The organism is Mesorhizobium sp. M2A.F.Ca.ET.067.02.1.1, assembly GCF_004023285.1.
GTDB lineage: Bacteria > Pseudomonadota > Alphaproteobacteria > Rhizobiales > Rhizobiaceae > Mesorhizobium.
The window spans coordinates 1-44,717 of record NZ_RZSB01000008.1 but is presented as its reverse complement, the minus strand read 5'-3'; the positions used below and the strand labels follow the sequence as shown (position 1 = coordinate 44,717).

The window sequence follows — 44,717 nt, the reverse complement described above, 5'->3', positions numbered from 1 at the left end:
GCTCCCATCTTATTGGTCGAAGCTGACAATAGGCTGAACCGGCGGCAGCGAATTATTTGGGGAGCTTTCAGGCTGCTGTCAGCTACAACTTGCAAGAAAGGGGTCGTTAACAAAGCCAAACGAAGAGCCCCTATGAAACCCGTCCTGACCTCGGCACTTTTGCTCAATGTGACCCCCGGCGGCTGCATCAGCAAATTGATTTGGGAAACAGGCGCGCCGGTTCTAATGACCGACGCAGGCCGAGGTCTGGAACAGCTGGACCAGCGAACGGCGTCTTCGGTTTTTCAGGCAACAGCCACATGGAAGAATATGATTGGCTCGACCATGCGCCGAGCTTTGTCGAACGGATTGGTCGCGGGCGCACTACCACAGATTATGGCAGGTTTACGCCCTGGCCTTGACACCCGGGGTGATCGTCACCGGCGGAGCCGCGGCGTACTGATCGGATATCTAACGTCGCTGAGTCTCTCGTCGGTGCAGTGGATCTCTCGGCTTAGCCATCATGCAAAAAACGACGGTTCCGCGACACCACTTTTCAGGTCCGTGACACAGGCTTTGTGAGCCGATCTGTTGTTCTTACCCCAGGCTAATGGCTGAACAGCTCTGTCGCCGGCTCGATGCGCCAGATGGCGCGATGTTTTGAACCCTTTCACGAGGCGACGGCAGCAGCCGACCGGCTCTCCTATCGCGGCTCCCGCGATCCACACACCCAGCAAGGGAATCTACCATGGTAATGAAGGCACCGGTTGCCGACGCTAGGAATGGGTCGGTAGTAGATCGGCTGGTCGGCATCGACCTCGCTCGGGGCCTGGCTGTCTTCGGGATGTATGCCGCCCATCTCGGTCCCGACCCCGGCGAAGGAGGACTAGTCGGGTTTCTGATGGAACTAACCCATGGGCGGCCGTCGGCCCTGTTTGCCGTATTGGCCGGTTTTTCAATCCTCCTGATTACAGGTCGCAAGGCGCCGAAGTCGGGGATAGCCGGTAGACAGGCCATCGCCAGAGTCGCAATTCGTGCCCTTGTTTTGCTCGCGCTTGGCTCAATCCTGGGCTGCCTCGGTACCCAGGTCGAAGTCATCCTAGAATACTACGGAATTTGCTTCTTGTTGGTATTGCCGCTCCATCGGCTCAGCGCATATCAGCTGGGCTTGATCGCTGCCGCTACGGCATTAGTTCTCCCGCAAGTCCGTTCCTCCCTTCTGTCGGTTGCCCCCAACCTCCTCGACCCGGTCTTCAACCTCATGGTCAACGGCTACTATCCCGCGGTGACCTGGGTTCCTTTCCTCATCGCTGGCATGGCCATCGCGCGCCTTAATCTTAATACGCTAGCAGCGCATTGGCGCCTTGGTCTGGCGGGGGTCGCGCTGGCCGTGTTGGGCCATGGGGGATCCTTGCTCGCGCTGAGTTCCCGCGCTTTGACTGAAACCTCCTTGTGGTGGTCTGACGTTGACGGCGCTTTTGAGCCTTCCAAGTCGTCATTTATAGTCAAGTCGTCATGGATAGCCGCACCTCATAGCGAAACGACGCTTTCGATCGTGGGCAGCACCGGTTGCGCAATGATCATCTTGGCGGCTTGCATGCTCGCTGTGGATGCGCTCCCGCGTCTGCGAAAGCTGGTCTGGCCAATAATCGCAGTCGGCTCGATGTCTTTGACGGCCTATGTGCTGCACATTGCGGGAATAGCCTATCTTATGAAGATAAACATTTTCAAAGACGAGAGCCTGTCCACGCTCTTTGGCTTCGTTGTGGTTATCAGCACTTTTGCGGTGCTTTGGCTGCGCGTCTTCCAGCGAGGACCGATGGAAGTGCTGATGGGTAGGGTCGCAGATCTCGCGCGTCACATCCGCTGAGCACCGCCGCGCCCCGGCCTCCCGATCACATTACGGACAAGGTGGGGCTTTGTCCAAAGCTTGTTCGCGGCAGGGGAGGGTACTTCCTCCCACCCTGCCGCCTTGTTGATGGAAGCTAAAACGGTCGCGCAGGCGCTAGAGTTGCATCGGCATAATCAGCTTAAACTCGCGAAGTTAAACCCGCGGTTGGTCTATCTCGGCCCGCCTCACCTGAAAGGCTAAGGTATCCGTTTCGGTCAAGGGTTTTAGGGGCCATTTTCGCTGCGCCTTGAGGAGAGCGTTTGCTAGGATGAGGAGCTTTCGCAACAAGATGATGACCTTTGCGGGTTTGCCTGCCGCCTTTAGCGCCTGGTATTTTGCCTTGAGGTCGGGGTTGAAGCGCAGGGCGAAGGGCCGGGCATGTAGAGGGCCTGGCGAACATTGGCCCGGCCGCCCAGGCGCGGCCGCTCCATTTTGCCGAGGCCGGCGAGGCTTGCGGCCTTTGGTTCCGAGTTCCGGCATGTCGATGGTGAGTGTGCAGGCGGTGGCATCCGATGCGCCATATGCTGGTCAGGATTTCGCGGCGCTGGACAGCGTCGGGATCGGCTTTCATGAGGGTAAGCATCGTCTGATCGATATCGCTGAGTTCACGTGGATCTGCTTCCAGCCACTCGTTGTTGTGGCGCCTGAGCAAGGCAAGCGGTCAAGGTCTGGCTCTGGTGCTGGCTGCGGTGCGATCCCCGCACGGGCCAGGTGCCGATCGTGTCGACGATCCACCTCGCCGCGACCAGAGAGCTGCTACTCTCTTCCGCTGTTCATTCTGGCCTCTTCGCAATGAATGTCATAAAATCACCTGTCGCAATTAATGGTTTTTGATTTGGCTCCAGCAGCTGGCAGATATCGCCGAGAGTTCCGCAGAGAGCGTCGAAAGTTTTGGCCGCCTTCTTCCGCAGCCGCGCCTTGAGTTTTGAGCAGACCTGTCTTGATCGGGTTGAGATCGGGCGAGCATGGCGGCAGGATCAGGAGCCAGTGCCCTTTGGCCAACCAGTGGGCGGCGCGTACCTTGCCGACAATCTGGGGTTCCGAACCCGACAGTTGGTTTTCAACCCGACAGTGGCCCGCCTCAGAGCAGGCTACCGCCCTTCGGAGCAGGCAGAAGCTAATCGAGGTTCGCGGGTTCCGGTTTGAATGTGCAGGTCGCTGCGCGCCTGATCTTTCGGTCTGGCGGCACATGACAAAAACCCTCATTTTGGCCGACGATACCCGGTCAGGAGCGGGTATCGCAGTCGAGAAGCGACCCGAGCACGTCCACAAGATGTGCCGAGTTTGCAAGGTGTGTCATTGTTTCTGTCAACGTTCGAGCGACAGCGCACGACGAAACGTCTGGCATACGCCTCGTCTGGCACGCGCCTCGCATATGTTGCAGTTGCTGCTGGAGATCAGGCGATCGAGTGGGCCTTGCAATTTTCCGATTTTGATGCGCCTAAAGTCTCGTGTACAAATCAGGCTGGCGTGAATGGCCTGCCTAAGTTGCGACTTATTACAAAGGAATGGATATGGCGACTGGAACGGTGAAGTGGTTCAACAGCACGAAGGGTTTTGGTTTTATTCAGCCTGACAACGGCGGTCAGGATGTCTTTGTCCACATTTCCGCTGTTGAACGAGCGGGCCTGTCGACCCTTAATGAGGGCCAGAAGATCAACTACGAGGTGGAACAGGATCGCCGCACGGGAAAGTCCTCTGCAGGCAGCCTCAGCAAGGCTGGCTAACGGTCCGGGAAAGCCTTGGCAAGGTTCGTCATCGCCGGAACGCATTGACGGCTCGAAACCCGGGCCGGAGCATGCAAGTTAATGCCGCGGCAGGGATTGCTGGAGCCATCATGAATTACTCTGGAAATGAGGCTCTTGGACGGGAAAGGCGGGGCTCATCCCCGCCCTTTGATTCCGCGCAGATTGGGCCAACGGCTGCTGCGCGTCCGAACGACTGTTGATACGGATTTAGGCTGCGACCTTCTTGCGGGTCCGTTTCGCCGGCGCCGTGGCTGGGGCTTCCGGCTCTTTCGGTTTGCGGCCGAGTCCCATGGTCTTGGCCAAGGCGGAGCGCGCAGCGGCGTAATTCGGCGCCACCATGGGATAATCCGACGGCAGACCCCATTTGGCGCGATATTCGTCTGGGGTCAGACCATAGTGCGTCGCCAGATGGCGCTTTAGCGATTTGAATTTCTTGCCGTCTTCAAGGCTAATGATGTAGTCCGGTTCGATCGACTTTTTGATCGGGACAGCAGGTTTTTTTACAGGCACAGGCTCTTCTGCCGGTATGAGTCCAGCCGTGCCGTTTAGAGCCCCGTGCACTTGGGCGATCAGGGCAGGAAGCTCCCCCGCCGGGACGGGGTTGTTGGAGACGTAGGCTGATACAACATCGGCAGTGAGCTCGATGAGGATGTCGGTCTTGTGGGGTTCTTCTGTCATAAACTTCTCCGGGCAGCTTGAAACACAGTTGGGCGAAGTGTCGCTTCATAGTGGCGGTTGCCGCTGAAAGCAAATGGATCGACGGGTGCGCTGCTCCTCCACCATTGAAGTCTCGGCGACGCATCCCGTCATCGTCCATCGCTAAAGGCAGCGTATTGAATTATGGGAGCGGTCGCGCCCGCCCCACCATAGCGATACAGCAAGACAATCAAAAAAGCCGGTCTTTGCTTGGCCCCAAATCTTTTCTCCTTTCGTGAACGCTGAGCTGCCAAGCTGCTACAGTTCACCTCGCGGGGCAACCGTGCACAACACAGGAGTCGCCCGAGCGATACATTCTTCACTTGCCGCTTATCAGCGCTGGTGATTGCACTTTGCAGCCTGCCTCCGGACCCGCAGCGCTCACGCTGTTGGTTTTGCGCCTGCAGGCGTCGGAAGTCGGATCGCCGCAGCTAATTTCCTCAGGCGGACGAATTCAACAAATCGATTGTTTGGATCGAAGGCATCCACACCATCGATGCCTCTAGAATAGGATCCAGCTACAATCACCGTGCTGTAATGGCAGGGACGGCCAGCACAAGCGCGACACGATCCGGCGGGTCCATCGCTGCGTTACGTATTCATGGCTACTGCATCGGGCGCTCGGTCGACCGCCTTAAGCCAGGTCGCCGCATTGCGAGACGGTGACCGGCGAGGGAGAGGGCGCTCTGGCAACGAAGCGAGGCGGGTGGCCTTGCGGGTGGCCGCGTGATGTCATCCGGCTCTCCTGCCGATCTCTGCCGGCCAGATCTGGAGCAACTGTTTTGCATAGATATGGCTCTCTTCAGGGGGCCATCTATGATGGGAGCCGAGCGCGTGTTCGAGCCGGGGAACAGGCTGCGCATGCACTGTGCCCACCTATTGCGATCGTGCTAACCTTGGTTGTTTGGACTTGCCGTTAAAGGCAAGCGACAGATTGAAGTTATGCTGCACCATCTGATTGCCTGGCTCGTTTTCGAGAGCTCGCCGATACAGGGCCTGTGCCGCGTCATGCCGCCCCTCAATGTCCAAAATCACGCCCTTCGCATTCAATGCACGTACGTTTCCTGGGGCTGCAACCAAGACGCTGTCGAGCACCTCAACCGCTTCGTGCGGGCGCTTCTGGCCCACCAAGGCATTTGTAAGTCGTATCGCCGCATCAACATTGTCCGGGTGCTGCTTCACCTCATCCCGCAAAGCCCGCTCTTGAACATCCTGACCAACTTCGCGCAAAATGCGTTCGCGCATAGCCGGATCGATTTGATCGGCGCTGAGCAACTCGGGGGAAGATGTCTCCTGCACGGAAAGAGCCGGCTTTTGCCAGCTGGCGCAACCGCCCAAAGGCAGAATGGCGAGTACGGCAAAAAGAAGTGAGTTCCGGCGCAGAAACATAGGCGATGGAGAAACTGTATTACTATTCATGTTATCTCTCAGTTATCGGGGAGGCGCGTGGCGTTCAGTTAGGAAAGGTGGGACTACTCTAACAATCCGCTGTTCGATCCGTGCGGGAGTGTGACGGATCCTGCGGGGCGAATTGTAAAGTCGGAGGCGAGGTCTTGATAAGACAGCACGGCGAGATCAACCCCGTTTCGCGTCAGAAAGCCGCGGACGAAACGTCGGACATCCATCGACGTCAACAGAATAGGGCGGGTTTGACCCGGTTCTGCGTTCGAAAGGACCTGACGTATCTGTGATAGCATCGCTTCGCTTTGCCGATCCTCCAGTGCGAGATAGGGGCCTGCATCCGAATCTCGAACCGCGCCACGCATCACATCCTCGCTCTCGCGCTCGACGACCAGGGCGGACACGATGCCCTCCGTGTTGGCATGGCGGTGGCAGATCTGTCGCTTCAAACCAGAACGGACATATTCCGTCAGCAGGGCAACGTTCTGCTCACGCTCGCTCCATTCGGCCAATGCCTCCAACACGAGACGGGTGTGGCGGATTGGGATACCTTCCTCCAGGAGGCGGCGCAGAACATCGGCAATCCGAGGAATCGGCGTCGTGCGTAGCACCTCTTTCACAAGCTCAGAATATTCCTGCTCCATTCGGCCCAGGAAATGTCGGGTCTCTTGGATGCCCACCAATCGCGGTGCGTAGCGGGTCAACGCTGCATGGACGCGCAAGGCGAGGAGTTCGCCGGGAGCCCTATGCTCCGTGCCGGCGCCCGTAAGGGCCTTTGCAGGGGTATGTTCAACCGGGAGTGTGTCCGTTTTCGGCTCACGTCTAAGGGGGACACCGCTCGAGTCGACGTGCGCTACATCGGCTCGGAGCGCCATCTGGTTTGGATCTAAGGCGTCCTGTTCGACTGGCACGCCCTCGACATCAATTCGGAATTGCGATTCAGGCAGCTGCTCGTCAACCAAGACAGGGATGCGAGGAACGATAATGCCCAGATCGGCTGTGACCAGGAGCGAAACGCGCCCAATATGTTTTTGCAATTCGGCTTGATCGACCGCCTGCATAAGATCTGGCGCTAGAAAAAATGCGATCGGGAATTCCTTCGCAGGCGCGGCTTGCTTAGGCTCCGCTGCAGTTCCACCTTTCGCATCGGCAGTGCCGGCGCCCAGCACATCAGCCTTGACAATGCTTACCGCAGCGAACACTGCGGCCAGCATCAGAAAGACGGGGAGGGGAAACCCAGGAACGAACCCCATTACAACCAGGACGCCGGCCGCCAGTCGCAAGGCTCGAGTGCTGGCCGTGAGCTGACTGACCATTTCTGTACCGAGGTTGATCCTCGCCGTCCCAGTCACACGGGTGACGATGGTCGCCGCAGTAATGGAGAGCAGAAGGGCCGGAATCTGCGATATCAATGCATCGCCTATCGTCAGCAGAGTGTAGTGATGCAGTACCTCGCCGAAGGACATGCCCTTGGAGAGCAGGCCGATCGAAATTCCACCCAGCATGTTGATGCAGATAACCACCAGCCCGGCGATGGAATCGCCCTTCACAAATTTCATCGCGCCGTCCATCGCGCCATAGAGTTGGCTTTCCTTCTCCAATTCGGCGCGCCGCCGGCGGGATTCGTTGGCATCGATGTGGCCGTTGCGTAGCTCTGCGTCGACCGCCATTTGCTTGCCCGGCAGAGCATCCAGCGTGAAACGCGCCGCCACTTCTGCCACCCGTTCGGCACCCTTCGCGAGGACCATGAATTGCACCATGGTGACGACCAGAAATATGACGAAACCCACCACGATATTGCCTGAAATGACGAAATCGCCAAAAGTATGAATAATGCTGCCGGCCTCCCCCTCGGCCAGGATCAGTCGCGTCGTTGCGACCGTGAGCGCGAGACGGAATACAGTGGAAATCAAAATAACGCCGGGCAAAGAGGAAAAATCAAGTGGAGTACTGACATACAGGGCAACCATCATCAGCAGTATGGCCAACCCCATATTGAATCCTATCAGGGCGTCGACCACCACGACCGGGATAGGCATGACCATCATCGCGACAGCCAGAAGCAGCATCAACGCAACCATTAAATCCGGGCTGGCCGGCGCACGCTTGATGAAGTCACGCAGGACGTTGGCCATCGAGACACCTTTGCAATCGGTTGAGACTTACTCTGCTGTTACGCCATGAAACGTGGCTTTCGAACTCCGAAGGCGCCTCAGCCTTGGCCAGCGCGTGACCCTGCATGAGAGCCACAAGCAGGCGCGAAATGGCTGGGCAGCAAATGTTTCCAACGCAGCCAGCTTGTCAGCACCGAGCGCGACAGGATGTTTGGCTGGCCATAGAGTGCTGCTTGATGGGGCCTGCGAGCTTTCAATATTGGAGAGCAGCAATGCGGCCATTCCTGCTCAGCAGCACACGGCTGTCCTCAATACGTTCGACCACCCATCCATCAGCCAAAATGGCGCCGACAAAATACTTCTCGCTGTCGATGACAATATATGGTTGGACCCCATGCCACACAGCTTCGACCGCGATTGCGGATGGCGCCTTCTCCTCTTTGATGAGCACTCCGTTCACCAGTGTTAGAGTACCCTTGGTGCGACGATCGAACGATTGCTGAAGCTTCTGCCAGCTGATGACCGATTCAGACGTGACGGTGCCTTCGGCGGTCACAACACCCTTTGCCGACCCAATCTTGACGTCGAGAAGACCCGCTCGATCGACTTCCTCCTGCAGCTCTTGGGCCGCTGCCTCCGTAAGTTCATTGTCAGCGCGGTGACTGATCGTTCTGGACGCGACTTCAGCCCGAAGTGAATTGGGGCTCGATCCACTTGCATTGCCAAGATAGGAGATCGTGCCTGAAAGCGCGCCGATCCCGAGTGAGCTGATTATGACCATGGCGAGCACACCGATCGGTAGGCGCGGTATGCCGGTCGAACCAGGCGGCTCTGCATCCTGCACGGACAAAGCAATGGACATCTCGCCTACGAGCAGGACGACAGGAAGGGGCACAACAACGGACTGGCCTGCGGCGATATTCCGGTTGCCCTCGATACTGAGTCCGGGTGCAAGCGCCTCCAGTTCGATCGACTTGCCAAGAAGAGTTACACGAAGGTGATGCGGTGCCAGTCCCTGCTCGACAAAGACCAAATCGGCATCGAAGCCGCTGCCGATTAAACACTTTTGAAGATCCGTCTTGCCGGTCAGACCGCAATAGTGCCCCGAACGCACTTCGAAACGGAGGGAAACGGCGTCATCCACAGAGCATCTCTCAAACAGGATAGAAGCCGCATGGCAATTGCCATGCGGCTCATTTCGGGACTACGTCGCGTCAATAAGGAGACGCGCTAGGGGGCAGTCTAAAACCCGCTTCCGACATTACGAAACGCGTTCGTCGGCGGCCTTCTTGATGGTCTGGAGATTGGTCGTTAGAGTGCGCAACTGGACACTCCTTTTCGTCGCCTCCAAGCTAACATTGGTTAGTTCCTGCACTTGCGCCTGAAAAGCAGTAGCATCAGCTCCGCTTGTATTGCCGGGAGTGCCACTGTTAGTTTTATCGGTATTGCCGGCGCTACTGGTATTGGTATTGCCTGATTTTTTATTATTATCAACTGCAGCCATGATCATTCCTTTTTCTGTTGGAGTTGTGCCGTCAATAACGGCCTGTATGACCTCACGCCGGATTTCCCGCGTCAGGCATCTTCTGTGTCATCCAAAGCTTCATCGGCCTCAGCCATCGCATCGTTCGCGAATTGGAACGCGAACGATCGCAGGATACTTTGGAAGGCTTCACTTTGTGCTGCAGACTGTGAGTTGTCTTGAAGTTGATCATTTGAAACGGTCCGGTTATCCGCCCGATCGTTCCCGCCAGCTGCCTTGCCATCATTCCCACCAGCTGGCTTGCCATCATTGCCATCAGCCGGCTTGCCATCACCAGAATGCTCGGATTTCGAATCCCCATGGCCCTTTCGGATCAAGGAAGTCCCGAGGTTGCCAACTCCACTCCCAATTGCTGCTATCATCAGGTACTCCGGCATTTGCCATTGGCGGCGACGTGTTAAAGGTTAGCCTCGATCAAGCTAAGGGCGGGAGCTTTCGAGAACCTGACGGCTTTTGACAAAAACCGGCCAGCGCAAAAACGTATGCTCTGCAGGATGTTGCTCTCGCATCGAACAGTCGACCACGATCTCGGCTGTTCGGCCAATCCCGCCGTCCACGCATGCCGCGACCGAATGGCAGCCGCAGCAGCTCGTTTGCATCCTCGATGCTGTGGTGTCGAACAGGAGACACGGTCCACGTGCTGCATGACCGCAATGACCGTATTCTTGCTGGCTCCACGGGCGCACGCAACGAGCAGGAACTCGGTCTTTGCATCACCATTCTCTCGCCTGCACATCACGGCCCGGCGCGGTGAGCTCATTGGCTTCGAGAAGGTCGGCGACCGTACGAACATGGGATGGTCTGCCGGCTTTGGGAGGCCGGTGCGGATCCTCTTCTCACCATATCGAAAGCTTGAAGCGGTCGGATTTTCTTGCCCTGTTCGTGAGAACTCCCATCGTCAGCTAATCGTCAGCCAAGCGGTCTATCTAGGCCGGCCGTGCCTGACCTTCGGATCCAAAGGTCCCGTCTCGACACTTTTTGTAACTATAGATCGAAATGGTCCGCGTGATACGCAACGCACACGCTTCTCTGAAGCAAATGTGTGACTTTGTCGGTGGCGAACGAGAGGAGTGACGCATCAATAAAATCGTCAGGCACGTGTCTAGGAAGGGGAGCTAGCCGAGTTGGTCTGATTTCATTCGCTGTTCCTGGAAATCGGCGGACTGAAGCGCTGATAATCTCAGGACATCGATGGCAACGTTGCGAAAGTCCTGTGAGCTCGGGCCAATCTTGGCCTGCTACTGAGAAGCACTTTGGCGGGAACATTACGCCGTCGCGGGTCTGGCTGACCGTGACGTTAACCGAAAGATGCCGCTGGTCTCGTCAGCCGCCAGCACAATAGCAGCACATTCTCGCCTACTACGGAGACGCAATATGAAGGGCATTGGCCGACCACGGAAATCGCAGGCTGAAACTGGAGCCAGCCGCGCGGGGCGGGCGAGCAGTTCCCTTTCGCAATCAAGTCTTGCTGCGGGAGAAGGTGGACAGTCATTCGATTCCGTTGTGGAGCAGATGCGCTCTGGGGACGCCGATAGGAGGCCCTCCTCCCTTCCAGTTGCGCGCGGTCCAGGCGATGCCCGCGAAAGTCTGCCAGGCGCCTCGATTGGCGAAGATCAAATCCTGAACACACCGCGACGTGGAGCCGCTGCGCCACCACGCGGAACCGTAGCGCCACGTGGCGCAGCCGCAAGGCGGCGCGGTTCTCCCTCCATGTCTGAGGGCGAAGCCATGGCGCCGGTCGGTAGCCAACTATCAACCGCGCAGGTGGAAGGCACCAGCTCATCGTCAAATGAAGATATCAGTCCGACACAGCTCAGAATGAACAGTCTTGTTCAACAACTGACTGATTGCGAGGCTGCGGCCAGGAAAACCGACGTCCCCGAGGAGGCGGTGGAGCTGATCAGTCGGGTCGTCGATGCAGCCTCAGCAATTCTGGAGTACCGCGCTAGCCTGCCTGCGGCTGAGGCGCAGACAATTATGCCAGACGACAAGGTGCGTAGATGTTGCCAGATCGTGTGCGACGCCGCGAATGAAGTAGACAAACTTGGCCTGTCGACGATCACGAAATTGGACAAAAAGACCAAGAAAGCGGCAGGTATGGTCGATAAACTCTACTCCTACTCCCAGGCGGACCGGCAGGAGCTGTTGATTTTAAATGTGGAGAACCACCATACGGCGGCAATTAAGTGGTGGGAAAAAAAGGCATGGCGCTCCGAACGGCAGCGATCCGCCTGCGCTGCCACCGCTAGCCTATCCAGTGGAACGCCCGTGATGCGGGAAGCCGAGCGGTGCGCACTGCGGCTGCGTGCCGGCTCGGTACTGAGTGTCAGGATCTGGCTGGTCCGTGAGCGGATCGGTCTTGCGCGGGCCAAGATTGAACTGCGGGCGAGCAGGTTCGAGCCAGATTTGAAGGAACTCCTCGTCGGTCGAAATGGAGTGGTGCAGCTGATGGCAAGCGCCGCTCAAGAAGCTCTTCGCGCCCTCTCTTTGGCGAAGGGCATAATGGATGATGGCAAAACACTCAACGCTCATGATTGCGCGGTTGTAGAAAAAATCATGGAGCGGCTTTCGGATTTTGGATTGGCGTTGCACGAGGTGCATACCAAGCTAAGCCATACCTACCCAGATGCCGGCCTCCCATTGAAACTGTTCGAACGGATCGTGGACGATGCATGGATCACTGCGCACGATGCCATGCACTTGTTGAACCTGCAGTCTCCGCCGTCAGCCATCATGGCGCCACAGGCCCAGGCGGGCGCTGCGATGCCGGCCAGGGCAGGCGCTGCGATACCGGCTGGCACTGCTGGTACGGCTGCAGTGTCAGAAGGCACTACAGCGCGAAGGAAAGGGAAGTCAAAGCATAAGTCGGCAGCTCGCGCCGGGACTTCTGCCGCCGGGCAGCCATCAACACCAGTCGCTGCGAACGCCGGCACAGTGCCAGCAGCCAAGGTTCTCGCGCGCTCGGATCAAGTTGCGAGTACACAGGTGAGAGCGCAAGAGGTGGCTGCGAGTTCGTCGGGGGCAGGCTCGACAATCGGGGGCGCCGCGTTGTCAATGGAGGTATTGACGGAGCGGCTCAAACGATTGGACGAACTTTTGCAGTTCGATCTGGCCGGTCAGCAAAGCGTCGTCTCCCAAGTGCGCCAGATGAAGCCTGAGGAGGCCGGTAAGGTCGTGGACGATGTGGCCCAGTACCTGCGAGCCCAGGCCATTGAGATGCAAACCTGTCTCGCCGGGTTGCAGGGGCGTAATGTACGCCTGCTACTCACCTCCACCCAGCTACCCAAAGTGCACGAACGCACAGACCAGCTCAAAGGGTTGCTGAACATGGTGCTGGGACAGGCCAACGCATTGAATGAAGGAAAAGCCGGCATTACGACTGATTGCATGAAGACCTACGCATTTCCGGCGCAAAAATACCTGGAACATTTGTGCAATGCCGACGAATTGATGCCGCCGGAGGCACCGGTCGCGCTGCGTGGCGAGCCAGGAAAGCTGTTTGAGATGAAGCTGCAGCCCAAGATGCTGGTCAATGGTGCGATGCCGAGCCCGATGTGGGTGCACATCCACACGAGTCGCCCCGTCATGGCCAGAAACTTGGAAGGGCTGGCTGATTCCGAATTCACCGCTTGCCACGTTAAATCCAACGAACAGCGCGGCTACAATCGAGAGCGAGAGGAAGCCGATGCTAGGTCCGGTCGCGAGAAGGTCATAATTCATCGCGGCAAACTCACCCCCGCTTTCTGTAAGTCCTTGTTGACCTCAGGGCTTGGCCGCCAACCACGCCATTCGCGTGCCGAGCTCCCGTCGGCGCAGGCTGCATGACAGGGCACTCAGAATGCGGCCGGCCACGCTGTGAGTCAGCGAGCATTTCTCCTGGCCAAACCGCGAATGCCGCTGCGCGAGTTGCGGTCCGGCGATTGGAGTCGATCGGCTACCGTCAGGGCCGATTTGCGATGTCGCGTTACCGGCTGTTGACGTGGCGGCGTATCTTGCCTCCCATCCAACTTATCGCCGAGATCGCGCCGCCAAGATCGAGGCGGAAGGTCTTCCTGCGAGCGCGGAGCAGGCATAGCCGATCCGATCGGGATCGGCGCATCGCAACGACCCAACGGTGTGGTGGAGAAAATTGGATTCGGGAGAGCTCGGTTCCAAGAGGCGGAGTTCCGGCCCGAATACAATCCGCTCGCAAGCACCCACGATGCGCATCCGCAGTTTATTGTCTGGGAGATGGGCTGGATTGCTCGGCGGCGCTGGCGCTAAGGCGGGGCTGTCGCCGGACAATTAGCATTCACTGCCAACAGCCTTGCAACCGTCACCAGTTGCAAGGCTCGGCGGCGGGTCGACAAATCACATGAAATCGTCGTCGGACCCGCTATCGCTGCTGTCGCTATCCTCGGTTTTGTGGAGATAGAGTGGAGGTTTGCCTGCACGCTGCCACTCACCGGCACTGTTCTTCGTCCATTTGTCGGGATGCTGCGTAGGGTCAAGCACCAGGTCGCCATGATCCACTTCAACAAACCCCATCGTCTGCGCGCGCGCTTGTGCTTCCGGATTAGCCGCACGCCAATTCAGCAACGGTCGGTCGCCGTCTATCCGAAGTTGATGCTCCAGCAGAATATCGCCCGCATTTTCGACGAGCGGATGGGCGACTTGAAGATCCACTATGGAAGTGACCTCAGTTCGACCAGGAAATTGTTCCCGCCAACTTTCCGATTCGAACTCGTTCATGCTGAATCCGCCTTCCATTCTCAGCAGTCCGGCACTCCGGTCTCCCAATTGGTAACTGAAATATCGCGCGTGCTCCGTATCTCGACGGATGCCATATTGCTGAGCAACGTCCGCGGTGCGCCTGGCTCGTGACGATACGAACTCCGAATACTCTTGAGGATTGTCGGCGATGTGCGTGATTTCATCACCATGAAATTGCCTCACCTGTCTCCTGAAGGAAGTCCTGTTGATCTCCACCACAGGAGGTCGGGAATTGAGGGAGTATGCTTGGGGAGCCGCCGATGATGAGGCGCCGCTACCTTCCGATCCGGATAAGTGCATTCGGGCAAATGTGTCCGCGAACCCTTCGCTTCCTGCATCCGATTGCTCGCCGGCATTATGCGCGCGGTAACTATCGGATGAGCCACCAATTCGACCATACATGACGATTCGTACTCCTATGTTTCGCAACCGAGCTCAAGTTAGCACGGCTGTTCAACATAGGGCGCTTAGTTGACGACTAGCTGACGAGGGCATTCCAACGGCTGCACCAATCAAATCCGCACTGCCGGCCTCAAAACCTCGGACTGCGCCACGCACCGGCCAGCAGAGGCTGCAAGGTCATGCCCGGAGGACTTGCCGTAGTTGCTGGGTGGCAGATCCGAGGGGAGTGATTGCCCCAGGCCCGCGGTTGCGCGGTTGGCCTGACAGAGACACTGGGGCACGGATGGCCAGCCGACATTTGCCACTAGCATGGAGCCAGGTCAGTTTTGAACTGGGCAGTCGTGGACTTCCAATGACTAGGCCAAGCCTGCGGCAAAGAATGCTTTCGCGACAGGCTGGAAATATTGCATAGGAACCGCGTGGCCGAGTTTTGTAGTGCCTATCAGCTGACGCGCTAAGACATGGTCATGGACGATCGTCAGGCGTAGTGCCCGCGCCTCGCTCAACACATGTGAAACGCGCTCACCTTCGGCACGGCAAACTAAGAACGGCACCCCGGTTTCACCGCGAACGTAACGCAGACCGATCAGGACCGCCCTTCCTGTTAAGACCAGCGTGGCGCGATGCACGCCAAGCGCAGGCTCGTCGGCCGCCTCCTCGCGGATGCGACGCTGTTCACCTTTCAACTCTGGCGCTCCTTGCTGATCCTTCGACTCGCGCGTCACTTCGGTATTGGTCATGCGCATTTCGCGCAGATACAACGCGCGCTGGAGCAGAAGATCGATCAGTCCGCCGACCAGCAGTGCGCCGGCGCCAATTCCCATCAGCAATTTTGTCTCCATAAAGATGAGGCCAACACAGCCCATGCCGCAGATCGGCAGAGGGACCATTGTCTTCCACATCCCGAGAAGGACAATGGAAAAGGTTGCGCTGAGAACCAATACCTTGAACATGGTCTTGCAGACTTCGACCATGGAACGAGCAGACCCCAAGCGCTTCAGCCCTTCAAAGGGGTCAATTTTCTTAAAGCTGAGCTTCATCGGCTCCAGAGAGAAGACAAATCCACCATTGGCTAGCAGGCTGGCCAAAATCACCGCGGCGACAAGGGTTCCAAGCAGCGGGCCAACAGCCGCGACTGTGAGTTGGACGAGCACAACCAATGCCTGCGGCACCGCGGTATCGAAAGGTAGGCTCTGCAACTTGGTGGCTAATAGGAGCGCTTCCCGGCATTTGTCCTCGATCACGCTGCCTCTTAGCCAAAGGTAGCCGAGCCCAGCGCAAGTCCCGACCGCGCGGACGAAATCGGAGCTACGTGGCAGCTGTCCTTTTTTGCGCGCTTCACTTAACTTCTTCGGGCTGGCGGCGTGTGTCTTCTCTTCACTTGTGTCGCTCATGGCAGCAATTTGTCGAACCACTCCAGCACGCCGTTGGCACGTGTGACCTCCAGTTTCATGCTCTCCACCAGATAGGCAGCGTAGGTGACCATGAGAACTGGAAAGACAATGTTCTTGATTGCCGGAGACAGTTGGCTCGCCTTAAATTGCGGGGCAAAGCGACGCAGCAGCATCATCGATATATCAATCAGTATCAGGAAGAACACGACAGGCCCCGATACCAATAATGCCGTGCGCATTATGCTGTCGAGAAGCCCCAACAACTCCATTGCTCCTGGCCCACTCAGTGTCGGGTGAAACTGATACACCGGCCAGATCAAGTAGCTGCGGTACAGGACACTGATCAAAGTTTCCAGGCCTCCTGATCCGACGAATATGGCAATCGCAGTGATCCCCAGAAAAACGCCCATCGCGGAAGCCTGACTGTTCGTCGCGGGATCGGCCGAAGCGGTCGGGCTGCTGATGCCGCGTTGGTTGTCGATAAGCTCCCCGGCAGCCTGAAGGCCCCAAAGCGGAATGCCAAGAAAAGTGCCAAGGAGTACACCGACAAAAACTTCCTTGAATCCGAGCAGGGTTAGCTGGATCAGGCGCGTATCAGGATCCAGCGCCGGCAATCCGCCGCTGACGTGTGCCAGGCATGGTAGTGCGAAGCCAACAGCCAAACAGCCCCGGATCAGCCCACTGATCTGCGAGCGTGTGAATACGGGAAAGATCAGCATGATGCCCATCGCGCGGGCTGCCCCAAGACCTGCCGCAACGACGAGTTCGAGAGCCGTCTGGATCAGAATTTGAATATCGGCCGATGGCGCGTCCATGGGGCGGACTAGTAGCTAAGTGTCATTGCGGGAAACTCGGTGAAGATCTGATCGGCTAGCTCTATGAGCGGGGCGCTTAGCACAGGAGCAAACAGCCCAATCACCGCGACAACGACCAGAAGCTTCACGGTGAGCGGCAAGCTTTCATCCTGGATCTGCGTCGCCGCCTGGAGGATGCCGATGACGAGGCCGACAACCACTGATGCAATGAGCGGCGGTAGAATCCAGATCATGAAAACCACCAGTGATTGGCTCATAAGAGTAATGATGCTGGATTCAGTGATGATCAGCCTCCCGGTAACGTATAACTCAGCACAAGCCCATGCATCAATTTTGACCAACCATCAATGGCAACAAACAAGAAGATCTTGAACGGGACAGATATAACAGTTGGTGAGACCATCGACATACCCATTGCCATCAAGATAGTTGTCACTATCAGATCTATAACAATAAAAGGCAGATAAAGTAGAAATCCTATCTCAAATCCGCGCTTCAATTCTGATAGCAAGAAAGATGGTACAAGTATTGCAAAGTCATCAGGCGTGGCTGCAGCGTGCATTTCCTCTGGCCAGACCTTTTCTGTCGAAGATAGGAAAAATCGCCGCTGCTCTTCATTTGTGAATTTCTTGAGATGCTCGCGCAAGGGCTCACTTCCGGCTTTAGCGGCGCTTACCCAGTCGTCGAATGTCTGATAGTGGAGCTTGGGATCCGACATGCGGTCATAGGTCTGCTCAGCAACGGGCGCACTAACGAACATAGTGAGGATCATCGCCGCGGCGTACAGCACCACATTGGGTGGTATGGTCTGGGTCCCGAGCGCATTGCGGACGAGGAAAAGAACAATTGATACCTTTACAAAGGCCGTTGTCGTGGCAACTGCTAAAACCAGCAGACCGAGTCCGGCGGTAACCGCAAGAAGCGCCAGGATTGTCGGCTGAGCTTCACTCATTGCATGCAAACCCGCCACGGAGCCTGATGCCCAGCTCTTCTCCGATGCGGACAATGTCGCCACGCCCGATACGCTGACCATTGGCCACTATGTCGACCGGGCCGTCGATCGGCCATCCAAGTTCAAAAATATGCCCTTCGCCGGCACTTCTTAATTCCCCAAGAGAAATAGGCCAGCGGCCGCATTCAAAGACAAGCACGATCTCGACATCGTCGAGATCCTTAGTAAGCTCCAGTTGCGATCCGGGTTGTGTCATATGCGCACTCTCCAAAGGACACGGTCGCGGGCGGAAAGGCCCCCGCAAGATTAATTCATCGCCGTCAAGATCCGCCTCGGCGCACAACTGGCCGACAGCTAGGGTGATCTGGCCGCGGCCGAACGGCGCAATATCGGGCAACAATGCATCACCGACACATGCGCTTCGAAGAAGCGCCGCAGGAAGGCGAAGCGTGCCGACCTCTCCTGCAACAATGAGCGGGAGCTCTGGAGGCAGCCCGCCCAGCTGCCGCGGCAACTGGGCAAGCAGTTCGCCTAGCGCGCGAAACGCAGGCGGTACTAAGCCGTCAAGTGGCGTGAACAGGAATAGACGGCCCTTGCCCTTGACCGCGCCGAAAATGATGTCGAGTTCAAGATGAGGAGCCAGCATCGTGGCTTCGCATACCCGCACGAGTTGCACGTTCAGACGCGTCGTCTCCTCCAGTCGAGTGACAAGCGGCTCCAGAGCGAGTTCGAGAATTAGCGAAGCAGTTGGCTCGGAAGGGAAGGCCAAGCCGTTCTGCACTGTCGTGATGAACTCCTCTACGAGCGGGCGCGACAGTGACAAGATGACCGTTTCGGCTCCCACTCTCCAGACGCAGTCAAGCATCGGAATGGCAGCAGGTTCCTGCTGCCAGACAAGCCCTGCCGTTCGCACCGATAGCGGCACCTCGTTGATCCGGCTTTGAAACGGCGTGCGCGGCGCTGCTGTATCATTGAGCCACGAGACAACCGTGTGGGACAGTTTCAGAACTGGTTCGAACATGGCGGGTGTGACCGCAGCGCCTATCAAAGACTGCACGGTCGTGTCATTCGGACGACCTCTTGCGACCGTCGGATCCGGTTGCGCGGCATTTAGGCAAGCGACCCCCTCGCATATTTCAGCAGTATCTCATCGTCGGCCTCGATCTCGGCTGCGGCCTCCGAATGAGTCTCGACGGCGCGCCGCACGTCGTCCTCGATTTGTTGCCATTTGTCCCTTGCCGCCGAACATATGACCCATAGCTCCCTCGTCCTGGACGCCGCCATCTCAGCCTCCTCTTGAGCGATTTGGGTATCATCAAGCATCTGCCGTCTGGAATTGATCTCAGCGGCAAGTTGTTCAGTGTGAAGGCGGTGACGGTCGAGCGCTGCGCTAGACAAGTTGTCGAGTGACATCAGATGCTGATAGAGCGCTGCTTCTTTTCTTGAACAATGTTGCTGTATCATTGCAAGCTCCCTAGAGGCATTTTGTACGGCTGAGGCGGCCACATCGCGCTGGGCTTCCTTCTTGGACAGCTCGCCAAGGGCACGACGCTCTTGCATTTCCTTCAGAAGCCGTAACCTCGAAGACTGAATCCAGTTTACGCGGTCAGACGCGACATCCATGCGACCGTCTCCTCGAAATCTGACGCGTCATCTTCGCTCTGGCGCAGAAACTCCCTCAGTTCGTCGATTGACGCGACAGCCCGGTCAGTCAGGGGATCTCCACCTGGCTTGTATTCGCCAACATTGATCAAGAACTCGGTCTCGGCATAGCGCGACAGGAGCTCGCGGAAAATGGATGCTGCCTTGCGATGTGTCCCCGAAACGACTGCATCCATGACGCGGCTGCGACTCTGCAGCACATCAATAGCGGGGAAATGCGATCGCGCCGCAATAGCGCGTGAGAGGATGACATGGCCATCGAGAATACCACGCGATTCCTCGGCGATTGGATCACCCGTGCCATCACCCTCTACAAGCACCGTATAGAAGGCCGTGATTGAGCCCCGCTCACCCATGCCGGCGCGCTCGAGCAGGCCTGGCAGCATGCCAAAAACGGAAGGAGGAAAGCCCCGTCGCGTCGGCGGCTCACCCGCAGCAAGGCCTATTTCGCGCATAGCGCGGCAGAAGCGCGTCAGCGAATCCAGCATGAGAGCAACGCGTAGGCCTTGATCGCGGAAATATTCCGCGAGCGCAGTCGCCATTGGAGCGCATTGCGCACGCTCTACCGCCGAGCGGTCGGATGTTTCAACCACGACGACCGTACGGAGAAGGCCCTCTTCACCAAGATTCCTTTCGATGAATTCACGAACTTCCCGTCCACGTTCGCCTATGAGCGCCACTATGACGACGTCAGCGGCGGCACCCTTTACGATCTGTGACAACAGCGTCGACTTGCCACCACCTGGCTCGCCATAAATCCCGATCCGCTGGCCCTCGCCGCACGTCAGCAGACCATCGAGGACACGGACCCCAAGCGGGAATGGCCGCTCAATCATGCGCCTCGTCATCGGATTGGGGGCTCTGCCATGCAGGGGCCGAGTTTCGACGGTCTTGATTTCGCCTTTGCCGTCCAATGGGCGGCAACGACTGTCGATCACGCGACCGAGCAAATCGCCGCCGACGGGCACCTCACGCATTCGGCCAGTGGCCACGACCTCTGCGCGGCTGGATAGGCCCACCAAGTCCCCGATCGGTGTCAGCAATACACCATCACCCGACAGGCCGATCACCTCGGCCTCGAGCGACAGCCCGGTTCGCGGGTCCTCTAGGAGGCAAAGTTCCCCAATACGAGTGTCTGGCAAGACGGCATGAACCAGTGTGCCGATAGCCCGCGTGATCCGACCGCGCACCGCACGCGTGTCAATTCGCTTGGCCGCAGCCCTCAAAGACGAGATTGCTGGAACGAGAGCTCGAGTGTCGGCGTCAGCGTTATGTTCTGGGACGGGCTTTCTCATAGCTCGCCTTTCTCACAGAGCGTCCCGAAACCAAGGCGCAGCGCGCGCATCTGGGCGTCAAGTCCAAGGTCAACATTGCCGTACTCGCTCCACAGCACGCAGCGTTGCGGCGACAATGTCGGGTCGGGCTCGATCCGCACCCTTGGTCGACCATCCTGGCCGTCGCATCGAGCAAACTCTCGTGCAAGCATGTCGACTTGCATGGGAGAAACATGAAGGCAAACGTCGGCGCCGCTGTATTGACACTCTATGGCGTGACGAACAGCCCTCACCAATAGCTCGCCCGGATCGAAAGCGCCGATAAGATCGCTCAATATTTCCATCACGAGCTGCGGCAATTCCTGCTCCAGAGCCGCCTTTCGTCGCGCGATTTCGGAGATTGTCTCCGCAATCAACCCTGCCATCTCCTCGGTGCCTGCATTCGAGCCCTCCATGTGGCCGCGCGCCCACGCCCGCTGGTAAACCGCGCGTGCCCAGTTTCGAACGCGCTGCCGATGCCGTTCTGCCGCGGCAAGGGCTTGCGCGGCGCTGTGCCAGGTTTCGAGCTCGCTCGCGGGTATCAGTGGTCCGACTGGACGCATCTGCGGCGCTATTGGCCCCTCGGAAAGTTCGACTGTCATTTCACCGGGGTCTCTGTCTCAAAATGAGCTACTACAAGTGAAAGCAATTGGCCGGCGGCGGTCCAATGCTCATGTGCTGGAGTCTCCGCGGCAGTCCCCTCGGGCAATCGAAGAAGCACGCGGTTACGCTCGGTCGCTGAACTGTCCTGGAGCCAAGCTCCAAGACATGCGTGTCCATCGTATTCGATTTGCTGAGCGAGTTTTTCTGGGTCCGAGATCAGTCTTTTGTCAACAGCATGCAGCAGGTGTCGGATTCCGAATGCGTGTGCATCCACGCCGATGCGTTTAACAAGGATGGCAAGCTCAGGCTGAGAGACAAACGCGACCAGCGAACGGGCATGCCAGATACTACCAGCAAGAAGGGCCGCTCGATATGGATCATGCCCGCGTAGAAGGTCCGGCCTGCAGCCGATGTGGTTCAGATCCACGTCATCGTTGCCCAGCAATTCTGCCAGCCTTGGATGCAGTCTGGAACACTTCTGCAACTTCACTAACGTTTCGGCCGATAACGCTGGATCAAGACGCGCCGCAAGACGGGTTGGATGGGCCGAAGCCGCAAGCTCGCTCGCGCCCGGAAAGTGCGGACCATCAGGTCGGGCGGTCTGTATAGGCATTGGCAATGAGATGTCACCCACGTCCAATTGCAGGCATTCTTTTGCGAATGGCCTCGACAGCAGAAGCATCCCGGCGCCCCTCGACCTTGGAAACGCCGGTTGATTGCTTGCGCCGACGCGTAACAACGCCGATCAAGAGATAACAGGCCACGGCGAATACGGCTGCGGCAAAACCTGTTACGGTCGCCAGAAGTGGCGCAGGAAGAGGTAGTGATGCTTGTGGCAAAACAGCAGTCGGATCGGGCCGTTGCTCGTGTGCGGACCGTTCTACCGGCACCAAAACCACTTCCACCTTATCGTAGGACAGGCCTTCGATGCTGTCGGCTACAAGCATCTTTATCTTTGGCAGCAGAGCCGCGACATTTGTTTTTGCGTCGTGCCTGATAAACACCGAGGCCGAGGATGGCGTGGCACCGGCTCGCACAAGGTCGTTATGCGGCAGCACGACGTGAACACGTACAGAAAAAACGCCATCGATATCGCTGATCGTCCGCGACAACTCTTCGCTCAGGGCATACACGTAACGGGCACGCTCTTCGGTCGGCGAGGCAATCAGGCCTGATCCTTGGAATATCTCACCGAGGTTCTTGAAGGATTGGCGCGGCAGCCCCTTGGCGTTCAGAAGGTTGATTGAGAAGGCGAGCAGCTTTTCGTCAACCTGGATCGTGCTGGTTCCATCCTTGGCGACCACCCGGATCGCGGCGACCCCGTTGTCTTCAAGAAGTGCGAGCATTTCATTTGCCTCACGCTCTTGCAATTGCGTGTAGAGGTCGGCTTTGCAAGCAGTGAGGGCGACGAGAACTGGCAGCATGACAAGTCTAACCGACCGCCACCCTGACAGGCCACGCATGATTTCGCCCTCGGCCAAGCCAATCATGCGCGCGGTTCAGCCTTCCTTCAAAAGTTTATTCACGGATGATGTGACGCCGCTGACGCCTTTGGAGATAAGCGCCACCTGGGTGACGCCGTTGTAAACATCCCGAAGACCAGCCATCATCGTTTCGAAGTCTTGCCCTTGTTGGGGAATGCCCGAGATTCCGGTTCCCGCCTCACCTGGAACGGGAAGCTTCTGCGCCGGTCCCGGTAGAGCGCCCTTCGAAAGGGCTATGTCATGGTCGAGCGCGGGGAAGGAAACAGTGTTGTGTGGATATAGGGAGGAAATCGTCTGCAACACGCGATCGCCCATGCCGCTCGTCGGCGCAGCCGCGCGCTGAACATCCATCGCCGCAGCAACTGGCGCCGCACTCGCTGGCCCCGCGGCGGCATCGTTTTTCAGCGAGTCGGCTGCATGCCCTAAGGCGCGCTCAAACTGGGCCTGCTCGACAATCGACGGTGATCCGACCCTGGGGAGGCCAGCCGTTAGAGTGGCAGAGATCGACGTGACAGGCATCATCATGTAAGGACTCGGTTGCTCTCTCTGACCGGGCGAGCCCCGCCCATTCATCACCCGGTGTCGGCGCAACACTCCTAGGGGGGCAAGCTGACAACAAGCTGACTAACGGCGGCGTCATTTCGACAATCTAAAATCTCTTCGGCAATTTAGTCACTTGTGATGATTTCAGCGTTTGGTTTATCAGTGCGACATGCCGAGAACGCTTATCCAACCCGTCACCCTGCATGTTTTGAGACTTCTTTGTGCCGGGTTTTTTCTGTCCACCGGGATTCACCCGGCGCATGCAGTCCCGCTGTCCCTTCCGGCGACACCCTATAGATACACGGTTCTGGATCAGGAGCTCGCTGCAGCGTTGCAGGAATTCGGCAACAACCTGAATATCAGGGTCAACATCAGTCCTGCGGTGAAGGGGCGAATTCGCGGACGTATGCCTGATTTGCCACCGCGCGCGTTCCTCGACCGCTTGACGAACCTTTACGGTCTACAATGGTACTATGACGGCCTTGTGCTCTATGTGTCTGCTGCACAAGAATCGCAAACTCGAATGCTTTTGATGACGTCGATTCGCTTCGATGCGTTCAAGGGGGCTCTCGACAAGCTTGATATCTCCGACGAGCGCTATGTGGTCAAACCCGTGCCAGGCAATGGCCTCGTCTTCGTTTCCGGTCCACCGCGCTTCGTCGCACTCGTGGAGCAGACCTTTAACGGCTTGGTGGCGCAGGCGCAGGCGCAGACTCACATAGCGGCAACGCCAAAGGAATCAGTGCTGATCTTGTTTCGCGGCTCCTCCACTACGGTCGTTCGCGACGGACGACCGGATGCTTCTTATTCTTCTGACATCCCACAACAGGATAGCGTTGGCGGGAAGCCTGAGCTGGGCAAGAAATGAACATTGAGGATTTCCCGCAGCTCTGAAGAACATGACTGCGGCTACCCCTTTGTGAACTCTTCGCAAACTCGTCAGTTTCTCGAAAGCTAATCCGCTCATGATGAGTCCCGGCAGCTCTCGCGGTGACTCCGGCCATTGTGTTGGACCGAACCTTGGAGCCGGCCCGGAACACAGCAATTGAAGGCAGGGCAGGCGCATTCGTGACCTGCCGACGCTTGGAATTGTCGAATTTTGTGAAACGCAAGGGATCTTCTGTCGGGGTCTCTTGTGGGGATTTCAACGTCACGTCTGAGGATGCATAATGTCGGCCAGTAATCTTTCAACTTTCTACCGCTCAAATTCGCTACAGTCCGCAAGGGGTTGGCCGGGCCTGAAAGTTTCCCATTTTGCGACCCAGCATCAGCAAAGTGCATCGTGCTTCGAAGCGATGCTGTCCACTTGTGTGCTGGCAGACAAGCCCGGCTCTTTCGCGCAAGGGGATCTGCCAGCGTCGAATCTTGATTCGACAATGGATAAATTGCGGCAGGACCCTTTGGGCCATCTGGCACCGGATGTCTTGACATTGAATGGCTTGGAGCAACACCCACTGGATCTGCTGCCGCCAAATATGAGGGCGGCTCTCAAGGAGGACCAATCGCAACGCTCCAAGGCGACTGAAGCCCAACATCTGCTCGGCGTCACTCCGAAGATCGAGCCGGCTCCCAGGCCGAGCCCCGGAATCACGTGGAACGGTGGGTCGCTGACCACGGCTGAGTTGCAGATTGTTGCGGTACTCAACCGTCACAAGGACCAATGCCCGCTTACTTGGAAGTCGTTGACCGACAAAGCCAATGATCCCTCTACGCCACCGGATCTGAAAGCGGCGATCCAGGGACTGCAGCAGGATTCGGGACTTTTTTATGCGATTGGCTCGCAGGGCGACGGCCGCTGTGGAGGCAAGATCAACGCCAAGGACTTGGCCGGATTTTCAAACCACCACCCACAAGTTGCTGCATTTCAGGAAGCCCAAGCGCGAAGCTACGAGCAGAACTACATACCATCCGACGGCAGCGGAGGTTTGCAGCCTTCGGTCATGACCTTGAGCGATGCCTTGCGGGAGTTTTACCGGTACTCCGAAAATCTGTCCAAGGACCTGAGTCTGGATGAGTTCAAGAAAATGGTCGGCGGCGAATCGAAAAACGGCAAATTTCCGCCCCAGGTCATTGCGGCGGCGCAATATTTCCTCGATCACCCCGATGCTTGGAACCAGTTGTGCGGTGGCTCGAAAGGGAAGATGCACAAAGAGGATTTCCTGCAAGTCGCCTCATCGTCGATGAGCCTCACGCAAACTGAGCTGAATACGGTCGAGATGATCAAGGACCATCAGGACACGTTCTTTGGAAGCGGTGTTCTGACTCGCGACAAACTGGCGAAAATGAAAGACGACAAGAGCCTTGATCCGAAAGTGCGGGAAGCAGCCTCTCAGCTCCTTTCAGATCCTCTTCTGTTTGGCCTCCTGAACAATTCGATCACGGGCTATAAGACCCATCATAAATTCTTCGACTTTGGCGGCGGGCATACGGTTGATTCCGGCAATATCAGCAAAAAAGACTTTGCCCATTTTTGCACAAACATGTCGTCTGCGAACCGCAACGTTCAGCAGCCAATCACCCACGGCGCCCAAACCGCAGAAGAGCAGAATGCCGTCGCGGACATGAAGATGGGCCTGATGGACCAGCCTGACATTAAGTCAGCCAAAAAGAACGGCGGGGCCGTCATGCACGTCGTCGACTCCGTGCTCAAAATCGAGACGAAAGTGCTCGACTTGGCGGCAACGGCGGTGGGACTGCTCAGCTTCATTCCGGGCCTCGGACAAGTAGCCGATCTTGCCTCGATGGTTCTCGAGGCTGAGTCGCAAGCAGCCAATCTCCTGCGTACGGCCATTAACGGAGGCGATATGAAGCGAGCGCTGGAGGAAGCTGGCCTCAATATGGCCGCGCAGGCGATCGGCCTTATCGCAGGCCCCGAGGTCAAGCTGGCCATTCGAAATGGGCTCGTAAAGCACCTGATGGAAGAGGCCTTGGCGGCAGGCATTGATCTTTCGGTCTCGACGGCGCAGGACTACGCAGAAGGCTATGTGAATAACCTCAAAGCGCGCCTTGCAGGCGGCCCTGAGCAAAGCCTAGGCCTTCCGAGCATGCCATCATTCCAGAGTGTGGCAAGCAATGTGCCCTTCGTCGGCATTGCCTTATCCTAGCCGTCGCCTTGCGCGGAAGCTTTGGCTCGCGCGCTGACATAAGGGTCATTGTGGCACAAGCAGGGGTTCATCCGCATCAACGCAGCGGTGTTCCTGACGCCATCTGGATCGGACTGTGAGGGGGATGTCCGAAGGCTGTGAAGGCTTCGGTATATGACGACTTCAGAGTTACGCTGAGCCCAGCCATCTCGAGCCGGTGCGCCGGGTCGAGGTTTTCACGGGCGCCGGCCGGCAGCGGGAATGGTCTCCGGAAGGCACGGCGCGGATGGTGGCGGAGCGGCGCAGCCGAAGGAACGGCTGTCGCGCGCCCAGGGCGGCCTCCCGAACAGCAGACGATGATCTCCTGCCTTGGGCCTATATCCTTGTGCCCACGCTCAAGGCAGTCGGCTGAAAACAGCGCTGATTTAAAACAGCATTATCCTGCACTGCACCCTCGATCCTTGCGCTCACCGATCGCTCGTCGACACGCACGCGGTCAAGTCGTTATCGGCGCTATGCCGATGGGCTTCGAGAGCAAGGTGGACGCTGAGCGGTGCGTCAGCCTCAGGGCGCGGCTGGCCAGCTTTGGGTCTCACGCTCTATGACGGCAACACCCGGCTGATCAACTTGGCCTGTTCGCGGGCTCCCGGCAGCGGCGCGGAAGCCACGGTCCGCCTTCCTCGGCTTCAGGCCAAAGATACCGCAGCATGCTCCAGAGCTATGTCTGCCGCCTCCGCCCCATCGTCGCTGGTCATGTGGAAAGGACAAGCAGGCTACGCACCCCATAATCCCGTCGGGCAGGATTCGACAGTCGACGGCGAGACATTCGCCAAACCTCACCCTTGATTCTCAGCAACGTTAAAAAAAATTCACATAATGTTCGTGAGTGTAGTCTCCTGTCAGGTGGTACATTAGCCCCAATATCTGGCGTCTTAGTCGTAGAAAGGACTGTGATCCATCTTCCATTAGCATCCATACCAGCGGATTTACAGCAAATGACGAGAGAGGTCTCATGCGGATTGATGGGGATAGAAGGGCTAGCGGCTTGCTGCATCCCGTCCGGGTTGATGCCAACCAATGTTGACACTGGTAAATCGCCTAAGGACGGCAGCGCATCTTGATCGCCTTCGAATCCTGGGCCTTTGCGCGCATGCGGATCTAACCGTCGGCGAGCTGGCCGATATTACCAGTCTGCCTCGCGAGCAGGTTCGACGCCACGTTCGGCGGCTGGGCAGAGCCAACTTTCTTTGCTGCAACGAACAACGTCCGCAGTCTTCGTACCATATGCAAGCAGGAGGCAAGGATGGCGGGCTGGCTCAATTGGTGGTCGATCTCCTGCCCCACGATGATGGCCATCATAAAAGAGACCTACAACGCCTGGAAGCAATACAAGACGCGCGGTTGAAGGGACCGCCTGCTTGATCGTGAAATAGATCAGTCCAAATGGAGCGCGACTACCATGGATAACTCCGCCGGCGGCGCCATCGCGCAGCCCGACACTTACGGGCGGCCTCACTTAGCCGCCGTCGACTCCCGCGTTCACGAACTGCTTCTAAGACAGGAGCGTCAGGAGCGGACAACTCTCAAACTGATCGCCTCCGAGAACTTTGCCTCCTCGGCGGTGTTGGAAGCGACCGGGTCGATTTTCACCAACAAGTATGCCGAGGGATACCCCGGTGCGCGCTACTACGCCGGAAACGAGATCGTCGATGAGCTTGAGACCCTCGCGATCGAGCGCCTGAAAGCGCTATTTGGCAGTGAACACGCCAACGTCCAGCCTTATTCAGGCTCGCCAGCCAACCAGGCTGTCTATCGCGCGCTTTTGAGCCCCCGTGACAAAGTCATGGGCTTGCCTTTACCCGAAGGCGGCCATCTGACTCACGGTTGGTCCGTCAATTTTTCCGGCAGCGATTATCAGCGCGTCCCGTACAGGCTGCACGAAAAGACACAGCAAATTGACTATGACCACTTGCGCGAGACCGCCAAGCGGGAACGCCCGAAGCTAATTTGGGTCGGCGGAACTGCTTATCCGCGTATTTTTGACTACGCGGCAATGGCCGAAATTGCTTCGGAGGTGAACTCGTATCTGGTGGCTGACATCGCCCACATCTGCGGCCTGGTTGTCGCAGGAGTGCATCCGAACCCCGTGTCCCATTGCGATGTGGTCACCAGCACCTCTCACAAGTCGATCCGCGGTCCCCGGGGTGGCTTCATTTTATCAAGGAATGAAGACCGTTATCAGCCCCTCCATCATCCGAAGAGCAAACACAATCTGCGCCGTGTTCCCTCTTCTGCAAGGCGGACCGCATATGAATACTATCGCCGCGCTTGCCGTCGCTTTGCAGGAAGCAGCGAACTCGTCCTTTCGTGTCTACGGTCAGCAGATCGTCCACAACGCCAAGGCTCTGGCCCAGGCGCTTCTGGAGCGAGGTTATGAACTCGTCACTGGGGGCACTGACAATCACATGCTGATCCTTGATCTTCGGGACCGGCCGCTGTCAGGCAAAGCCTATGCGGAGCGCTTATCGCGTGCAGGCATCATTGCGAATTTCAATATGGTCCCGGGCGACCGGCGGCATCCGGCGCTGACAAGCGGCATCCGCTTAGGGACACCAGCGGTGACGTCCATGGGCATGCGCGAAACGGAGATGGTGCAGATCGCCGCTTTCATCGACTCGGTCTGCCGCCAGCCCGATGACCAGGAAGTTCATGCGAGCGTACGAAGAGACGTTGCCGACTTCTGCACTGCGTTCGATGTTCCCGGCATCCGCGACCGATAAGCCACCCCAATCCAGAAACTCCTCACTAACTCCAGCACTTGAAGCGAGGGCATTTTTATGACCAGGCAGTTCGTGTTCTCTTCCGAATCCGTCGGCGCGGGACACCCCGACAAGATGGCAGACAACATCTCCGATGCCATTCTCGATGCGGTCCTGCGCACCGATCCGAAGGCGCGCGTCGCCTGTGAAGTGTTGGTGAAGACGGGGATGGTCGTTGTGGCTGGCGAGATCACCAGCCATGCCCACATCGATTACAGCCAAGTCGCCCGCGATACGATACTCGATATTGGCTACGACGATGATGCGATTGGCTTTGATGGTCGACGTTGCGCCGTCGTTCTGGCCCTCACCGAGCAGTCGCCCGACATAAGCCAGGGCGTTGATGAAGGACGAGGGCAGGATCTCGGGCAAGGGGCAGGGGATCAGGGCATCATGTTTGGATTCGCATGCAACGAGACGGATACATTGATGCCCCTGCCGATCCAACTCGCTCACCATTTGACGAAAAGACAGGCCCAGGTCCGGAAAGCGGGACAGCTTGGCTGGCTGCGTCCGGACGTGAAATCTCAAGTGTCGGTACGCTACGAAGGGCTCCGCCCGGTGGCGCTGGATACCATAGTCCTGTCAACGCAGCATGACGAAGCGGTCTCACAAGCCACGGTCCGCGAAGGCGTCATTGAGGAGATCATAAAACCGGTCCTGCCGGCCCACCTGGATACTTCGGGGATCAGATTTCTGGTCAACCCAACAGGGCGGTTCGTGGTCGGTGGGCCTGCCGGCGACTGCGGCCTCACAGGACGGAAGATCATCGTCGATTCCTACGGTGGGACCGGGCGTCACGGCGGCGGTGCCTTTTCGGGCAAGGACCCATCCAAGGTTGACCGCTCGGCGGCCTATGCCGCCCGGTATGTCGCGAAGAACATCGTTGCCAGCGGCCTTGCAGAGGTCTGCGAGGTTCAGCTTGCCTACGCGATCGGCGTGGCCAGTCCGGTTTCTGTCATGGTCAATACCTTCGGAACCGCAAGGATCGAGGAAAAAAGGATCGAGCGCCTTGTTCTCGAGGTTTTCAATCTCCGACCGAAAGGCATCATCAAGATGCTTGATCTCTTACGGCCGATATACCGCAAGACGGCGACATACGGACACTTCGGGCGTGAAGAGCCTGAGTTCACTTGGGAGAAGACGGACAAAGCTGACGATTTGCTGCGTGAAGCCGGACCGGCAGCTGCGTGAGGGCGGCTGGATCAAGCGCATGCGGCAACCCATTTCAACTCGCGAGACCACGCCCGGCCGGCGTGGCAAGAAGCCGGCTCGGGTTTTGGCGGAGATTTTGATGCCGGATTATGACGTGCTTTGCATCGGCAATGCCATTGTCGACATCATCGCCCAGTGCGACGAGGAATTCCTCGAGACCAACGGCATCATCAAGGGCGCGATGAACCTCATCGACACACAACGCGCCGAACTGCTCTACAGCCGCATGGGTCCGGCGATCGAAGCGTCCGGCGGCAGCGCCGGCAACACGGCGGCCGGCGTCGCCAGCTTTGGCGGCCGCGCGGCCTTCTTCGGCAAGGTCTCCAACGATGCGCTGGGCGAAATCTACGCCCACGACATCCATGCGCAGGGCGTCGCCTTCGGCACCACGCCGCTCAAGGGTGAGCCGCCGACGGCGCGCTCGATGATCTTCGTCACGCCCGACGGCGAGCGCTCGATGAACACCTATCTCGGCGCCTGCGTCGAGCTTGGCCCTGAGGATGTCGAAGCCGACAAGGCGTCCGGCGCCAAGGTCACCTATTTCGAAGGCTATCTGTGGGACCCGCCGCGCGCCAAGGAGGCAATCCGCCAGACGGCGAAGCTGGCGCACGCGGCAGGCCGAGAAGTGTCGATGACGCTATCGGATTCGTTCTGCGTCGACCGCTACCGCGACGAATTCCTCGACCTGATGCGCTCGGGCACGGTCGACATCGTCTTTGCCAACAGCCACGAGATCAAGTCGCTCTACCAGACATCGTCGTTCGACGAGGCGCTGGCCCAGATCCGCAAGGATTGCCGGATCGCCGCCGTCACCCGCTCGGAAAAAGGCTCGGTGATCGTGCGCGGCGACGAGACCGTGGTGATCAAGGCGACCGCCATCAAGGAACTGGTCGACACGACGGGCGCCGGCGATCTCTATGCCGCCGGCTTCCTGCATGGCTACACGCAAGGCCGCGACCTGCAGACTTGCGGCGACCTTGGCTCACTGGCAGCCGGATTGGTGATCCAGCAGATCGGCCCCAGGCCCCGTCAGAATTTGCGCCGCGAGGCCGAGCAGGCGGGGCTGACCATTCCGGACGTTCAAACGAGTTAGTGGCCTACCTTCCCGTTGTGCAGGCTATCTCGCCAGAAGCGCAATCACGGAATAGGGAAATCCTGATGTCGAACATGATGAAGGCGCTTGTGAAGGCCAAGGCCGAACCGGGCATCTGGATGGAAGAGGTGCCGGTGCCGGAAATCGGCCCCAACGACGTGCTGATCAAGATCAAGAAGACGGCGATCTGCGGCACCGACGTGCACATCTACAATTGGGACCAGTGGGCGCAGAAGACGGTGCCGGTGCCGATGGTGACGGGCCATGAATTCGTCGGCACCGTTGCCGATTTCGGCGCAGCGGTCACCGAATACAAGGTCGGCCAGCGTGTATTGGGCGAAGGCCACATCGTCTGCGGCCATTGCCGCAACTGTCGCGCCGGGCGAGGGCATCTGTGCCGCAACACACTCGGCGTCGGCGTCAACCGTCCAGGCGCCTTCGGCGAGTATCTGGCGATCCCGCAGCACAATGTCGTGCCGATCCCCGACGATGTGCCCGATGAGATTGCCGCGATCTTCGATCCCTTGGGCAATGCCGTCCACACCGCATTGTCCTTCGATCTGGTCGGCGAGGACGTGCTGGTGACTGGCGCCGGGCCGATCGGCATCATGGGCGCGCTCGTCGCCCAATGCGTCGGCGCGCGCAAAGTGGTCATCACTGACATCAACCCGGTGCGGCTGGCGCTAGCCAAGAAACTCGGCGTCCAGCATGTCGTCGACGCCTCGAAGGAGAAGCTGCGCGACGTCATGCCGGTGCTCGGCATGACCGAGGGGTTCGACGTCGGGCTCGAAATGTCAGGCGCCGCCCCCGCTTTCCGCGACATGATCGACACCATGAACAATGGCGGCAAGATCGCCATTCTGGGCATCGCGCCGACCGGCTTCGAGATCGACTGGAACAAGGTCATCTTCAAGATGCTGCATCTCAAAGGCATCTACGGCCGCGAGATGTTCGAAACCTGGTACAAGATGATCGCGCTTGTGCAGGGTCCGCTGGATGTCTCCGGCCTGATCACCCACCGCATCGGCATCGACGATTTTCAGATCGGTTTCGATGCGATGAAGAGCGGCAGTTCCGGCAAGGTGGTGATGGACTGGTAGGGATTGCCTTGGCCGCTATTCAGGAAAAGCTGACGACAGCACCTCTGGTCCGCCGGACATTTTCCAACTAGGGGAACATGGCTGGGTGGAGAGCTATGGCTCCGCTACGTGCGCTCGCTAATCATACACGGCGACGTATCGCGGCCCACCCGGTGACGGTCGATGGGGCAATTCGCTTCAGTCGATGACGGAAACCCGGTGAACCGATGCTGAGGCCCCGACGCGATCGTCTATTTCCTATGATCTGCGATTGAGGTCGAGGTGTTGCCGCTTTCAGCGGGTAAAATGCGATAGACGACTTCCGGTACCCTTCCGGTCAGCGAAAAGGAAGGCAACGAGCCGCATTGCCTCAAGCAAAATGTTACCAATAGTGTCCTGTTCCAAAGGGGATGGACAGGTCGTGCCATTCCGGTTCGGGGGAAGGATGGCGCGGCTCAGCATGGCGACACGGTGAAGCGGCGATCGTGGAGCTTTATTGCGGCGTTGACAAGCGGCGCATTCTGGATGAGTTCGAGGCGGTAACCGGCTATTATTCGCAAGCGCGCGATCCGTCTTATGAACCGTCGTGAGCAGAGGCCGTCTGCGGGCAAGAGCCGCAGCCGCTGTTACGGCAGCGATGTCCGCGACGCGCTCATCGTGTTGTGGGAGGATTCGGAGCGGCTGGGTCCGCATCGACGCTCGCGGCGGCCAGCGCCGCCGGGCAGGAATGAGTTCGCAGTTCGCCGCTCGGTGCCAGCCCGCACCTTCGGCGATTGGAAAGATCCGCCGCCCGGCTTTGTTGAGCGCATTCGGGCACGTCTTCGTCAGGGAGCTTCGTGCAGACGATGGTGCTGACCGGATTGCCGCCGGCTGGACCGATTGCATTCCGCTCCGCACGCGCGACAGCGGCAATGTGATCATGGCGATCAAGCAGGCCCGCTCCCGGTTTCGCTGACCCTGTGCTGCTGTTTGCCGGCATCCGCCCGCACAGGAAGAGCTTGTAAAAGCGGTCGGTGCGGAAATCGAGGAGCCGTTGGTCGTCGATCTTCAGCCTGAACGCGGTCGTTTGCTGGTGCCGCAAATCGGCTGTTGCATGTACATCCCTGTCAGACGTCAGTTTTCCTCGCCTATTTTGGTGTCGAGCGCGAAGTGCTCCAACCAGATTGCAAGGCTTTTTGGAAATGAGAGCGGCTTTGCGCAGGGCGCTCCGTTGTTGAGCATTCAAGCTACCAAGCCAATGACGCGCAGGTTCCACCAGGCTCGCCAGCCTTGAAGGACAGCGAAAAAAGCAGAGCACGACAGACACAACAGTGCATCAGGACGCCGCAGTCGTTGAAGATGGTGCGCTGCATCCATACCGTGGATGCATTCGATCCAAATAATCGATTTGTTCAATCAGTTTCTCGAAAGCTAACCCTACCCTCTGTGGGAATCGGGCTCTGAGCCGCGACGCTGCCTTGCGAGCGCAGGGGCTGCACGTAGGAGAGATGATGCAACGAGAAATCGCACGCGGGTTGCTGGCCTCGTGGGTTCGCCGACCGGCGTATTTGAGCCCGTCAGTTGGTCCTCACCCGCGCCTATTGCCACCGAGCGACTTGCATGTCCCTCCGACTCGGACCAGTTCCGAGAGCTGCGACGAGTTGCGCGCCGTGTGCTCCGATCAGATGGCCGCCGGTGACGCGTTCGATGGGCCGTCCCTCTTCGAGAGGAGATGAAATGCGAACGCTGCTCGTGGATCATCATGCGGATCTTGCGCGCGCCATGCGACTTGCGCTCGGGGATGGCGGCTTCGTCGTTGATGTCGTTGGTACTCTGGAACTGGCTTCGAGTGCATTTTCTTGCGCCAGCTATGAAATTCTCCTGCTGGAATTGGCTCTGCCAGATGGCGATGGCTTGGGTTGGCTGAGGCAGTTGAGGACCCACGGGCATTCAGTTCCTGCCGTCATTATGAGCAGCCTTAACGATCTCGATAAGCGAATTGCGATCTTCAACGGTGGTGCGGACGACTTTCTGCTCAAACCCATCTCTACCGATGAGCTTATTGCCAGAATGAGAGCCATTCTGCGCCGGGCGACACAGATGACCGACCTGAGGCTCGTATTTGGCAATCTCGACTTTGATCCGGTCGCCCGCCAGGTTTTCGTTGATGGGCACCCAATGATGATCGCACGTCGCGAACTCTGTATTCTAGAGCACCTGCTTAACCGGGCAGGCCGCATCGTGCCCCGTGCGCAATTGGAAGATCACCTCTATTCATTCAACGACGACGTGTCTGCCAACGCGCTTGAAGTCGGAATTTATCGTTTACGGGGACATCTGACCAGATCAGGTGCAACGCCACGGATCAAGACCATCCGAGGCATTGGTTACATCCTAGAATTGACTGACGCCTCGTCCGCATAGTTTGTCGAATCGAAAGAAGATCTATTTTGCTGATCCTTCAACATCCTTGCCATGCGCTCAATTGGCGGGCGATCGCCAACAAGGTTACAAGACCTGCAGTTCCCCGTTACCTGGGCCATCTCCTCTGCGCGCTTATTGTGACTTTCCCACTTGGTGTCGCGGCGCAAAACAAGCAGGACAAAGGCCCGCCGCATGCGGCTTCGAATAGCATCAACGCCACGCTGACCCTTTCCTCTTCGCTCGGGGAGACCGTTCATCTGCCCGCGCCAGCCACGACCATCTTTGTTGCTGACCCCACGATCGCGGATTTTCAGGCGCCATCGAGCAAAACAATCTTCGTCTTTGGCAAGAAATCGGGGCGGACCAGCCTATTCGCCTTGGATGGCAATGGCGAGCCTCTCGCCGAATTGCGTATCGTTGTCACGCAACCGATCGGGGATTTACGCGCCATGTTGCGGGAGCAGGTCGGCGACTATCCCATCCGCGTCAACTATACGCCGCGCGGCGCAATCCTTAGCGGGACGGCGCCCGACGCAGAGGTCGCCGACACCGCAAAAAGAGTCACTGAGCAATATCTGGGCGACGGAGCGCAAGTCGTCAACAACATCAAGGTCGCTGGATCCCTGCAAGTTAACCTCAGCGTGCGCGTAGCCGAAGTCTCACGCAGCGCCATGAAGTCACTCGGCGTCAACTTGTCCGCCTTCGGTCAAATCGGCAATTTCAAAGTGGGCGTTCTAAGCGGAAGCGCTGCAAGCGCTGGGTCTGGTTCAACCCAGGGTGGCGGTACAGCAGAAATCGGATTCGACAACGGTGCCGTCAACGTCAGCGCGGTTCTCGACGCGCTCGCCAAGGAGCATATAGCTTCCGTCCTGGCTGAGCCGAACCTCACCGCTATGTCGGGTGAAAAGGCCAGCTTTCTCGCGGGCGGCGAATTTCCCATTCCTGTCCTGCAGGAAAACAGGCAGGTATCGGTTGAATTCCGTCACTTCGGCGTCAGTCTGGAATTTGTGCCGACAGTTCTCAGCAACAATCAAATCAACATTCACGTAACGCCCGAAGTCAGTGAACTGTCGACGCAAGGTGCCGTGCAAATCAACGGAATTTCCGTGCCGGCAGTTTCCACGCGCCGAGCCGATACGGTCGTCGAACTCGCCAGCGGCCAGAGCTTCGCAATCGGCGGTCTAATCAGGCGGAACGTCAACAATGATGTCAGGGCCTTTCCCTGGCTCGGAGAACTGCCGATCCTGGGACCGCTTTTTCGCTCGACCTCGTTTCAAAAAGAGGAGTCAGAACTGGTCATTCTAGTTACGCCTTACATTGTAAGACCAGGCTCCAACCCAAACCAGATGAGCGCACCGACCGAGCGGGCGGCACCGGCTTTGAACGGAGGGGGCGCTCCGACGAATTCCGTGACAAGTCCCCCGCGAGACCGCGCTGCTATCCGTGCGGGCGCGCCAAGCGCCCAGGGCGGTCTCGGCTTCATCATCGAATAGTGTCATCCAAAGATGTTGCGTTTTATAATCCTCTTTGTCGCTCTGGCACCAAGCGTAAGTGGCTGCACAAGCACTACGCCAGTTGATGTCGAACCATCGGCACCAATGCTTGTCCGAGAGGAGACCACCGTCCTGACGTTGCAAAGCCTGCGCGCTTCCGAACGGCAGCGTTTGCGTGTTTTCCTAGACAAGGCCAGTCGCGGCCGGTTCGATGCCATCCACCTCCTCATCAGCGGTTCGCCCCAGCTCAGCGCAGGGGTAGCCCATCAGGCCAGGCAGTTGGCAATCGAAGAAGACAACATTCAATTGCGCGATCAACACGACGCCGGCTCAGTGCGAATTGAGGCGATTGTCTATCACGCCCGTCCGCCGGTCTGTCCCTCATATGGTGCCTTACCCAATGAAGAATCCTTCAAACAGCCGCTTGGTTGTTCGACAGGACATAACCTGGCCGTGATGGTCAACGATCCGCGCGATCTGCTCGACAATCAGGCCGTCAAGGCCGGCGATGGCGATCGTGCTTCTGTACCAGTTGCAACTTACAGAACATTCGGGACGGATAAAGGTGGCTGATACCGCCCTTATCTCGGCAGCACTCCTACCGGAGATTGAAAGCTTCCAATCGCGTCCTGATCTAAAATAAAAGGAACCGCTGGATGCAATATAGGCGCTATATCGAGGGCCTTAGGGCCGTTGCTGTACTTCCGGTCGTACTCTTTCATTTCGGAATTTCGGCGATCCCGGGTGGCTTTAGCGGGGTCGATATCTTCTTCGTCATCTCCGGCTACCTAACCAGCGGAAGCCTCCTGGATGACCTTGAACGCGGCCAATTTTCCATCGTCAACTTCTACTGGCGCCGTGCCCGGCGCATTCTGCCGGCGCTCGTCTTTGTGATGCTTCTCACCTGCATTGCAGCATTGTTCATTCTTCTGCCACCGGATCTGCGCGGATTCAGTCTTAGCATCATAGCTACCTCGACCTTCTGGTCGAACGTTTTCTTCTGGAAAACGTCAAGTTACTTCTCTATCGATGCCGCGCTTCTACCACTGTTGCACACTTGGCCGCTTTCCGTAGCGGAGCAGTACTACATCTTCGCACCAATCCTGATGTTCCTAATCTATCGCTACATCGGGAAGCGCTGGCTGACGACACTTCTTCCGATAATTCTCTGCAGCTTCGTAGTGGCGGTGATGGCGACATCGCTGGCACCCACCGCCGGATTCTATCTGCTGCCGACCCGAATCTGGGAACTCATGTTGGGCGCCCTGCTCATGCTCAAATGCCCCTCGCCGCTGGGCAACCGATTCCTGATGGAGTCGGTGGGGGTGGCCGGATTTGGCCTTCTCGCCATCGGGTTCTTCGCGATTTCGGCGAGTGATCCGTTCCCAGGCTACAACGCCTTGTATCCATGCATCGGAACGGCCCTTCTGATCTATGTTGGCCAAAATACCCCCTCGACGGTCGCCACCCGCATGCTCGAAGTCCGGCCGCTGGTCTGGATTGGGCTCATCTCGTATTCGTTGTATCTTGTTCACTGGCCTCTCAATGCGTTCGCGCACTATCTTTCGTTCCAAAAACTCGATCCGTTGATGACCGGTGCGATGTTGGTGGCAAGCCTCGCATTGGCTGCATTCTCCTGGAAGTTTGTAGAGCAGCCGTTTCGACAGAAGAGGGCCTTCACCTCCCCGGGGCCTATCTTCGCCTTTTCAGCGCTCGCGATCGTTGTCCTTTGTGCCGGCGGAGCGGCGGGGGGGCTCGGCAATGGCTTTCCGCAACGGTTTCCGGACTATGTCCAGCGGCGCATTTCCGTCGGGGACTGGAGGAATGGCATCTGTTTCAACGAGGGCACCAGCCGGATCGAAAGCTGGAATATGGAGGATTGCACGCGCACCAGCGGTTTTCCAACAACGGTTTTTTTGTGGGGCGACTCCTTCGCCGCGCACTATGTTTCCGGCTTGGGTGCTAACATAAATCGATTGCAGGCGAACATCGTTGAATATACGTACGCCAGCTGCGCGCCGATACTCTATTACTACCCTTACGATCGTCTTGATTGTGTCCGGTTCAATCGCAAGGCCTTGGACGTCATCTTGGAAGCGGACATCAAGACGGTTATCCTCAGCGGTAGATGGAGTGACTATGAGGTCAGAGGTTTCGACGGTCTTCAGCAAACAATCGCTACGCTTCGTGCCCTGGGCGTGCGCGTGTTTGTCATCGGCCAGTCTCCGCAGTTCCCAACTGACGTCCGGAAAATTGCGTTCTTCGCCAAGCGCCAAAATCTGGACGATACGTCCTGGCCGATCGCGATGGACCCCGACATCAACGAACGTGTGCGCTCATTTACCAAAGGCGCCACATTCATCGATCCGCTGAAATTCCTGTGCAGCGCAGGACGCTGCGCCTATTCCGATAGAGGAGAGTTTTTATATTTCGACTATGGTCATTTCTCTTCAGCCGGCGCCACACTGGCAATCTCGAAATACTGGCCGGCTTTTGGCAAGGACAATGCTCTTCCTAAGACGAAGTAGCGGCTCAGCGGCTGACAAGCACCAGTACGGGTCCCAGTGATAGCTCCTGCTTCCGCAGCAGCCGCGACGATGGAGCTGTTCAGGTTTAAGGCCCCCCGATAGTGACCTAGGATGGGTGCTGCCACGCGGCTCGGACTCAGCGTGCATTATCACGTAAATGTTGAGAGAATGAATGGCGCCGCGAAGGGCAATTCCAGCCGTCCAAAGCGACAGGCGTGTCGCGGCCTCGACATTGCAGTGGCGCTTACCTAACACGGCCTCACACTGCCCTCTAAGCGGCCCCGAATTTGAACTGACGGCCCCTGGCCGGTTCATCGGGCAGGTCAAGGGCTAGGTGTAGTACACAGGGCTCATAACTTTCAGTTTCTAGTTGGTACGATGGGCCGTGGACGGTCGATGCAGACTTCAAGATGGCGAACGAAGCTCTCCATGCGTGCGTTGTCGAGGCAAGTGCCTTTGCCATGCTCGCGACTGGAGAGATTTCAAAATGAGCCTTGTAAGCGGAGAATGCCGCCGACGCTGTTCGGCTTGCTCGTGCCCTTGACGGCGGTAGGCTCGGCAGGGCCGAGGCCAGAGTTGCCGTAGTGGTCGTAATCGACCTCGGCTGTGACCGTGAAGCCGGGAACGACCATGTAGGCGACGTTTGCAGCCACACCAGCATCCTTGAGCTGATCACCCGAGACCTGAAGGTTGAACGAAGTTTTCTCGTCAAACTCGTAGGTGGCGCCCGCCCAGAAAGCCCACTGGCCGTTCCAGATTTTGTACGAGCCGCGCCCATGATTGGCAATTGCGCCGTTTGAGTCCTCGTTGAGACTGGCATTGGAACCGTAGCCGAAGAGTCCAAACAGCGACAGCTGGTTTGTGACAGCGACGTCGACGCGGATCTTGCCGGCAAAAGCTTCGTAATTGCTGTCATAAGCCGCGACGCCGGTGATCGAGCCCCAGCCTTGCGTGTATTTCAAGCCGGCGACAACGTGCGGAATATAGCTGTCGATAGTACCGGCTGAGCCCGATCCTTGTTCGAGCGAAATCACAGTCGAAATGCCGTTGCCGGCGTCGAAGTGGTACTGAGCCACGTTGGTGTCGAAGCCGGCCGACGGAACGAGCATACTATCGAGAACGTCGCCAGCGTAGCTTACAAACGTATCGAAGGCCGACCCCTCCTTGCCAACTCGCAGGCCTCCCAGCTCGACCCAGGCAGAAGCCAGTGCGAGGCCGCTGTTGAAATCATAGTTCTGAGGACTGTCATGCGAGTTAGCGCTGTTGCCAAAATTCACGTGGGTTTCGGTATAGGTCGTCAACGCGCCGAGCTCGGTCTGCTGGCCGGTCCAAGTTTTGAACGTGAAGCGTGTGCTGTTTCGCCAAGTGCCTTGGTCCTCGCCAGTTCTCACGTCCGAGGTTCTTGCGCTGTCATACGATCGGACGTCACCCAGGCCGATATCGTAACGGACATAGCCGCCGATGCGCAGGCAGGTCTCGGTGTTGGGAATATAGGAATATCCCGAGCCGAGGACGTCGCAGATCTTGATGTACTCGGCCGGTTCCCGCTCGGCGCCAGCTGCTCGACCGACGGAAACGGTCATCAGAGCAGTTAAGCCGAGAAGAGGACTCTTGATGTACATGTCTAGATCTCCATGAAGGAATAAAAAGGATAGAGGCGAAAGAGCAAGCTTTTCCTCTAAATTTTGTGCGTGTTGTCTCCAATATGTGGACGCCAAAGCGCTTGACACGAGAGGTGAGCCAGCGTAAAAGCCACATGTACTTATAATAGTGTTTTCTGTTAGGAGATTCATTATCGTTTACATGTGAAACACTCCGGTCGGACCGCTGCAGCTCTCCGAAATAGAGCAGCAAGCGACATGCCAACCTGAAGCGTAAATGCGGCCGACACCAAAATCGGGCCGACGCGCCTTCGTCTCGCTGGAATCACTTTTTTTGAGGGTCACTGCGAAAAGCAATGTGCGACACGGTTCGCCATGTTCGATATGTGACAGTCTCGTTTAACAGCGACGGCTTCCCGTCTGACCGCAACGGAGGCCGCGCCATGCGCTACCGAGAAGGATCACTGCGCGTACGCTCCGCAAGGGCTGCGCCAGGAACAGAGGGCGTGCGCGTCCGAGGCGTCGCATGGTGGCCGCAGCACCTTTTCGCCGCTGTAAGTTCGCCGTGCAGGTACATTGCGCGGCCGGAAGCGAGAGGGAGCGCACCCTGAAACGGCTGCCTACGGCTCGCCTCGAGTAATTGGCGATGAACAGCATTCTCGAGAACTTAGTCTCGACGGAAAGAGCAACGAAAGGAAGCCGCTTGGACGAGCACGATCCGAAGGAAGAACCGATCGAGACCATTTTCCGCAACGGCACAATCACTGCCGTGGGTATCCTGCTTGCCTTTTCGCTCGGCTTCCTCACTCATTGGGCCGCGAACCCCTTGCCATGGCAACTCTACGATCTGTTCGCCGTAGTGCCGATCCTGCTCGGCATCGCACTGCAGATGAGAGCGCTGTCCATGCTGCTCGACATGAGTTCCTTGCGGCGCCCCATCTACGAACGCGCCAATCGCATTTTCATGGTCGGCCTCATCCAGACCGCGTGTGGCGTCGGCATGGCCATCTTGGTCGATCTTTTCGGGATATCGGTAGGGGGCACGCTGCCCGGCGCTTGACGACAAGCCACACCGCCGCTCTTCGCTCGAAGCGACGTCAAGCCGGGGAACCTTGTGCACCCCCTAGCGGCGTCCTCCTTTCATCAAATGAGCCGACGTCAGCTTTAGAGCGTCTCGGTGGCTAAAGCCGGTATGGTTTTTCGGCCGGCAGGGAAGGCCGCTGGCTGGACCTGGATGGCGTCTGAACGAGGCTTGACAGGTCCGTTGCGTCGGACATGAATTTCGCATTGCAAAGTTCTTCCGCAGACGCCTCAAGCACACTGCACTGGCGTCACGTACTACTCAGACGTTGAATGCGGCACCGCACCATCACCTCAGGCGCAACCATGGCACGCGCGCTCCCCGGCGTGGTTGACCCCATCCTGTCCAAACGAGACTGCGACATAAGCGGGACGCACTGACTTAGGTCAGAGACCAGGACGAGCGCGCAACGAAAGAATGATGGATCAGCGACGTGGGATGACAGCTCCTTGCACACCTCAATCCTGACAAAGTACCGGGACCCCCGGCCGCCTTGGTATACCATCTATCCGACTGTGCCAGACTTCTCTGCGGCAGTTGGTGCTGACGATTATGAGGAATGGCTGGGGGGCCTCCCGGCCGACGAATCGGTGTCGCTCTATTTCCACATTCCGTTTTGCCGATCCATGTGCTGGTATTGCGGCTTCCCTACCGCGGTCATCCGTCGCAACGGCCCGATCCTTAATTATTTAGCGGTGCTGCGTCAGGAGATCAGTTTGGTGTCGGAGCAAGTGCGGCAAGGGCTGCCGGTGAGCGATGTGCATTTCGGCGCGGAACGCCTCACCTTATCGGGCCAGCCGAGCACTTGGCGCTGATGGAATTTCTACGCCGCCACTTCGCTTTCAGCAAAACTGCTGCGATCACCGTGGAGATCGATCCCCGAACGTTCACACCGGAAATGGCCGAAGCCTTGGCAGCTAACGGTGTCAACCGCGCGAGCATCGGCGTGCAGAGCTTTGATCCCGATGTGCAAAGGCGATCAATCGGATCCAGAGTAAGGTGCAGACGGCCGCTGCAGTCCAAAATCTCCGCCGGCATGGCGTTGGCCATATCAACTTCGACCTCATCTTCGGTCTACCGAAACAGACTGTGCAGTCCTGCATCCAGACCGCGATGGCTGCGGTCGCCATGCGCCCCAACCGGCTTGCGGTGTTCGGATACGCGCATATTCCTTCCGTGATAAAGAACCAGCGCCTATCGAGCAGGCAGGTCTACCGGACGGCGATCTTCGCGCCGAACAGGCTGCAGCTGTCGCCGAGACACTGGTTGGCGCTGGCTACCGGGAGATCGGGCTCGATCATTTCGCTCCGCCGGACGACGAACTCGCGCTAGCGCAGAAGACCGGGCGCGCCTACGGCGTAATTCGCTGGGATACTCGGCCGATACTTGCAAAACGTGATCGGCTTAGGCGCGTCGGCTATTGGCCGAGTCCGCGAGGGGTATGTTCAGAACGAAGTAACACGGGATTCTTACGCCCGGCACATCGCAAGTGGACGTCTGGCGACATCAAAGGGTCACCGTCTGACCGACGATGACCGGGTGCGCGCAGCGATCATCGAGCGACTGATGTGCGATTTGGAGGCCGACGTGCCGACCATCTGTGCCGCCCACGAAATCGAACCAGCTCGTTTTCTCGATTCAGTTGAGAGTTTGGTGACGCTGGCTGAGGAGGGGATCCTGGACGTCGAAAACGGCTTCATCCGCGTGCGGCCGGAGCACCGCTTTGTTGTTCGCGCCGTTGCTGCTGCATTCGATGCTTTTCTCGCGAATCGATGAGTTGAGGCCACGACGCCGAAAGGCATCAAACCTTGTTTGGCGCTCGTCGGCATGGGCTCTCGCAGAAGACTCCGCAAGCGTATGCAGGGGACTTCCACTTGACGCCGCGTTCACCATCATCTCGCCTGGGTGCGCGCGAAAGCGCACAACCCGGAGCACGCTGCTCTCGGTGTGAGGCTGTGCTCTGCAAAGCACCGGTGATCCACCCTGTCCCTGGACAGCAGCTTGATGGCGTCATCTTGGAGGACGAGAAAAGATTGTCGAGGTACGGGTACGAATTGCCTCGGTCGTCCGTTCAATCGAAAGCACTGTCTGCGGAGGCACCTCTCCTTCATGCAGTGACAGGAGATGCTGGGCGACTTCCTTATCTGCTGCGGTGAGTCGATGATTTAGGCGGAGAAAGTCCATCCAGGTGGGGGTGCGGAATGTCTCCGTCCAAAGTGACGGTGTTTGCAGATTTCGCTGGAGCGTCCAGTTTCGTGCACCGGCACGGCTCTGGACGTGTCGCCGCGTGCGCATGGAGCCCAGAAAGGCCTCGATATTTTCCTCCGATATCAAATACTCGACCTTGGCCACGATAGGGCCACTTCTGGGTTTCAGATCGAGAGCCACGTCCGGCGGATGAAAAACTGAACTTTCTTGATCGGTTTCTTCCCAGGGACGGACCGGCAACACGATCCCCGCTGCTGCAACCAGCAACAGAGCGCCTGCGGCGCCCTCCAATGCTAAGGTCAAGGAATAGTTTTGCGCGACAGAACCCCAGATCCAGCTGCCAGCAGCCATACCGCCTGCGCTCAAGGCGTAGTAAATGGAGAGCGTGCGGCCTACAACCCACCTTGGGCTTGCCAACTGCACCGACACGTCAATGCCCGTCCAGGTGATAAGCCAACCCGCTCCGCCGAGCGCCAGCGAAATGGCCGCCACAGGAATCGACGATGTAAGGGCAAGGGAGAGGCAACAGACTGCACAAGCCACAGAGGCGAAGGCCACCAGCCTGTTTTGAGACGTGACCTTCCTCAAGAAGCCGTTGCCCATGCCCGCGATGAAAGCACCCATGCCGAAGCCGGCCAATAAGATACCGTAGACAATTGGCCCACTCTTCAACTGATCCCGGACGACGAGGGGGAGCAACGCCAGAATGGAGATGCTTGCCAATCCGAAAAGAGCGGCTCGGGCGGTCGCTGCCCTGATCTCCAAAGACATCGCAGTAAAGCGCACTCCGTCATGAATTGCCGTCGTCATTCTCTCACGAGG

34 protein-coding genes and 4 pseudogenes are annotated in these 44,717 nt (G+C 58.0%); 16 read left to right on the top strand and 22 right to left on the bottom strand.

Features of this window, described 5'->3' with window-relative positions; all coding sequences use genetic code 11:
* The first annotated feature begins 727 nt into the window (after positions 1 to 727).
* Positions 728 to 1,849, top strand: a complete 1,122-nt coding sequence (locus tag EOA28_RS02305; RefSeq protein ID WP_024505387.1) for a DUF418 domain-containing protein — start codon at positions 728 to 730, stop codon at positions 1,847 to 1,849.
* A 794-nt stretch (positions 1,850 to 2,643) separates the two neighbouring features.
* Here the strand turns inward: EOA28_RS02305 and EOA28_RS39940 are convergent.
* Positions 2,644 to 2,860: pseudogene (locus tag EOA28_RS39940) on the bottom strand (transposase); the annotation flags it as partial.
* Positions 2,861 to 3,384: 524 nt separating this feature from the next.
* Here EOA28_RS39940 and EOA28_RS02300 point away from each other — a divergent pair.
* The gene (locus EOA28_RS02300) at positions 3,385 to 3,597 is read left to right on the top strand and encodes a cold-shock protein (RefSeq protein WP_008874821.1); all 213 of its coding nucleotides are present in this window, start codon (positions 3,385 to 3,387) and stop codon (positions 3,595 to 3,597) included.
* A gap of 228 nt (positions 3,598 to 3,825) precedes the next feature.
* On the opposite strand, the gene EOA28_RS02295 is transcribed toward EOA28_RS02300, so the two are convergent.
* The 6 genes from EOA28_RS02295 to EOA28_RS02270 form a co-directional block, all read right to left on the bottom strand.
* Positions 3,826 to 4,296, bottom strand: coding sequence for a MucR family transcriptional regulator (locus tag EOA28_RS02295; protein WP_024505385.1), 471 nt, complete (start codon positions 4,294 to 4,296; stop codon positions 3,826 to 3,828).
* Positions 4,297 to 5,190: 894 nt separating this feature from the next.
* A complete protein-coding gene (locus tag EOA28_RS02290) occupies positions 5,191 to 5,733 on the bottom strand; it encodes a tetratricopeptide repeat protein (RefSeq protein ID WP_081714429.1) in 543 nt (180 codons plus the stop codon).
* Between the two features lie 53 nt (positions 5,734 to 5,786).
* Positions 5,787 to 7,850 (bottom strand): type III secretion system export apparatus subunit SctV, encoded by a 2,064-nt coding sequence (gene sctV, locus EOA28_RS02285; RefSeq protein WP_024505383.1) that lies wholly within the window; start codon positions 7,848 to 7,850, stop codon positions 5,787 to 5,789.
* 232 nt (positions 7,851 to 8,082) lie between these two features.
* Complete coding sequence (locus EOA28_RS02280; RefSeq protein ID WP_024505382.1) at positions 8,083 to 8,973, bottom strand: hypothetical protein; 891 nt, start codon at positions 8,971 to 8,973, stop codon at positions 8,083 to 8,085.
* A gap of 117 nt (positions 8,974 to 9,090) precedes the next feature.
* A complete protein-coding gene (locus EOA28_RS39935; protein WP_224570034.1) occupies positions 9,091 to 9,333 on the bottom strand; it encodes a nodulation protein NopA in 243 nt (80 codons plus the stop codon).
* A gap of 71 nt (positions 9,334 to 9,404) precedes the next feature.
* Positions 9,405 to 9,734: a hypothetical protein gene (locus tag EOA28_RS02270; protein WP_081714433.1), complete on the bottom strand. Its 330-nt coding sequence runs from the start codon at positions 9,732 to 9,734 to the stop codon at positions 9,405 to 9,407.
* 1,348 nt (positions 9,735 to 11,082) lie between these two features.
* Here EOA28_RS02270 and EOA28_RS02265 point away from each other — a divergent pair.
* Positions 11,083 to 13,197, top strand: coding sequence for a hypothetical protein (locus tag EOA28_RS02265; RefSeq protein ID WP_245454733.1), 2,115 nt, complete (start codon positions 11,083 to 11,085; stop codon positions 13,195 to 13,197).
* A gap of 525 nt (positions 13,198 to 13,722) precedes the next feature.
* On the opposite strand, the gene EOA28_RS02260 is transcribed toward EOA28_RS02265, so the two are convergent.
* The 12 genes from EOA28_RS02260 to EOA28_RS02205 form a co-directional block, all read right to left on the bottom strand.
* The gene (locus tag EOA28_RS02260; protein ID WP_024505378.1) at positions 13,723 to 14,526 is read right to left on the bottom strand and encodes a hypothetical protein; all 804 of its coding nucleotides are present in this window, start codon (positions 14,524 to 14,526) and stop codon (positions 13,723 to 13,725) included.
* 356 nt (positions 14,527 to 14,882) lie between these two features.
* Complete coding sequence (locus EOA28_RS02255) at positions 14,883 to 15,920, bottom strand: EscU/YscU/HrcU family type III secretion system export apparatus switch protein (protein ID WP_024505377.1); 1,038 nt, start codon at positions 15,918 to 15,920, stop codon at positions 14,883 to 14,885.
* Entirely contained in the window at positions 15,917 to 16,735 is an 819-nt protein-coding gene (gene sctT, locus EOA28_RS02250; RefSeq protein ID WP_024505376.1) for a type III secretion system export apparatus subunit SctT, read from the bottom strand. Before sctT ends, EOA28_RS02255 begins: the two co-directional genes overlap by 4 nt.
* Before the next feature lie 8 nt (positions 16,736 to 16,743).
* On the bottom strand, positions 16,744 to 17,019 hold the full coding sequence (locus tag EOA28_RS02245) for an EscS/YscS/HrcS family type III secretion system export apparatus protein (protein WP_024505375.1): 276 nt from the start codon (positions 17,017 to 17,019) through the stop codon (positions 16,744 to 16,746).
* 2 nt (positions 17,020 to 17,021) lie between these two features.
* Positions 17,022 to 17,687: a type III secretion system export apparatus subunit SctR gene (gene sctR / locus EOA28_RS02240; RefSeq protein WP_029354851.1), complete on the bottom strand. Its 666-nt coding sequence runs from the start codon at positions 17,685 to 17,687 to the stop codon at positions 17,022 to 17,024.
* Complete coding sequence (gene sctQ, locus EOA28_RS02235; protein ID WP_095769044.1) at positions 17,680 to 18,708, bottom strand: type III secretion system cytoplasmic ring protein SctQ; 1,029 nt, start codon at positions 18,706 to 18,708, stop codon at positions 17,680 to 17,682. Before sctQ ends, sctR begins: the two co-directional genes overlap by 8 nt.
* Before the next feature lie 89 nt (positions 18,709 to 18,797).
* Positions 18,798 to 19,310: a hypothetical protein gene (locus EOA28_RS02230; RefSeq protein WP_032899688.1), complete on the bottom strand. Its 513-nt coding sequence runs from the start codon at positions 19,308 to 19,310 to the stop codon at positions 18,798 to 18,800.
* Positions 19,286 to 20,644 (bottom strand): type III secretion system ATPase SctN, encoded by a 1,359-nt coding sequence (gene sctN, locus EOA28_RS02225; RefSeq protein ID WP_024505372.1) that lies wholly within the window; start codon positions 20,642 to 20,644, stop codon positions 19,286 to 19,288. Before sctN ends, EOA28_RS02230 begins: the two co-directional genes overlap by 25 nt.
* The gene (gene sctL / locus EOA28_RS02220; protein ID WP_024505371.1) at positions 20,641 to 21,264 is read right to left on the bottom strand and encodes a type III secretion system stator protein SctL; all 624 of its coding nucleotides are present in this window, start codon (positions 21,262 to 21,264) and stop codon (positions 20,641 to 20,643) included. Before sctL ends, sctN begins: the two co-directional genes overlap by 4 nt.
* Positions 21,261 to 21,947, bottom strand: a complete 687-nt coding sequence (locus EOA28_RS02215; RefSeq protein WP_269470858.1) for a nodulation protein NolU — start codon at positions 21,945 to 21,947, stop codon at positions 21,261 to 21,263. Before EOA28_RS02215 ends, sctL begins: the two co-directional genes overlap by 4 nt.
* Positions 21,892 to 22,755 carry a type III secretion inner membrane ring lipoprotein SctJ gene (sctJ, locus tag EOA28_RS02210; protein ID WP_024505369.1) on the bottom strand — a complete coding sequence of 288 codons (864 nt, stop codon included), beginning with the start codon at positions 22,753 to 22,755 and terminating at the stop codon, positions 21,892 to 21,894. Before sctJ ends, EOA28_RS02215 begins: the two co-directional genes overlap by 56 nt.
* Before the next feature lie 9 nt (positions 22,756 to 22,764).
* Entirely contained in the window at positions 22,765 to 23,274 is a 510-nt protein-coding gene (locus EOA28_RS02205) for a nodulation protein NolB (RefSeq protein ID WP_024505368.1), read from the bottom strand.
* Positions 23,275 to 23,461: 187 nt separating this feature from the next.
* Between EOA28_RS02205 and EOA28_RS02200 the strand changes: the two genes are divergently transcribed.
* Entirely contained in the window at positions 23,462 to 24,160 is a 699-nt protein-coding gene (locus tag EOA28_RS02200; RefSeq protein WP_024505367.1) for a secretin N-terminal domain-containing protein, read from the top strand.
* Between the two features lie 301 nt (positions 24,161 to 24,461).
* Positions 24,462 to 26,396 (top strand): HrpF/NolX family T3SS translocon protein, encoded by a 1,935-nt coding sequence (locus EOA28_RS02195; RefSeq protein WP_024505366.1) that lies wholly within the window; start codon positions 24,462 to 24,464, stop codon positions 26,394 to 26,396.
* 1,137 nt (positions 26,397 to 27,533) lie between these two features.
* Here EOA28_RS02195 and EOA28_RS38620 read toward each other — a convergent pair.
* Positions 27,534 to 27,734: a hypothetical protein gene (locus EOA28_RS38620; protein WP_024505365.1), complete on the bottom strand. Its 201-nt coding sequence runs from the start codon at positions 27,732 to 27,734 to the stop codon at positions 27,534 to 27,536.
* Between the two features lie 100 nt (positions 27,735 to 27,834).
* Here EOA28_RS38620 and glyA point away from each other — a divergent pair.
* The 9 genes and pseudogenes from glyA (at position 27,835) to EOA28_RS02140 (ending at position 39,005) form a co-directional block, all read left to right on the top strand.
* A pseudogene (gene glyA / locus EOA28_RS02180) lies at positions 27,835 to 29,155 on the top strand (serine hydroxymethyltransferase).
* Between the two features lie 57 nt (positions 29,156 to 29,212).
* The gene (gene metK, locus EOA28_RS02175; RefSeq protein ID WP_128314533.1) at positions 29,213 to 30,388 is read left to right on the top strand and encodes a methionine adenosyltransferase; all 1,176 of its coding nucleotides are present in this window, start codon (positions 29,213 to 29,215) and stop codon (positions 30,386 to 30,388) included.
* 100 nt (positions 30,389 to 30,488) lie between these two features.
* Entirely contained in the window at positions 30,489 to 31,502 is a 1,014-nt protein-coding gene (locus EOA28_RS02170) for an adenosine kinase (protein WP_126063919.1), read from the top strand.
* 65 nt (positions 31,503 to 31,567) lie between these two features.
* The gene (gene tdh / locus EOA28_RS02165; protein ID WP_126063920.1) at positions 31,568 to 32,602 is read left to right on the top strand and encodes an L-threonine 3-dehydrogenase; all 1,035 of its coding nucleotides are present in this window, start codon (positions 31,568 to 31,570) and stop codon (positions 32,600 to 32,602) included.
* Positions 32,603 to 33,316: 714 nt separating this feature from the next.
* Positions 33,317 to 33,485, top strand: a pseudogene (locus tag EOA28_RS39930) (transposase); the annotation flags it as partial.
* A gap of 812 nt (positions 33,486 to 34,297) precedes the next feature.
* Entirely contained in the window at positions 34,298 to 34,984 is a 687-nt protein-coding gene (locus tag EOA28_RS02155; protein WP_024505585.1) for a response regulator transcription factor, read from the top strand.
* A gap of 71 nt (positions 34,985 to 35,055) precedes the next feature.
* Positions 35,056 to 36,477 carry a type II and III secretion system protein family protein gene (locus EOA28_RS02150; RefSeq protein ID WP_050580548.1) on the top strand — a complete coding sequence of 474 codons (1,422 nt, stop codon included), beginning with the start codon at positions 35,056 to 35,058 and terminating at the stop codon, positions 36,475 to 36,477.
* A gap of 12 nt (positions 36,478 to 36,489) precedes the next feature.
* Positions 36,490 to 37,050, top strand: a complete 561-nt coding sequence (locus EOA28_RS02145) for a CpaD family pilus assembly lipoprotein (protein WP_063169261.1) — start codon at positions 36,490 to 36,492, stop codon at positions 37,048 to 37,050.
* Positions 37,051 to 37,133: 83 nt separating this feature from the next.
* Positions 37,134 to 39,005: an acyltransferase family protein gene (locus EOA28_RS02140; RefSeq protein WP_128314532.1), complete on the top strand. Its 1,872-nt coding sequence runs from the start codon at positions 37,134 to 37,136 to the stop codon at positions 39,003 to 39,005.
* A gap of 482 nt (positions 39,006 to 39,487) precedes the next feature.
* Here EOA28_RS02140 and EOA28_RS02135 read toward each other — a convergent pair whose 3' ends face one another.
* A complete protein-coding gene (locus EOA28_RS02135) occupies positions 39,488 to 40,627 on the bottom strand; it encodes a porin (protein ID WP_126063922.1) in 1,140 nt (379 codons plus the stop codon).
* Between the two features lie 682 nt (positions 40,628 to 41,309).
* On the opposite strand from EOA28_RS02135, the gene EOA28_RS02130 reads away from it, so the two are divergent.
* Entirely contained in the window at positions 41,310 to 41,666 is a 357-nt protein-coding gene (locus EOA28_RS02130) for a hypothetical protein (protein WP_024505577.1), read from the top strand.
* A gap of 470 nt (positions 41,667 to 42,136) precedes the next feature.
* Positions 42,137 to 43,463: pseudogene (hemN, locus tag EOA28_RS02125) on the top strand (oxygen-independent coproporphyrinogen III oxidase).
* A gap of 234 nt (positions 43,464 to 43,697) precedes the next feature.
* Here hemN and EOA28_RS02120 read toward each other — a convergent pair.
* Positions 43,698 to 44,717, bottom strand: a 1,020-nt coding sequence (locus EOA28_RS02120; RefSeq protein ID WP_128314531.1) for an MFS transporter, incomplete at its 5' end; no start/stop codon positions are given.

What these genes read in the sequence shown, in the direction of transcription:
- sctR (WP_029354851.1), bottom strand. Translation starts at nt 17,687, where the DNA reads ATGAGTGAAGCTCAGCCGACAATCCTGGCGCTTCTTGCGGTTACCGCC.
- EOA28_RS02305 (WP_024505387.1), top strand. Translation starts at nt 728, where the DNA reads ATGGTAATGAAGGCACCGGTTGCCGACGCTAGGAATGGGTCGGTAGTA.
- sctT (WP_024505376.1), bottom strand. Translation starts at nt 16,735, where the DNA reads ATGGACGCGCCATCGGCCGATATTCAAATTCTGATCCAGACGGCTCTC.
- sctQ (WP_095769044.1), bottom strand. Translation starts at nt 18,708, where the DNA reads ATGTTCGAACCAGTTCTGAAACTGTCCCACACGGTTGTCTCGTGGCTC.
- EOA28_RS02255 (WP_024505377.1), bottom strand. Translation starts at nt 15,920, where the DNA reads ATGAGCGACACAAGTGAAGAGAAGACACACGCCGCCAGCCCGAAGAAG.
- EOA28_RS02260 (WP_024505378.1), bottom strand. Translation starts at nt 14,526, where the DNA reads ATGTATGGTCGAATTGGTGGCTCATCCGATAGTTACCGCGCGCATAAT.
- EOA28_RS02145 (WP_063169261.1), top strand. Translation starts at nt 36,490, where the DNA reads ATGTTGCGTTTTATAATCCTCTTTGTCGCTCTGGCACCAAGCGTAAGT.
- EOA28_RS02140 (WP_128314532.1), top strand. Translation starts at nt 37,134, where the DNA reads ATGCAATATAGGCGCTATATCGAGGGCCTTAGGGCCGTTGCTGTACTT.
- EOA28_RS02230 (WP_032899688.1), bottom strand. Translation starts at nt 19,310, where the DNA reads ATGGATGTCGCGTCTGACCGCGTAAACTGGATTCAGTCTTCGAGGTTA.
- sctN (WP_024505372.1), bottom strand. Translation starts at nt 20,644, where the DNA reads ATGAGAAAGCCCGTCCCAGAACATAACGCTGACGCCGACACTCGAGCT.
- EOA28_RS02205 (WP_024505368.1), bottom strand. Translation starts at nt 23,274, where the DNA reads ATGATGATGCCTGTCACGTCGATCTCTGCCACTCTAACGGCTGGCCTC.
- sctV (WP_024505383.1), bottom strand. Translation starts at nt 7,850, where the DNA reads ATGGCCAACGTCCTGCGTGACTTCATCAAGCGTGCGCCGGCCAGCCCG.
- EOA28_RS02155 (WP_024505585.1), top strand. Translation starts at nt 34,298, where the DNA reads ATGCGAACGCTGCTCGTGGATCATCATGCGGATCTTGCGCGCGCCATG.
- EOA28_RS02215 (WP_269470858.1), bottom strand. Translation starts at nt 21,947, where the DNA reads ATGCTTCTGCTGTCGAGGCCATTCGCAAAAGAATGCCTGCAATTGGAC.
- metK (WP_128314533.1), top strand. Translation starts at nt 29,213, where the DNA reads ATGACCAGGCAGTTCGTGTTCTCTTCCGAATCCGTCGGCGCGGGACAC.
- EOA28_RS02265 (WP_245454733.1), top strand. Translation starts at nt 11,083, where the DNA reads ATGTCTGAGGGCGAAGCCATGGCGCCGGTCGGTAGCCAACTATCAACC.
- EOA28_RS02295 (WP_024505385.1), bottom strand. Translation starts at nt 4,296, where the DNA reads ATGACAGAAGAACCCCACAAGACCGACATCCTCATCGAGCTCACTGCC.
- EOA28_RS02290 (WP_081714429.1), bottom strand. Translation starts at nt 5,733, where the DNA reads ATGAATAGTAATACAGTTTCTCCATCGCCTATGTTTCTGCGCCGGAAC.
- EOA28_RS38620 (WP_024505365.1), bottom strand. Translation starts at nt 27,734, where the DNA reads ATGATGGCCATCATCGTGGGGCAGGAGATCGACCACCAATTGAGCCAG.
- EOA28_RS02135 (WP_126063922.1), bottom strand. Translation starts at nt 40,627, where the DNA reads ATGTACATCAAGAGTCCTCTTCTCGGCTTAACTGCTCTGATGACCGTT.
- EOA28_RS02270 (WP_081714433.1), bottom strand. Translation starts at nt 9,734, where the DNA reads ATGATAGCAGCAATTGGGAGTGGAGTTGGCAACCTCGGGACTTCCTTG.
- EOA28_RS02170 (WP_126063919.1), top strand. Translation starts at nt 30,489, where the DNA reads ATGCCGGATTATGACGTGCTTTGCATCGGCAATGCCATTGTCGACATC.
- sctL (WP_024505371.1), bottom strand. Translation starts at nt 21,264, where the DNA reads ATGACAGTCGAACTTTCCGAGGGGCCAATAGCGCCGCAGATGCGTCCA.
- sctJ (WP_024505369.1), bottom strand. Translation starts at nt 22,755, where the DNA reads ATGATTGGCTTGGCCGAGGGCGAAATCATGCGTGGCCTGTCAGGGTGG.
- EOA28_RS02195 (WP_024505366.1), top strand. Translation starts at nt 24,462, where the DNA reads ATGTCGGCCAGTAATCTTTCAACTTTCTACCGCTCAAATTCGCTACAG.
- EOA28_RS39935 (WP_224570034.1), bottom strand. Translation starts at nt 9,333, where the DNA reads ATGGCTGCAGTTGATAATAATAAAAAATCAGGCAATACCAATACCAGT.
- EOA28_RS02200 (WP_024505367.1), top strand. Translation starts at nt 23,462, where the DNA reads ATGCCGAGAACGCTTATCCAACCCGTCACCCTGCATGTTTTGAGACTT.
- EOA28_RS02300 (WP_008874821.1), top strand. Translation starts at nt 3,385, where the DNA reads ATGGCGACTGGAACGGTGAAGTGGTTCAACAGCACGAAGGGTTTTGGT.
- tdh (WP_126063920.1), top strand. Translation starts at nt 31,568, where the DNA reads ATGTCGAACATGATGAAGGCGCTTGTGAAGGCCAAGGCCGAACCGGGC.